Annotated in this window: 50 protein-coding genes (1 of these 50 running past the window's edge); 21 read left to right on the top strand and 29 right to left on the bottom strand. The window is 67.0% G+C overall.

What is annotated here, in order from left to right; all coding sequences use genetic code 11:
- Positions 1 to 486: the 5' portion of an ABC transporter ATP-binding protein gene (locus ACUH78_RS06855; RefSeq protein WP_418363896.1), read on the bottom strand. The gene continues 354 nt to the left of window position 1, outside the view; 486 of the gene's 840 nt are visible here — the first part of the coding sequence; the start codon lies at positions 484 to 486; its stop codon lies beyond the left edge, outside the window.
- A 236-nt stretch (positions 487 to 722) separates the two neighbouring features.
- Here ACUH78_RS06855 and ACUH78_RS06850 point away from each other — a divergent pair, with 236 nt between their 5' ends.
- Positions 723 to 1115, top strand: a complete 393-nt coding sequence (locus tag ACUH78_RS06850) for a rhodanese-like domain-containing protein (protein ID WP_418363897.1) — start codon at positions 723 to 725, stop codon at positions 1113 to 1115.
- A 15-nt stretch (positions 1116 to 1130) separates the two neighbouring features.
- Here the strand turns inward: ACUH78_RS06850 and ACUH78_RS06845 are convergent, their stop codons facing one another.
- The 3 genes from ACUH78_RS06845 to ACUH78_RS06835 form a co-directional block, all read right to left on the bottom strand.
- Positions 1131 to 2327, bottom strand: a complete 1197-nt coding sequence (locus ACUH78_RS06845; protein ID WP_418363898.1) for a multidrug effflux MFS transporter — start codon at positions 2325 to 2327, stop codon at positions 1131 to 1133.
- Between the two features lie 113 nt (positions 2328 to 2440).
- Positions 2441 to 3943, bottom strand: coding sequence for a YifB family Mg chelatase-like AAA ATPase (locus tag ACUH78_RS06840; RefSeq protein ID WP_418363899.1), 1503 nt, complete (start codon positions 3941 to 3943; stop codon positions 2441 to 2443).
- Positions 3944 to 4117: 174 nt separating this feature from the next.
- Entirely contained in the window at positions 4118 to 4369 is a 252-nt protein-coding gene (locus ACUH78_RS06835) for an accessory factor UbiK family protein (protein WP_418363900.1), read from the bottom strand.
- Positions 4370 to 4630: 261 nt separating this feature from the next.
- Here ACUH78_RS06835 and ACUH78_RS06830 point away from each other — a divergent pair, with 261 nt between their 5' ends.
- From ACUH78_RS06830 to ACUH78_RS06820, 3 genes are read left to right on the top strand one after another with little or no spacing between them, the layout of a single operon-like run.
- Positions 4631 to 5350, top strand: a complete 720-nt coding sequence (locus ACUH78_RS06830) for a TorF family putative porin (protein WP_445333099.1) — start codon at positions 4631 to 4633, stop codon at positions 5348 to 5350.
- 28 nt (positions 5351 to 5378) lie between these two features.
- Positions 5379 to 5717: a P-II family nitrogen regulator gene (gene glnK, locus ACUH78_RS06825; RefSeq protein WP_445333100.1), complete on the top strand. Its 339-nt coding sequence runs from the start codon at positions 5379 to 5381 to the stop codon at positions 5715 to 5717.
- Positions 5718 to 5731: 14 nt separating this feature from the next.
- The gene (locus tag ACUH78_RS06820; protein WP_445333101.1) at positions 5732 to 7054 is read left to right on the top strand and encodes an ammonium transporter; all 1323 of its coding nucleotides are present in this window, start codon (positions 5732 to 5734) and stop codon (positions 7052 to 7054) included.
- A gap of 144 nt (positions 7055 to 7198) precedes the next feature.
- Here the strand turns inward: ACUH78_RS06820 and ACUH78_RS06815 are convergent, their stop codons facing one another.
- From ACUH78_RS06815 to thrH, 8 genes are all read right to left on the bottom strand, one after another.
- The gene (locus tag ACUH78_RS06815; RefSeq protein WP_445333102.1) at positions 7199 to 7549 is read right to left on the bottom strand and encodes a cupin domain-containing protein; all 351 of its coding nucleotides are present in this window, start codon (positions 7547 to 7549) and stop codon (positions 7199 to 7201) included.
- Positions 7550 to 7556: 7 nt separating this feature from the next.
- Complete coding sequence (locus ACUH78_RS06810; protein ID WP_445333103.1) at positions 7557 to 8048, bottom strand: thioesterase family protein; 492 nt, start codon at positions 8046 to 8048, stop codon at positions 7557 to 7559.
- An 81-nt stretch (positions 8049 to 8129) separates the two neighbouring features.
- Positions 8130 to 9365 (bottom strand): acetyl-CoA C-acyltransferase, encoded by a 1236-nt coding sequence (locus ACUH78_RS06805; protein ID WP_445333104.1) that lies wholly within the window; start codon positions 9363 to 9365, stop codon positions 8130 to 8132.
- 19 nt (positions 9366 to 9384) lie between these two features.
- Positions 9385 to 11796: a 3-hydroxyacyl-CoA dehydrogenase/enoyl-CoA hydratase family protein gene (locus tag ACUH78_RS06800; protein WP_445333105.1), complete on the bottom strand. Its 2412-nt coding sequence runs from the start codon at positions 11794 to 11796 to the stop codon at positions 9385 to 9387.
- Between the two features lie 106 nt (positions 11797 to 11902).
- A complete protein-coding gene (locus ACUH78_RS06795; protein WP_418363907.1) occupies positions 11903 to 13699 on the bottom strand; it encodes an acyl-CoA dehydrogenase C-terminal domain-containing protein in 1797 nt (598 codons plus the stop codon).
- A gap of 242 nt (positions 13700 to 13941) precedes the next feature.
- Positions 13942 to 15342, bottom strand: a complete 1401-nt coding sequence (locus tag ACUH78_RS06790; RefSeq protein ID WP_445333106.1) for an aspartate kinase — start codon at positions 15340 to 15342, stop codon at positions 13942 to 13944.
- A gap of 132 nt (positions 15343 to 15474) precedes the next feature.
- Positions 15475 to 16350 (bottom strand): formyltetrahydrofolate deformylase, encoded by an 876-nt coding sequence (gene purU / locus ACUH78_RS06785; protein WP_418363909.1) that lies wholly within the window; start codon positions 16348 to 16350, stop codon positions 15475 to 15477.
- An 8-nt stretch (positions 16351 to 16358) separates the two neighbouring features.
- Positions 16359 to 16970, bottom strand: a complete 612-nt coding sequence (gene thrH, locus ACUH78_RS06780; RefSeq protein ID WP_418363910.1) for a bifunctional phosphoserine phosphatase/homoserine phosphotransferase ThrH — start codon at positions 16968 to 16970, stop codon at positions 16359 to 16361.
- Between the two features lie 200 nt (positions 16971 to 17170).
- Here thrH and ACUH78_RS06775 point away from each other — a divergent pair, with 200 nt between their 5' ends.
- Positions 17171 to 18367 (top strand): HD-GYP domain-containing protein, encoded by a 1197-nt coding sequence (locus tag ACUH78_RS06775; RefSeq protein ID WP_445333107.1) that lies wholly within the window; start codon positions 17171 to 17173, stop codon positions 18365 to 18367.
- A gap of 27 nt (positions 18368 to 18394) precedes the next feature.
- On the opposite strand, the gene ACUH78_RS06770 is transcribed toward ACUH78_RS06775, so the two are convergent.
- Positions 18395 to 20326, bottom strand: a complete 1932-nt coding sequence (locus ACUH78_RS06770) for an ATP-binding cassette domain-containing protein (protein WP_418363912.1) — start codon at positions 20324 to 20326, stop codon at positions 18395 to 18397.
- Positions 20327 to 20426: 100 nt separating this feature from the next.
- On the opposite strand from ACUH78_RS06770, the gene ACUH78_RS06765 reads away from it, so the two are divergent.
- Positions 20427 to 21134 carry a hypothetical protein gene (locus ACUH78_RS06765; protein ID WP_418363913.1) on the top strand — a complete coding sequence of 236 codons (708 nt, stop codon included), beginning with the start codon at positions 20427 to 20429 and terminating at the stop codon, positions 21132 to 21134.
- A 4-nt stretch (positions 21135 to 21138) separates the two neighbouring features.
- Here the strand turns inward: ACUH78_RS06765 and ACUH78_RS06760 are convergent, their stop codons facing one another.
- The 8 genes from ACUH78_RS06760 to ACUH78_RS06725 all read right to left on the bottom strand — a co-directional run bounded on the left by ACUH78_RS06760 (position 21139) and on the right by ACUH78_RS06725 (position 28503).
- A complete protein-coding gene (locus ACUH78_RS06760; RefSeq protein WP_418363914.1) occupies positions 21139 to 21741 on the bottom strand; it encodes a 2-hydroxychromene-2-carboxylate isomerase in 603 nt (200 codons plus the stop codon).
- A 94-nt stretch (positions 21742 to 21835) separates the two neighbouring features.
- Positions 21836 to 22720, bottom strand: a complete 885-nt coding sequence (locus ACUH78_RS06755; RefSeq protein ID WP_418363915.1) for a DMT family transporter — start codon at positions 22718 to 22720, stop codon at positions 21836 to 21838.
- Between the two features lie 56 nt (positions 22721 to 22776).
- The gene (locus tag ACUH78_RS06750) at positions 22777 to 23661 is read right to left on the bottom strand and encodes a DUF6279 family lipoprotein (protein WP_418363916.1); all 885 of its coding nucleotides are present in this window, start codon (positions 23659 to 23661) and stop codon (positions 22777 to 22779) included.
- Positions 23662 to 23831: 170 nt separating this feature from the next.
- A complete protein-coding gene (locus ACUH78_RS06745) occupies positions 23832 to 24536 on the bottom strand; it encodes a Z-ring associated ZapG family protein (RefSeq protein WP_445333108.1) in 705 nt (234 codons plus the stop codon).
- A gap of 25 nt (positions 24537 to 24561) precedes the next feature.
- Complete coding sequence (locus ACUH78_RS06740) at positions 24562 to 25584, bottom strand: FAD:protein FMN transferase (RefSeq protein ID WP_418364089.1); 1023 nt, start codon at positions 25582 to 25584, stop codon at positions 24562 to 24564.
- A gap of 29 nt (positions 25585 to 25613) precedes the next feature.
- Entirely contained in the window at positions 25614 to 26570 is a 957-nt protein-coding gene (gene gshB, locus ACUH78_RS06735; protein WP_418363918.1) for a glutathione synthase, read from the bottom strand.
- A 59-nt stretch (positions 26571 to 26629) separates the two neighbouring features.
- The gene (gene gshA / locus ACUH78_RS06730) at positions 26630 to 27928 is read right to left on the bottom strand and encodes a glutamate--cysteine ligase (protein WP_418363919.1); all 1299 of its coding nucleotides are present in this window, start codon (positions 27926 to 27928) and stop codon (positions 26630 to 26632) included.
- A 107-nt stretch (positions 27929 to 28035) separates the two neighbouring features.
- Positions 28036 to 28503, bottom strand: a complete 468-nt coding sequence (locus ACUH78_RS06725) for an Lrp/AsnC ligand binding domain-containing protein (RefSeq protein ID WP_418363920.1) — start codon at positions 28501 to 28503, stop codon at positions 28036 to 28038.
- A gap of 185 nt (positions 28504 to 28688) precedes the next feature.
- Between ACUH78_RS06725 and putA the strand changes: the two genes are divergently transcribed.
- The 8 genes from putA to ACUH78_RS06685 all read left to right on the top strand — a co-directional run bounded on the left by putA (position 28689) and on the right by ACUH78_RS06685 (position 40758).
- Positions 28689 to 32408, top strand: coding sequence for a trifunctional transcriptional regulator/proline dehydrogenase/L-glutamate gamma-semialdehyde dehydrogenase (putA, locus tag ACUH78_RS06720; RefSeq protein WP_445333109.1), 3720 nt, complete (start codon positions 28689 to 28691; stop codon positions 32406 to 32408).
- 197 nt (positions 32409 to 32605) lie between these two features.
- Positions 32606 to 33700, top strand: coding sequence for a branched-chain amino acid ABC transporter substrate-binding protein (locus tag ACUH78_RS06715; protein ID WP_418363922.1), 1095 nt, complete (start codon positions 32606 to 32608; stop codon positions 33698 to 33700).
- A gap of 144 nt (positions 33701 to 33844) precedes the next feature.
- Positions 33845 to 34759: an ABC transporter permease subunit gene (locus ACUH78_RS06710; RefSeq protein ID WP_418363923.1), complete on the top strand. Its 915-nt coding sequence runs from the start codon at positions 33845 to 33847 to the stop codon at positions 34757 to 34759.
- Complete coding sequence (livM, locus tag ACUH78_RS06705; RefSeq protein WP_445333110.1) at positions 34759 to 36090, top strand: high-affinity branched-chain amino acid ABC transporter permease LivM; 1332 nt, start codon at positions 34759 to 34761, stop codon at positions 36088 to 36090. Before ACUH78_RS06710 ends, livM begins: the two co-directional genes overlap by 1 nt.
- Complete coding sequence (locus ACUH78_RS06700; protein ID WP_418363925.1) at positions 36087 to 36974, top strand: ABC transporter ATP-binding protein; 888 nt, start codon at positions 36087 to 36089, stop codon at positions 36972 to 36974. The genes livM and ACUH78_RS06700 overlap by 4 nt, the downstream gene beginning before the upstream one ends.
- A complete protein-coding gene (locus tag ACUH78_RS06695) occupies positions 36974 to 37687 on the top strand; it encodes an ABC transporter ATP-binding protein (RefSeq protein WP_418364090.1) in 714 nt (237 codons plus the stop codon). The genes ACUH78_RS06700 and ACUH78_RS06695 overlap by 1 nt, the downstream gene beginning before the upstream one ends.
- Positions 37688 to 37726: 39 nt before the next feature.
- The gene (locus tag ACUH78_RS06690; protein ID WP_418363926.1) at positions 37727 to 38629 is read left to right on the top strand and encodes a DMT family transporter; all 903 of its coding nucleotides are present in this window, start codon (positions 37727 to 37729) and stop codon (positions 38627 to 38629) included.
- Between the two features lie 125 nt (positions 38630 to 38754).
- Positions 38755 to 40758 carry a methyl-accepting chemotaxis protein gene (locus tag ACUH78_RS06685; RefSeq protein ID WP_418363927.1) on the top strand — a complete coding sequence of 668 codons (2004 nt, stop codon included), beginning with the start codon at positions 38755 to 38757 and terminating at the stop codon, positions 40756 to 40758.
- 270 nt (positions 40759 to 41028) lie between these two features.
- On the opposite strand, the gene ACUH78_RS06680 is transcribed toward ACUH78_RS06685, so the two are convergent.
- Positions 41029 to 42066 carry an IS5 family transposase gene (locus tag ACUH78_RS06680; RefSeq protein ID WP_510497556.1) on the bottom strand — a complete coding sequence of 346 codons (1038 nt, stop codon included), beginning with the start codon at positions 42064 to 42066 and terminating at the stop codon, positions 41029 to 41031.
- Between the two features lie 196 nt (positions 42067 to 42262).
- On the opposite strand from ACUH78_RS06680, the gene ACUH78_RS06675 reads away from it, so the two are divergent.
- The 3 genes from ACUH78_RS06675 to ACUH78_RS06665 are packed head-to-tail and all read left to right on the top strand — an operon-like array spanning position 42263 to position 44662.
- Positions 42263 to 43276: a sulfurtransferase gene (locus ACUH78_RS06675; protein WP_418363928.1), complete on the top strand. Its 1014-nt coding sequence runs from the start codon at positions 42263 to 42265 to the stop codon at positions 43274 to 43276.
- 16 nt (positions 43277 to 43292) lie between these two features.
- Complete coding sequence (locus tag ACUH78_RS06670; protein ID WP_445333112.1) at positions 43293 to 44498, top strand: YeeE/YedE family protein; 1206 nt, start codon at positions 43293 to 43295, stop codon at positions 44496 to 44498.
- On the top strand, positions 44495 to 44662 hold the full coding sequence (locus tag ACUH78_RS06665) for a hypothetical protein (protein WP_418363930.1): 168 nt from the start codon (positions 44495 to 44497) through the stop codon (positions 44660 to 44662). Before ACUH78_RS06670 ends, ACUH78_RS06665 begins: the two co-directional genes overlap by 4 nt.
- A 17-nt stretch (positions 44663 to 44679) precedes the next feature.
- Here the strand turns inward: ACUH78_RS06665 and ACUH78_RS06660 are convergent, their stop codons facing one another.
- Entirely contained in the window at positions 44680 to 45954 is a 1275-nt protein-coding gene (locus tag ACUH78_RS06660) for an MgtC/SapB family protein (protein ID WP_418363931.1), read from the bottom strand.
- Between the two features lie 130 nt (positions 45955 to 46084).
- Here ACUH78_RS06660 and ACUH78_RS06655 point away from each other — a divergent pair, with 130 nt between their 5' ends.
- Positions 46085 to 46753, top strand: coding sequence for a response regulator transcription factor (locus tag ACUH78_RS06655; RefSeq protein WP_418363932.1), 669 nt, complete (start codon positions 46085 to 46087; stop codon positions 46751 to 46753).
- Positions 46743 to 48182: a sensor histidine kinase gene (locus ACUH78_RS06650; RefSeq protein ID WP_445333113.1), complete on the top strand. Its 1440-nt coding sequence runs from the start codon at positions 46743 to 46745 to the stop codon at positions 48180 to 48182. The genes ACUH78_RS06655 and ACUH78_RS06650 overlap by 11 nt, the downstream gene beginning before the upstream one ends.
- 95 nt (positions 48183 to 48277) lie before the next feature.
- Here the strand turns inward: ACUH78_RS06650 and ACUH78_RS06645 are convergent, their stop codons facing one another.
- The 3 genes from ACUH78_RS06645 to ACUH78_RS06635 form a co-directional block, all read right to left on the bottom strand.
- Positions 48278 to 50002, bottom strand: coding sequence for a cation acetate symporter (locus tag ACUH78_RS06645; protein ID WP_445333114.1), 1725 nt, complete (start codon positions 50000 to 50002; stop codon positions 48278 to 48280).
- Positions 49999 to 50307: a DUF485 domain-containing protein gene (locus ACUH78_RS06640; protein ID WP_418363935.1), complete on the bottom strand. Its 309-nt coding sequence runs from the start codon at positions 50305 to 50307 to the stop codon at positions 49999 to 50001. The genes ACUH78_RS06645 and ACUH78_RS06640 overlap by 4 nt, the downstream gene beginning before the upstream one ends.
- Positions 50308 to 50523: 216 nt before the next feature.
- Positions 50524 to 51789 carry an Eco57I restriction-modification methylase domain-containing protein gene (locus ACUH78_RS06635; protein WP_445333115.1) on the bottom strand — a complete coding sequence of 422 codons (1266 nt, stop codon included), beginning with the start codon at positions 51787 to 51789 and terminating at the stop codon, positions 50524 to 50526.
- Between the two features lie 132 nt (positions 51790 to 51921).
- Between ACUH78_RS06635 and cysK the strand changes: the two genes are divergently transcribed.
- Complete coding sequence (cysK, locus tag ACUH78_RS06630; protein ID WP_418363937.1) at positions 51922 to 52899, top strand: cysteine synthase A; 978 nt, start codon at positions 51922 to 51924, stop codon at positions 52897 to 52899.
- Between the two features lie 7 nt (positions 52900 to 52906).
- Positions 52907 to 53275 (top strand): DUF488 domain-containing protein, encoded by a 369-nt coding sequence (locus ACUH78_RS06625; protein WP_445333116.1) that lies wholly within the window; start codon positions 52907 to 52909, stop codon positions 53273 to 53275.
- Positions 53276 to 53281: 6 nt separating this feature from the next.
- Here the strand turns inward: ACUH78_RS06625 and ACUH78_RS06620 are convergent, their stop codons facing one another.
- The 3 genes from ACUH78_RS06620 to ACUH78_RS06610 all read right to left on the bottom strand — a co-directional run.
- Positions 53282 to 55483, bottom strand: coding sequence for an ATP-dependent helicase (locus ACUH78_RS06620; RefSeq protein ID WP_445333117.1), 2202 nt, complete (start codon positions 55481 to 55483; stop codon positions 53282 to 53284).
- A gap of 79 nt (positions 55484 to 55562) precedes the next feature.
- Positions 55563 to 57191, bottom strand: a complete 1629-nt coding sequence (locus ACUH78_RS06615) for a sensor domain-containing diguanylate cyclase (protein ID WP_445333118.1) — start codon at positions 57189 to 57191, stop codon at positions 55563 to 55565.
- Between the two features lie 48 nt (positions 57192 to 57239).
- Positions 57240 to 57671, bottom strand: a 432-nt coding sequence (locus ACUH78_RS06610; protein WP_445333119.1) for a hypothetical protein, incomplete at its 5' end; no start/stop codon positions are given.

Below are 57671 nucleotides of genomic sequence, written 5' to 3'. Positions count from 1 at the left end.
TCGACCAAGCTCGAGCAGCTTCTTCTGCCCCCCCGAAAGATTGCCGGCACGCTCGTCGGCGACGTGCTCCAGCTCCAGAAAGGCGAGGGTCTCGTCAGCCTTCCTGCGCACCGCCTCTTCCGCCGCACGCACCTTGCCAGCCGAAAACCAGTTCGCGAACAGGTTCTCGCCTGGCTGCTGCGGCGGCACCATCATGAGGTTCTCCCGCGCGGTGAGGTTGTGAAATTCGTGCGGGATCTGAAAGGTGCGCACCAGCCCCTTGTGAAAGCGCGCATCGGTCGACAAGGCGGTGATGTCCTCACCGAGGAAGCGGATCGCGCCGCCGCTCGGCTGCAAGGCGCCGGCGACCAGGTTGAACAGCGTCGTCTTGCCAGCACCATTCGGGCCGATCAGGCCGAGAATCTCGCCTTTCCTGACCCTCAGGGAACAGCCGTCGACCGCACGAAAGCCGCCGAAGGCTTTGACCAGCCCATCCACTTCAAGCATAGCGTCGGGTTTCCTTGCACCGGACATGGCCGGCATGCGCCGGCGCCGCATCGCACCGTCCGGCCCCGGCGGCGAACTGGACAGCGGGATGTTGATTGGAAAAATGTCGCGCAAGATTAGTCGAATCGCTGGCGCACAGACATCAGGGCCAACCACTACACGGCGGCAAGGGCAGGGAGCGGAAGGCATCGGCTAATCCGAATATAATTCCGCGCCAAACAAGAAGGAGACAGCGCATGAAGCACATCACCCCGACCGAGGCGTTCGAACTGCTCCAGTCGAATCCCGACGCCCTGCTGATCGATGTCCGTAGCGAGATCGAATACCTGTTCGTGGGCCATCCGGTCGGTGCCATCCACGTATCGTGGAACGATGGCCCGGACTGGGAGGTGAACCCGAACTTCATCGGCGAAGTGAAGAAGCTCGCGGGCAATGGCGGACACCGGCCGCTGGTGCTGATCTGCCGTTCCGGAAACCGCTCGGAGGTCGCTGGCAAGGCGCTGCTCGAGTCCGGCTTCTCCATCGTTTACAACGTCCTGTATGGCTTCGAGGGCGAACTCGACACCCAGCACCATCGCAACTCGGTCAATGGCTGGCGCCACGACGGCCTGCCCTGGGAGCAGTGCTGAGCAGGTCCGCCACGATCAGCGCAGGGCCGCCGGCAGGCGTCTCCAGACGACCCAGGTGAGCAGTCCGCAGGCGGCGAACACGGCCATTCCACCGGCAAGACTCAGGGTGCTCGACCATAGCAAGGGCGCGGTCATCCCCGCCGTCACTGCGTTCAGGCCGATCTGCATGAAGCTCTGGCAGCTCGAAGCCATGCCACGGCGAGCCGGGAACAGGTCCAGGGCCAGCAGGCTCATCGCCGGCATGGCGATCGACATGCCGCAGGCGAACAGGCCGATCGGCAGCACCGATTGCGGCACGCCCGCGGGCAGCATCGCGGAAACTGCCAGGTTAAGCGCAACCGCGACGAACATCAGCCCGAAGCCGGTCGCCACGGTCCGGACCTGTGACCACCGGCCTGCGACACGCTCGGAGAGCAGCGAGCCGATCATCATCCCGGCCACCGCAGGGCCGAACAGCCAGATGAAGCCGCCGCTACCGAGCCCGAGATGCTCGATGATGAACACCGGCGCGGACAGCACATACACGAAGAAACCGTTGAAGTTCAGCGCAATCCCCGCCGCCAGCAACATGAAGGCAGGATGCGCGAAGATCGCGGCATAACCTCGCAGCAGATGCATGGGATGCAGGGGCTGACGCGCCCCTGCATCCAGCGTCTCAGGCAGGAAGCGCCACACCATCCAGCTCAGCAGGGCACCCAGGACCGCCAGGAACACGAAGATCGAGCGCCACCCCGCGAGAGCGAGCAGACCGGCACCCACCATCGGCGCCAGCGCAGGCGCCAGCGCAAAGATGAGCATCACCCGCGACATCAGGCGCTGCGCCTGCGGCCCCTCGTGCAGGTCGCGCACCACGGCCCGGCCCACGACCACGCCTGCGCCACCGCTGACGCCCTGCAGCGCCCGGCCCAGCCACAGCCACTCGATGCTCGGCGCCAGCGCACAGATCAGCGAAGCCGCGGAGAACACCAGGGTCAGGACCAGCAGCACGGTGCGCCGGCCGAAGCGGTCCGCAAGCGCACCGTGCCAGAGCACCATCAAGGCCAACGCAGCCATATACACGGTGAGCGTCTGCTGCACCTCGAGCTGGGTCGCCCCCAACCCTGCAGCAATCTGCGGGAATGCGGGCAGGTAGGCATCGATCGCAAACGGACCGATGGCGGATAGCATCGCCAGCATGAACGCGAGGCGATCTAGGGACGGATTCTGTTTCATCTCTGCCTTGTGGGCGGTCGCCACGCGCCCAGGAAGGGCAAGCGCACCGGCGCATGACCGGGCGCCGTTGCAAAGCGCTGTGTTCCGGCCCGGCAGCCGGTTCAGCACGCGCCTCAACGACTCTCTAGGCTCCGCCGATACTGGATCGCCTCGGCGATCTGCGTAGTGCCTGGGCGCTCGGTGCCGGCCAGGTCGGCCAGCGTGCGCGCCACGCGAAGCACGCGATGATACGCTCTCGCTGACAGTTTCAGGCGCTGCATGGCTTGGCGCAACAGGGTCTCGCCGCCTGCATCGGGCTGGCAGTGCTCCAGCACCTCGCCCGCACGGAGCAGGGCGTTCGCGCAGCCTTGGCGCGCGAGTTGCACCGCCCGCGCCGTGCGCACCCGTTCGCGAACCACGCTGGAGCGCTCGCCCTGCGGGCTGCGCACGATCGCCTCGGGCTCGACCGCAGGCACCTCCACGATCAGATCGATGCGGTCGAGCAGCGGGCCGGAGAGCCGCGCGCGATAGCGGGCGATCTGCTCGGGCGAGCATCGGCAGGCGTGCAGCGGGTCGCCATGGTGACCGCAGGGGCACGGGTTCATCGCCGCGACGAGCTGGAAGCGCGCCGGAAATTCGGCCCGCCTGCGCGCCCGGGACACCGTGATCGAGCCCGTCTCCAACGGCTCACGCAAGGATTCGAGTACACGCCGGTCGAACTCCGGGAGTTCGTCGAGAAACAACACGCCCCTGTGCGCCAGCGAGATCTCGCCCGGTCGTGGCATCGCACCGCCACCGACCAGGGCCGCCGCCGAGCTCGAGTGATGCGGCGCACGGAAGGGGCGCTGCCCCCAACGACGGACATCGAACTCACCCTCGATCGAGGCGACTGCCGCCGCCTCCATCGCCTCCTCCTCGCTCATGGGGGGAAGGACGCCCGGAAGGCGTTGCGCGAGCATGGACTTCCCGGTGCCCGGTGGCCCGAACAACAGCAGCGAATGCCCGCCCGCCGCCGCCACCTCGAGCGCGCGGCGAGCCTGCAACTGGCCGCGGACCTCGGCCAGATCCGGGGCGCCGTCGTCCACACGCTCGGGCAGAACGTCCGCCTGCCAAGGCTGCAGCGCAGCGTGTCCGTTGAGGTGCGCACACACCGCAAGCAGATCCGCTGCGGGCAGCACCTCCAGCCCCCGTGCCAGCACGGCCTCGGGCGCATTGGCCGCGTGCAGCAGCAGACCGCGCCCGGCGCGGGCCGCAGCCAGTGCCGCGGCCAACACGCCACGCACCGGCCGCAGCTCGCCGGTCAGGGACAACTCACCGCAGAACTCGAATGCTTCGATCCGGCCCGCGGCGACCTGGCCCGAGGCCACGAGGATGCCGACCGCGATCGCAAGGTCGAAGCGCCCCCCTTCCTTGGGCAGGTCTGCAGGCGCGAGGTTGACCGTGATCCTTCGCTGGGGAAACTCGAAGTGGGAGGACTGGATCGCCGCCCGAACGCGATCGCGAGCCTCACGGACCTCGGTGTCCGGCAAGCCCACGAGACTGAATGCCGGCAGGCCGTTCGCGAGGTGGACCTCGACCGTGACCTCGGGCGCGGCAAGCCCTTCCAGCGCGCGGGTGCGCACGAGCGCAAGCGACATGGATATCTCCAGACCGGGTGGGGCGCCAGTCTAGCGGAGATACCACGCATGACAAAAGAGAATCTTCAGGACAAATGAATGTCGCTGCCTGAATGCACTGCGACCGGGGCATTCAGGGCCACGGGGTCGGGCGGCTCTGCGCGGCGCACCACCCGCGCCAGGGCTGCGCAGGCTTCAGGACTTGCCACCTTGGCCAAGCCGGGCCTCGAGTTCCACGACACGCGCCTCGAGCTCGGCAAGCTTCTGCCGTGCATGCGCGAGCACTTCGCGCTGCACCTCGAATTCCTCGCGGGTGACGAGGTCGAGCTTGCCGAAGGCGCTTCCGAGCATGGCCTTGGCATTTTTTTCGATGTCGCGCACCGGGCTGTTCGCCGCGATTTCCGAAAGCTTTGCGCCGATTTCGTCGAGGAAGCGGGGAGTGCTCATGATCGCCTGCAGAGAGGTTGGAAAACGGCCGGAAGTCTAGCATGCGCACGCGCTCGCACCGGAATCGCCCCAGGCGAGCGCGTGATGCACCGCAACGGTGCATCACGCGCCGATTCTGTGCCCGAATTCATGGCGCACCGCAGCATCACACCCCTGAAGGATCTCTGAACCCCTTTATTTATAGGGCTTTCAGAGACCTGGCACGCCGTCTGCTTAGGATGGCTCGTCAGACCTTCCGACACCTCTCCCAAGGAGCAGATCATGAAAAAGACCCGTGCCGTTGCAACGCTTGCCACCCTCCTCGCTGCCCTCCCGTTCGCGGGTGGCGCCCAGGCCGAGGAGAGCCCGTTCAGCGCCAACCTCAGCCTGGTGTCCGATTACGCCTTTCGCGGTTTCAGCCAGACCGACGAGCGCCCGGCACTGCAGGGAGGGTTCGACTATGCACACGCGAGCGGCTTCTATGCCGGGTTCTGGGCGTCGAATGTCTCCTGGCTGTCCGATGCGTCCACCGATGTCAGCAACAGCCTCGAGACCAACCTGTACGCCGGGTACGCGGGCGAAGCCGGCCCGATCGGCTACGACGTGGGCCTGCTGCAGTACTACTACCCGGGCAGCTACGGCGCAGCCTATCGCGCCAGCAGCGAGAAGCCGCATACGCTCGAAGGCTACATCGGACTGTCGTGGGAGCTCCTCTCCTTCAAGTACTCGTATGCGTTCAGCGACCTGTTCGGCTATTCCGATTCCGACGGCAGCCAGTACTTCGATCTCGGCGCGTCGTTCGACATCGGCTATGGCGTCACCCTCGGCGCACATGTCGGCTACAGCGACATTCGCGGCCAGGACAACTACACCGACTGGAAGCTCGGCCTCAGCAAGGAGTACGGTGGCTTCGAGTTCGGCCTGCATTACGTGGATACCGACGTGAAGAACACGGATCTCGCCGACGAGCGCGTGATCCTGTCGATCAGCAAGAGCTTCTGAGCCCTTCCATCCGGAACCGGAGACATCCATGAAATTCATCGCAGCCATCATCAAGCCCTTCAAGCTCGACGAAGTGCGCGAGGCGCTTTCCGCGATCGGCGTGCAGGGCATCACCGTCACCGAGGTCAAGGGCTTCGGCCGCCAGAAGGGGCACACCGAGCTCTACCGTGGCGCCGAATACGTCGTCGATTTCCTGCCCAAGGTGAAGGTCGAAGCCGCCATCCCCGACAACATCCTCGACCAGGCGATCGAAGCCATCGAGAAATCCGCCGCCACCGGCAAGATCGGTGACGGGAAGATCTTCGTGTTCGAACTCGAACAGGCCATCCGCATCCGCACCGGCGAGACCGGCACGGACGCGCTGTAAGGGAGACCCGCAAAATGACCAAGCTCCTCACCTACCTACCGGCCGCGACCCTGCTCGCCGGCCTATCCGGCGGCGCGTTCGCCCAGGAGGCCGCTGCCGCCGCGGTCGAGGTCAACAAGGGCGACGTGGCGTGGATCATGACCGCCACCCTGCTGGTGCTGATGATGGCACTGCCCGGCCTGGCGCTGTTCTACGGCGGCCTGGTGCGCGCCAAGAACATGCTCTCGGTGCTGATGCAGGTGATGACCGTGTTCTCGCTCAATGCGCTGCTGTTCGCGATCTACGGCTACAGCCTGGCCTTTACCGAGGCGAGCCCCTTCATCGGCTCGCTCGACAAGATCTTCCTGTCCGGGGTGACGATCGACTCACTGGCGGATACCTTCACCGAGACCGCGAAGCTGCCGGAGTTCGCCTTCATCGCCTTCCAGGCCACCTTCGCCGGTATCACCGGTGCGCTGATCGTGGGTGCCTTCGCCGAGCGCATGAAGTTTTCCGCGGTGCTGATCTTTTCGGTGATCTGGTTCACGCTGTGCTACCTGCCGATCTGCCATATGGTGTGGGGCCCGGGCGGCTACCTGCTGGAGGATGGCGCGCTCGACTTCGCCGGCGGCACGGTGGTGCACATCAACGCGGGTATCGCCGGCCTGGTGGGTGCCTACATGGTGGGCAAGCGCATCGGCTACGGTCGTGAGGCACTCGCGCCGCACAGCCTGACCCTGACCATGGTCGGCGCCTCGCTGCTGTGGGTGGGCTGGTTCGGCTTCAACGCCGGCTCCAACCTCGAGGCCACCGCGGGCGCCGCACTCGCCTTCATCAACACCCTGCTCGCGACGGCTGCTGCAGTGCTGGCCTGGTCGCTGGGTGAGGCGCTGCTCAAGGGCAAGCCCTCGATGCTCGGTGCGGCCTCGGGCGCGGTCGCCGGCCTGGTGGCGATCACCCCGGCCTGCGGCTCGGTGGGCCCGATGGGCGCGATCGTGATCGGCACGCTCTCAGGCTTCATCTGCATCTGGGGGGTAAACGGCCTCAAGCACATGCTGGGTGCGGACGACGCGCTCGATGTGTTCGGCGTACATGGCGTGGGCGGCATCGTCGGCGCGATTCTGACCGGCGTGTTCGCAGCACCCGGCCTGGGCGGCACCGGCGGCGAGGACTTCTCCATCGCCTCGCAGGTGTGGATCCAGACCTGGAGCGTGATCGTGACCATCGTGTGGTCGGCAGTGGTCGCCTTCGTCGCCTACAAGGTCGCAGATCTGCTCGTCGGCCTGCGCGTGCCGGAAGAAGAGGAACGCCAGGGTCTCGACATCACGGCGCACGGCGAAACTGCCTACCGCTACTGAGCATCCGCCCGGAGCCATACTCCTCTGGTTCCGGTTCGCGCGGCGCCCTTCGGGGCGCCGTTTTTTCGTCTACCTGCCGCACGGGGCAGCGCACACGGAAGCACCTCCCTGCGGGGCCACCCCGCAGGAGATGAATTCAGTGCCTCATGAATCGGCCTGCGCGGCGGCATGCACTGCAAGCCATACCGCATCCGCGGATGTGGATGCGACCCGGTGCCGGCGATGTGCGGGGATAACGAGCCAGTCGCCCGCCTTCAGCGTCACGGACTCCCCCCCTTCAAACATCAGTACGGCTGTGCCACTGAGCAACGCCACCCACTCCTCCTCGTCCTGGTCGTACCAGTCTCCCGGCGCACTCGCATGGCCCAGCGAGACGATACGCTCAATGCGGCAGGCGGCGGATGCGAACAGGGTCTGGAAGATCTCGCCGCCGGTCGGCGAAGGCAGCCCGGAGAAGAGATTGCCACGGCAGGCGGTTGACGCTGCGTCGTTCATCCCCGGCTCACGAAACGATGTACGCCGCCGAACCGGTAGCCAGCAGCTTGCCGTCCGTGCCGAGGAAGCTCATCCGCGTCGAGGCGACGCGCGAGCCCAGGCGCAGCACCTCGGCCTCCATGCGGAAGGCGTCACCGATCCCGGGACGCAGATAGTCGATGCGCAGGTCGATGGTACCGAGCTTGGAGAAGCGATGCAGACGCTGGAGGGGCGGCTCATCGAGGTGGCGCGCGCCGATCGCCGTCATCACCGCCAACCCGCCCATGGCATCCAGGCACGCGGAGATCACGCCGCCGTGAATACGGTTGTGCAGATAATGACCTACCAGTTCGGGGCGCATTTCGATCCGCCCGGTGGCGCGCACACCGTCGACCTCCTCGATCTGCAACCCCATCAGCGCATTGAAGGCGATCTTGTGCTCGAAGATCTCGCGTACTCCGGCGATGAACTCCGGTTCGAACTGCACCGGCCCCTCTGGCGCCATGGCGTGTTTCGGCATGCTTGTCCTCTCCTTTGCAAAAAAATCGAGCCCCGGGACGCGGCGGGCACGCCCCGGGGCTCAGTGCGCAATCTTACAGGCTCAGACGCGCTCGAAGATGCCCGCCGCCCCCTGACCCATGCCGACACACATGGTCACCATGCCGTAGCGCAGGCTGTTGCGGCGCAGTGCATGAACGACGGTGGCTGCACGGATGGCGCCCGTGGCGCCGAGCGGGTGGCCGAGCGCGATCGCGCCGCCCATCGGGTTCACCTTCGCCGGATCCAGCCCCAGGCTGTTGATCACCGCCAGGGACTGCGCGGCGAAGGCCTCGTTGAGCTCGATCCAGTCGAGATCGTCCTGCTTCAGCCCCGCGGCCCGCAGCGCCGCGGGAATCGCCGCGATCGGGCCGATGCCCATGATCTGCGGCGGCACACCGCGCGCGGCATGGCCGGCGAAGCGCGCCAGCGGCGTGAGCCCGAAACGCCTGACCGCCGCCTCGCTCGCCAGGATCAGCGCGCCGGCGCCATCCGAGGTCTGCGAACTGTTGCCGGCGGTGACCGTGCCCAGCCCGGTGGGGCTGAGGTCGGCGCGGCGCGGGGTGGCGAACACGGGACGCAGCTTCGCGAGGCCTTCCAGCGAGGTGTCTGCGCGCGGGCCTTCGTCCAGATTCACGATGCGGGTGGCCGTGTTCACCTTGCCGCCGGCCAGATCCAGCCGGCGCTCCGTCACCCCGATCGGGGTGATCTCGTCCGCGAACAGGCCCGCTGCCTGGGCGGTGAGCGCACGGCGGTGAGATTCCACCGCAAACGCGTCCTGTGCCGCACGCGACACCTTCCACTGTTGCGCCACCTTCTCGGCGGTGAGGCCCATGCCGTAGGCGATGCCGTAGTCGTCGATGTCCTCGGTGTTGGCGAAGATGCTCGGCGACAGGCTGGGGGTGTTGCCCATCATCGGCACCATGCTCATGCTCTCCACGCCAGCGGCGATCACTACCTCCGATTCACCGACGCGGATGCGGTCGGCCGCCATCTGCACGGCGGACAGGCCCGAGGCGCAAAAGCGGTTGACCGTGATGCCGCCCACGCTCTTGGGCAGGCCAGCGAGCACCGCGCCGACGCGCGCCACGTTGAGTCCCTGCTGCGCCTCGGGGATGGCGCAGCCGCAGATCACGTCCTCGATTGCAACCGGGTCCAGGCCCGGCACCTGCGCCAGCGCCGCGCGCAGCACCTGCGCGAGCAGGTCGTCCGGGCGGGTGTTGCGGAAGAAGCCCTTGTGCGACTTGCCGATCGGGCTGCGCGTGGCCGCGACGACGTAGGCGTCCTGAAGCTGTTTCATGTCGTGGATCTCCGCGGAATCAGTTGCGCAGCGGCTTGCCGCTGTCGAGCAGGGCCAGGATGCGGGCCTGCGTCTTGGGATGGACGATGAGGCCGCAGAAGGCCTCGCGCTCGAGCTTCATCAGATAAGCCTCGTCGACCAGGGTGCCGGCCTCGACCTCGCCGCCGGCAAGCACATGCGCGATGCGGCTGGCGATGTGGAAGTCGTGCGCGGTGATGAAGCCGCCGTCGCGCATGTTGACCAGCTGGCCGAGGATGGTGGCCCTGGCCGAGCGCCCGGCGACCGGGAACAAGCGCGCGAGCGGCGGACGGTAACCGGCGCGCGCCATCGCCTGCGCCTCGCCGATGGCGACGAAGAGCAGTTCGTCGCGGTGGGCGACGACGAGATCGCTGTCGAGCAGATAGCCGAGCTTGCGGCTCTCCAGGGCACTGGTGCCGACCGTGGCCATGGCCGCGGCCTTGAAGCCTTCGGACAGGAAGGGCAGCAGGTCCGTCCCGGTGCTGGTACGTGCGTTCTCGGCGGCGCGGCGCGCGATGTAGGTGAGGCCACCCGCGCCCGGGACGAGGCCGACGCCGACCTCGACCAGGCCGATGTAGCTCTCCATGTGGGCGACGCGGCGCGCGCAATGCACCAGCAGCTCGCAGCCGCCGCCGAGTGCCATGCCGCGCACCGCGGCGATGGTGGGCACCTGGGCATAGCGCAGCTTGAGGAAGACGCGCTGCATCTCGGCCTCAGCGGCTTCGATCGCTTGTACGCCCGCGGTGGCGAAGGCGGGCAGCGTCGCCTGCAGATCGGCACCGACCGAGAAGGGCTCGTCGCCCGACCACACCACCAGGCCCGCGAAGCGCGCCTCGGCCTCGTCCACCGCACGCGACAGGCCCGCAATCACCGCCGGGCTGATGGCGTGCATCTTGGTCTTGATGCTGGCGATCAGCACATCATCGAGGCCGCTGCGACCCAGCGTCCACAGCCGGATCGCCTCGTCCTCGAATACCGTGGCACCGGCATTGCGCCAGTCTTCACCCCTCTCTCCGAACACGCGCTCGCGGAAGAGCTGGCGCGCATGCACAGGTAGCGCACGCGCCGGCTCGAAACGCGCCATGGTCGGGTTCCACGAGCCTTCGGGCTGATGCACACCGCCGCGCTCGGCGACCGGCCCCTCGAACACCCAGGCGGGCAGCGGCGCGGCGCACAGTGCGACACCGGCGTCGATGTCCGCCTGCACCATGCGGGCGACCTCCAGCCAGCCCGCTTCCTGCCACAGCTCGAAGGGCCCCTGCTGCATGCCGAAACCCCAGCGCATCGCCTGATCCACGTCGCGCGCGGTGTCGGCGATGGTTTGCAGGTGCAGCGCAGCGTAGTGGAAGCCGTTGCGCAGGATCGCCCACAGAAAGCGGCCCTGCGGCCCTTCGGCTTCGCGCAGCAGGCGCAGGCGCTCGCCGGCCGGACGCTTGAGCATGCGGCCATAGACCGCATCGGCCTTCTGCCCGGCGGGCACGTAGTCGCCGCGCGCCAGGTCGAAGCGCAGCACTTCGCGCCCCTGCTTGCGGTAAAAGCCGGCCTTGGTCTTCTGGCCCAGATGCCCTTTTTCGAGCAGGGCCTGCAGCACCACGGGGGTGGCAAAGCTGGACTGGAAGGGGTCGCTTGCAGCCGGGAGCTGGGTCTGCATGGTGCGGATCACATGCGCCAGCGTATCCAGACCGACCACGTCGGCGGTACGGAAGGTGCCGCTGGCTGCGCGACCGAGGCGCTTGCCGGTGAGGTCATCGACCACATCGGCGCTGAGCCCGAAGCGCTCGGCCTCAGCCATGGTGGACAGCATGCCGGCGACGCCGATGCGGTTGGCGACGAAGTTGGGTGTGTCCTTGGCGCGCACCACGTTCTTGCCGAGCGTGGAGGTAACGAAAGCTTCCAGGCTGTCGAGCACCTGCGCCGCGGTGCCGGCAGTGGCGATGAGTTCCACCAGCGGCATGTAGCGCGGCGGGTTGAAGAAGTGGATGCCGCAGAAACGGGGGCGCAGTTCCACCGGCAGCGGCTCGGCGAGCTGGCCGATGGCCAGACCCGAGGTATTGCTGGCGAGGATCGCGCCTTCGGCGAGGTGCGGTGCGATGCGGGCGTAGAGCGCATGCTTCCAGTCCATGCGCTCGGCGATCGCCTCGATGACGAGGTCGCAGCCCTGCAGCAGCTCGAGGTGCTCCTCGTAGTTGGCCGCGCGGATCAGTTCGGCATCCTCGGCTACGCCGAGCGGGCTGGGTTTGAGCTTCTTGAGGCCAGCGATTGCCTGGCGCGCGATGGCGCTCTTGTCCGCGCCGTCCTTGGCGAGGTCGAACAGGATGACCGGCACCTTGACGTTGACCAGGTGGGCGGCGATCTGCGCCCCCATGACGCCGGCGCCGAGCACGGCCACGCGCTTGATGATGAATCGGGACATAGGTGAATCCTTGCGATGGGAGCGGGGCGCGCCCGGGACGACGTTCGCCGGCCGGAAGGTGGGCCGTGCGAGCGAAGCCCCGGTGTGCGCACCCCGGGCTCGGTTGTCAGGCCAGCGCCGCGTCGGTGTCCATCAGTGCCGCACTGCCTGTGCGCGCGGTGCGCATCAGCATCGCGGTCTCGGGGAACAGGCGGGCGAAGTAGAAGCGCGCGGTCTGCAGCTTGGCGGTATAGAAGGGGTCGGAGCTGCCGGCTGCGATCTTCTTCAGCGCCACCGAAGCCATCAGGGCGAAGAAGTAGCCATACACCAGATGACCCGCCACGCGCAGGTAGGGCACCGCGGCAGCGCCCGCCTCGTCCGGGTTCTGCAGGGCCTTGAAGCCGATCTCGGTGGTGAACTTGCTCATCTGCTCACCGAGTTGGGCGAGCGGGTTGATGAACTCGGCCATCTTCTCGTTGACGCCCTCCGCTTCGACCAGCACCCCCACCAGGCGAGCGAATTTCTTCAGCGTGGCGCCGTTGTTGCCGAGCACCTTGCGGCCGAGCAGGTCCAGGCTCTGCACGGTGTTCGTGCCCTCGTAGATCATGTTGATGCGGGCATCGCGCACGAACTGCTCCATGCCCCACTCCTTGATGTAGCCGTGACCGCCGAACACCTGCATGCACTCGTTGGTGGCGACAAAGCCGTTGTCGGTGACGAAGGCCTTGGCGATCGGGGTCAGCAGCGCGAGCAGCTCGGCGCTGTCGTGGCGCACCTTCTCGTCCGGGTGGTGCAGCTCCTTGTCCGAGAGCACCGCGCAGAAGCACAGCAACGCGCGCGCGCCTTCCGCATAGGCCTTGGCGGTGAGCAGCATGCGGCGGACGTCGGGGTGCACAATGATCGGGTCGGCCGGCTTGTCCGCCGCCTTCGGGCCGGTGAGGCTACGCATCTGGATGCGCTCCTTGGCATAGGCGAGCGCATTCTGGAACGCGACCTCGGTCAGCCCCAGACTCTGGTTGCCGACCCCCAGGCGGGCAGCGTTCATCATCACGAACATGGCCTGCAGGCCCTTGTTGGGCGCGCCGACCAGGGTACCGATCGCGCCCTCGAGCACCATCTGGCAGGTGGCGTTGCCATGAATGCCCATCTTGTGCTCCAGGCCGCCGCAGTGGATGCCATTGCGCGCGCCGAGCGAGCCGTCGGCATTGATCAGGTACTTGGGCACCACGAACAGCGAGATGCCCTTGCTGCCGCCCGGCGCGTCAGGCAGGCGGGCCAGCACCAGATGCACGATATTGGCGGCGAGGTCGTGCTCGCCGGCGCTGATGAAGATCTTCTCACCGGTGATGCGGTAGGTGCCGTCGCCCTGCGGTTCGGCCTTGGTGCGCAACAGACCGAGGTCGGTGCCGCAGTGCGGCTCGGTGAGACACATGGTGCCGGTCCACTCGCCGCTGGTCAGCCTGGGCAGGTAGGTCGCCTTCTGCTCCGGCGAGCCGTGCGCATGCAGGGCCTCGTAGGCACCGTGCGACAGGCCGGGATACATGGTCCAGGACTGGTTGGCGCTGTTGAGCATCTCGTACAGGCACTGGTTGAGCACAATGGGCAGACCCTGGCCGCCATGTTCGGGATCGCAGGCGAGGGAAGGCCAGCCGCCCTCGACGTACTGCGCATAGGCCTCCTTGAAACCCTTGGGTGCGCTGACCTCGTGGGTGCCGCGATCGAGGGTGCAGCCCTCGGCGTCACCGCTGACGTTCAACGGGAAAGTCACTTCGGCCGCGAACTTGCCCGCCTCTTCGAGGACCGCGTTGAAGGTTTCGACGTCGAGCTCGGCATGCGGCGGGCAGGCCTGAAGCTGGCCAACGGTTTCGAGTACTTCGTGGAGGACGAACTGCATGTCGCGCAGGGGCGGCGTGTACTGGGGCATCGCGGAGGTCTCCTTCGGGTGGAATCGACGGCGGCCGCCAGACGGCGGCCGCAGAAGTAAATCAAACGTTCGTTTTATTTTATCCAGACATAAGCCGATGTCAAACGCTCGTTTGAATCATCGTCGCGACGGCGGGAGAACGAACGATCCGCGCCGTCCAGGTGGCGCAGACGTAAACGCAGAAGGCGACCCCTCGGGGCCGCCTTCTGCGTTCGCGCCACGAATGCGGCGCCGGGCGATACTCAGGCCAGCGGAACGGGCACGCCGGGGCTGACGCAAAGCGAGTGGTTGAGCGCGATGATCGCCTTCCTGTAGTCCCCACGCTCGATGATGAACTGCATGTTCACCTGACGCAGGGTCTGCGAGACGCAGTTTACGTTCACCTGCGCGTCCGCGAGCGCCTGCGCCGCGCGCGCGAGTACGCCGGGGATACTGATGTTGGAGCCGATCGCGCACACGATCGCGCTGTTCTTAACCGTCACCACCTGATAGCGCGCCTCGAGTTCGGCCACCAGCGCAGGCGTGACCGTGTTCTCCCACAGCAGATGGGCGATGGAGTTGGCGTTGGTGGCCTTGAGGATGTAGGAAATCCCGTGCTTGCAGAAGATCTCCATGATGCCGAGGTCGAAGCCGACGGTGCCGACCATGCTGGGGTCGTGGATCTCGACCAGCGTGACCTTGTCGCTGCCGGTCACCATCTCCACGCGCGCACGCTCGCCCACGTAGTCCTTGGTGATCAGCGTGCCCGGATGCTCGGGCTCGAAGGTGTTCTTGAGGCGGATCGGGATGCCGGCCAGTTCCATCGGTTTGGCCGCCTTGGGGTGGATCGCCTCCATCCCGACGTCGGCGAGTTGATCGGCCACGTCGTAGTTGGTCGCCCCCACAACCACCGCATTCTCCAGCCCGACGATGTTGGGGTCGGCCGAGGAGAGGTGGAATTCCTTGTGGATGACCGCCTCGGCCGGACGCACCTCAACCGCGATCTTGCTGAAGGTAACCTCCGAATAGCCGCGGTCGAACTCGCGCATGATGCCTTCGGTGCCCTTGGTGTAGCCGGTGGCGACGATCACGTTGTTCGCGATGTCCAGCCCCTTGAAGCTGTTCTGGATACGCTCGTCGATGGTCCAGGCCTCATCGTCGTGGAAGCCCGCCAAGTCCAGCAGGATCGCATTGACCCCATTGGCCTTGAGCATCTCGACGCTGTTGAAGGCGCTGTGCGACTCGCCGATCGAGGCCAGCACCTCGCGCGCCGCAAGCAGCACGTCCTTGCGCAGGATGTAGCCGCTGGCGAGTACGTGATGCATCGCATCGAGATACTTCTTGACCTCGCCGATGCGGGTGTCGACGAATGCATCGGCGACGTCCAGCGGCAGGCCGAGATCGGCGAACCCGGCATTGAGCTTCTTGAGACTCACGGCCAGGCCGTTGAGCGCCGCGTGATAGTCCGCCCCTTCTGCGAACAGCGCATAGATGCCCCGCTCGCCGGTCTTCTTGTGCTCCAGAAGCTGATTGGTCACGCCGGAATAGGCGGACACCACGTAAATACGGCCATAGATACGCGCGCTGTCATACAGCATGATGTGGCGCAGCACATCGCCGAAGGCGGACATCGACGTGCCGCCGATCTTTTCAACCGAGATCATCCGTTTTTCCGAACTTTGCATGACGTTCATTCCAGTTATGCCGTGAAACCCTTCCAAATCCGCGATCGTATTGGTTTGTGACGCGCTTGAACATTGCTCCGCCGCCACTCGCCGCGCCAGTCTCCATCCCGCTCAGCGGAACACGATCGTCTTGTTGCCGTGCACCAGCACCCGGTCTTCCAGGTGGTAACGCAGGCCGCGCGCGAGCACCGTCTTCTCGATGTCCTTGCCGTAGCGCACCATGTCCTCGACCGCATCCGAGTGATCGATGCGGATCACGTCCTGCTCGATGATCGGCCCCTGGTCGAGGTCGGCGGTAACGTAATGGCAGGTCGCCCCGATCAGCTTGACGCCCTTGGCCCACGCCTGGTGGTAGGGCTTGGCACCGACGAAGCTGGGCAGGAAGCTGTGGTGAATGTTGATGATCCGGCCGGGGTAGGCGGCACAGAGGTCCGGCGACAGGATCTGCATGTAGCGCGCCAGCACCATCGTGTCGCCACGCACCTCCTCGAAGATGCGCTGTACCTCGGCATAGGCCGCAACCTTGTTGTCGGCGGTGACGGGCACGTGGTGGAAGGGAATGCCGTGCCACTCGACGAAGCCACGGAAGGTGTCGTGGTTGGAGATCACGCACGGGATCTCGATGTCGAGCTCCTTCGACTGCCAGCGCGCGAGCAGGTCGTACAGGCAGTGCTCCTGCTTGCTGACCAGCATCACGACGCGCTTCTTGACCGCGGAGTCGCTGATCTTCCACTCCATCTCGAGCTCTTCGGCCAGGGGCCGGAAGCGCTCACGGAACTCGGCGAGGTGGAAGGGCAGCGAGCCGGCCTTGATCTCGATGCGCATGAAGTAGCGGCCGATCGCCTCGCCATCCTGCGGCGGCTCGGCGTGCAGCGAGGTCTCGAGGATCCAGCCCTTGTGCTCGGCGATGAAGCCGGAAACCTTGGCAACGATACCGACGCGGTCGGGGCAGGAGGCGGACAGGGTGTAGAAGCGCTCGCGATGCATGGTCTGGATCAGCCGGCGCGGGCGAATGCCTTGTCGATCTCGGCGCGCAGCGCGGTGTAGTCGCGCACCACCGGATACTGCGGAAACTCGCGCACGACGTTTTCCGGCGGGTGGAACAGGATGCCGCCATGGGCCTCGCCCAGCATTGCGGTGTCGTTGTAGGAGTCGCCCGCGGCGACGACCTTGAAGTTCAGTTCCTTGAAGCGCTTGACGGCCTCGCGCTTCTGGTCGGGCATGCGCAGGTGGTAGTTGACCAGGATGCCTTCGTCGTTGGCCTCGAGGCTGTGGCAGAACAGCGTCGGCAGGCCGAGCTGCTTCATCAACGGTTTGGCGAACTCGTAGAAGGTGTCCGACAGGATCACCACCTGGTAGGTGTCGCGCAGCGCGTCGAGGAACGCCCGCGCGCCTTCCATCGGGCCCATGCTGGCGATCACGCCCTGGATGTCGGGCAGGCCGAGCTTTTTCTCCGCCAGGATGTTCAGGCGGTACTTCATCAGCGTGTCGTAATTGGGCTCATCGCGGGTGGTGCGGCGCAGCTCCGGGATGCCGGTACGCTCGGCGAATTCGATCCAGATTTCGGGGACCAGCACACCTTCGAGGTCGAGACAGACGATACGCACCGTACGCTCCTGCAGACGAATGAATGGAATGGCAAGGGCGCGATTCTAGCATTCGCCCGCTCCCCCCACGGGGACGCAACCATAGGTGCCTCCAATGGGCGCGGTTCGCATGAGGACTATGTCTCGGATCGGGCTTCTTTTCCTGTAGCAGGCACGAGCACTAAATAAGATAATTCTGCCAATTCCAGGCTCAATTCGTCATGATCAAACTTATCCCCATCGAAAAGCTCCTGCCGGGCATGTACATCCACGACCTCAATTGCGGCTGGATGGAGCACAACTTCGTGCGCAACCGCTTCCCGGTCAAATCATCGGAGATTGTCGACAAGGTGCGTGCGCTGGGGGTTCATGAGCTTTACATCGACACCAGCCGCGGGCTCGACCTGGAAGAGGCCCCGACGCAGGAAGAAGCCGCCCACGAAGTCGATGAGGCGCTCGAGGCGATCGCAATCGTCGCACCGGCCCAGCAGGCCTCGGTGCAGCACGAGGTCCAGCGCGCGCGCAATCTGCACAGCGAAGCCAACCGTATCGTGCGCGACATGATGGGCGACATCCGCCTCGGTAAGCAGATCCAGCTCGAGCAGATCGAGCCGCTGGTGGAGCGCATCGTCGACTCCATCTTCCGTCAGCAGGACGCGATGCTGCCGCTGGCGCGGCTCAAGGACCATGACGAGTACACCTTCCAGCACTCGGTCTCGGTGTGCGCACTCATGACGTCGTTCGCACGCACGCTGGAACTGCCGCGCGAGATCATCCACGAGATCGCCATTGGTGCCCTGCTGCACGACGTGGGCAAGGCCAAGGTTCCCGACCAGATCCTGAACAAGCCGGCCAAGCTCACCGACGCCGAGTTCGCCAAGATGAAAAGCCATGTCGTGCAAAGCAAGATCATCCTGCAGGGCACGCCGGGCATCAGCCAGATCGCGCTGGACGTGGCCGCGCAGCACCACGAGCGTTTTGACGGCACCGGATACCCGAACAGGCTCAAGGATGACGAGATCAGCCTCTATGGCCAGATGGGCGCCATCGTCGATGTGTATGACGCGATCACCTCGCACCGCGTCTATCACAAGGGCATGGCGCCCACCGAGGCGCTGCGCAAGCTGCTCGAATGGAGCAAGTTCCACTTCAACCCGACGCTGGTGCAGGCCTTCATCCGCGCCGTGGGCATCTATCCCACCGGCTCGCTGGTACGCCTCGAAAGCCGCCGCCTGGCCGTGGTGCAGGCGCAGACCCCCGAGAACCTGATGCAGCCGGTGGTGAAGGTGATCTTCCACACCCGCGGCTACTACCTGACGCCCGAGACGGTGGACCTGCGCCACTCGCAGGACCGCATCGTTGGTCACGAGGACTTCGAGGCCTGGAACATCGACCCGGCGCGCTGGCTGCCGGAATGAGGGGCGGCGGCCGGTCCCGCCGGCCGCTCAGTCGGCGGGGATCGCCTCGAGCGCCTCGTGCAGCTCCAGCCAGCGCAGCTCGGCTTCCTCGATGCGCCCGGCAAGCTCGGCCTGACGCTTGTTGAGCGCCGGCACCTCGCTCGCCTGCGGGCCGGTGTAGAGCGCCGGGTCGGCGAGTTGCGCGTCGATCTCGGCCTTTTCCTTGTTCCACGCCGCCAGACGCTTGTCGATCTGCTCGATCTCCTTCACCAGCGGCCGGCGCGCCACCAGGCGCGCCTGGCGGTCGGCGGCAGCCTGGGCGCGGTCGGCCTTGCGCGCCGCCTTGTCCGCCACCTGATCGGGGCAGGCCGCGGCGGCGGCGACTTCGGCGCGGCGACTGGCGAGCCAGTCGCGGTAATCGTCCAGATCACCGTCGAAGGGCTGGATGCGCCCGCCATCGACCAGCAGGAAGCGGTCGCAGGTGGCGCGCAGCAGCGCGCGATCGTGCGAGACGAGCACCATCGCCCCCTCGTAGTCCTGCAGCGCCATGGTGAGCGCATGACGCATTTCGAGGTCGAGGTGGTTGGTGGGCTCGTCGAGCAGCAACAAGTTGGGACGCTGCCAGATCAGCAGCGCCAGCGCGAGTCGTGATTTTTCGCCGCCCGAGAACGGCCCGCAGGGCGTCGTCGCTGGCGTCGAGGTGCCACCCACACCGTCGCCTCGGAAGTCGAAGCCGCCGAGGTAGTCGCGCAGCTCCTGCTCGCGCGTCTGTGGGTCGAGGCGGACCATGTGCTGCAGCGCCGATTCGTCCGGGCGCAGCGTTTCCAGCTGGTGCTGGGCGAAGTAGCCGGTGGCCAGGCCCTTGCCCTCCAGGCGGCGGCCGCTGGCCAGTTGCAGCTCGTGGGCCAGCAGCTTGATCAGGGTCGATTTGCCGGCGCCGTTACGCCCGAGCAGGCCGACGCGCTCGCCCGGGCGCAGGGTCAGCGTGATGCGCTCCAGAATCGTCTTGTCGCCGTAGCCCACCGCACCGTCCTCGATCTGCAGCAAGGGGTCGGGCGCCGGCGGTGCGTCACGGAAGGCGAAACTGAAGGGCGTGTCCACATGCGCGGCGGCGATGCGCTCCATGCGCTCGAGCGCCTTGATCCGGCTCTGCGCCTGGCGCGCCTTGGTGGCCTTGGCGCGGAAGCGGCGGATGTAGTCTTCCATGTGCGCGATGTCGCGCTGCTGCTTCTCGAACATCGCCTGCTGCTGGATCAGGCGCTCGCCGCGCTGGCGCTCGAAGTCGGAATAGCCGCCGGTGTAAAGGGTGAGCTTCTGCTGCTCGATGTGGGCGATGTGGGTGACGCAGGCGTCGAGGAACTCGCGGTCGTGCGAGATCAGCAGCAGCGTACCGCGGTAATCGCGCAGCCAGGCCTCGAGCCAGATCACCGCGTCGAGGTCGAGGTGGTTGGTGGGCTCGTCGAGCAGCAGCAGATCGGAGCGGCACATCAACGCCTGCGCCAGGTTCAGGCGCATGCGCCAGCCGCCGGAGAAATCGGACACCGGACGCTCGATGTCGGATTGCAGGAAGCCCAGGCCGTCGAGCAGCGCTGCCGCGCGCGCACGCGCCGCGTAGCCACCGATCTCGTGCAGGCGGGCATGCAGTTCGCCAATGTGTGAGCCATCGTGGGCGGCCTCGGCCGCGGCCAGCTCGGCCTCGATGCGGCGCAGCTCGGCGTCGCCGTCCAGCACGTAGTCGATCGCCGGCTGCGCCAGCCCGGGCGTTTCCTGGGCGACGTGGGCGATCACCCAACCCGGCGGCAGGTCGAGGTCGCCTTGGTCGGGGTGGAGCTGGTCGCGCAGCAGGGCGAACAGGCTGGACTTGCCGCTGCCGTTGGCGCCGGTGAGGCCGACCTTCCAGCCGGGGTGGATCTGCAGCGTGGCGGCCTCGATGAGGACCTTGGCACCGCGCGCGAGGCGCAAATTGCGAAGACTGATCACGAACGGATACACGGCCGCGGGGCCGCGGATTGAAGTAAAGGCGCTATTCTACGCGCCAGCCCAACCGAACCCGGAACCTCGACCCCGGAAACCAGCGCGCATGATGATCCGCCCACGCCCCGCCTCCTCCATGTCCTCGAATGGTGCCCGGCTTCCCCGCAGCCTGTTGCTCGTCCCGCTCGCCCTGTCCGCCCTGCTCTCCAGTCCGCTGCGGGCACAGACGGACGACGAGGCGCACCGGGCCGCCGAGCGCGCACGCGCCGCAGCGCTGGAGGCCGAGGGCAAGGCCCTGCGCGACCAGGCCGAGGCCACCTTCGAGGCCACCGTGCCGGGCTGTCATGAGAAATTCCTCGTCAACCGCTGCATCGACCAGGCGCGGAAGCAACGTCTGGAGACGATCCAGCGCGCCCGGACGCTTGAAGCCGAGGCCCGCGGCATCACCCTGCACGAGCGCCAGCGTGCTGCCGCGCATGCGGACACGGGCGGCAATGCGCGTTCGCTCACGCCCGCCACACCCAGCGAACTGCCCACCACAGCCCCAGCCGCCGCGCCTGCACCCGGTCCGGACGCGGGCATCGCGCCTTCCCCCGAAGCGGAGCGCATCCGCGCTCAGCGCGACGCCGCAGCGGATGCTGCGAAGGCCGAGGCCGCACGCAAGCGCGCCGAGACCGAGGCCCAACGCGCCAGCGAGCGCCGCAGCGCAGAGGAGGCGGCGGCGCGCCGCGCCCAACAGGCAGCTGAAGACCGCGCGCGCTACGACGAGCGCATCCGCCGCTACGAGGAAGAGCAGGCCGCGAAGAAGAAATAGGCACTCAACCCGACTGTCTTGCCCAGGCCAGGGCATCCTCCAGGCGGTCGTTGCCCCAGAACAACTCGTCGCCGACCCTGAAGCTGGGCGCACCAAACAGGCCAAGTTCGGCCGCCAACTCGGTCTGCCGGCGCAAGGCGAGCTTGTTGTCCTCGCTCTGCGCACGCGCCATGATCTCGGCGACCGGCAATCCGAGCGTGCCGAGAATGTCCTCGATCACGTCAACCTCGCCGATCTCGCGGTCCTCGGCGAAGTTCGCCGTCATTACCGCGCGCGCAAAACGCGCAACCCAGCCCTCTTCCACGCCAATCAGCGCCACCCGCGCGGCAAGCAGGCCATTGCGCGGGAAGCGGCTTGGGCGCCGGAACGGAAGTCCATTCCTGGCACACAAGCGCTCCAGGTCGCGCCACATATACCGCCCCTTGGGCGGATAGATATTGAAGGGCGAATCGTTCCAGCCCAGGGCGAGAAACACCGGCCCCAGCAGGAAAGGCTTCCACGCAAGCGCCACACCGGCCGTCTGCGCGGCCTCCTCGATGCGCATCACCGCCAGATAGGAATAGGTGCTGGCGAACTCGAACCAGAAATCGACGACCGGACGGGCCATGGCAAGGCTCCTTGCAGGGGACGAACTTCGTCACTATAGGCGAACACGCTCGCACGGCATCATGGGTCCGGCACGGATACACCGCCGGGAGGCTTCAGCGCGGCCGGTTCGCCACCCAGATCCCCGCCCCCACCAGCCCCAGCGCGGCAAACACCGCTGGCGTCAGCGGCTCACCCAACAGCAGTCCGCCCGCGAGCACCCCCATTACCGGCGTGAGGAAGGAGAACGACGACAGGCGCGTCGCAGGGTACTGCCGGATCAGCCAGAACCAACCCAGGTAGGACGCACCGGCCACGATGAAGGTCTGGAAGAAGAGGCTCGTCCAGACCGCAGGCGTCGGCGCGAACACGCCGGGTTCGCCGAGCACGATCGACAGCAATGGCAACCCCAGGCCCGACACCGTGAGCTGATAGAGCAGGGTCTTCTCGGCCGATACGCGCGCCAGCACGCTCGCCTTCACCGTCAGCGTGGTCGCAGCCCAGAACACCGCAGCCAGGACGATCATCAGATCGCCGATCCACGAGGCGCCGACCGGCGCGAGCAGATGCTCGCCGAACAGGACCAGGATGCCCATGAACGCCAGCGCCATACCCGCCCACTGCGCCTTGCGCATCTGCTCGAGCGGCAGCAGCCAGCGCGCACCGAGCGCGACGAAGAAGGGCGCGGTGTACAGGAAGATGACACCCCGCGAGGCAGTGGTGAACTGCAGCCCGAGAAAGATCAGCGCGAACTCGGCCGCGAACAGCGCGCCGGCCAGCACCCCGGGCCACAGGCTGCCATCGCGCGCCAGCAGGGGCACACCGCGCAGACGCGACCACAGCAGGACGATCAGCGCAGCGCCTATCGAACGCAGCCCGGCCTGCCACACCGGTGATATCCCCGCGATGGCGAGCTTGATCGCAACCTGCTGCAAGCCCCAGATGGTGCAGAACAGCAGCATCATGCCGATGGCGAGGCGGTCGAGTTCGGTCTTGTGCATGGGAAGCATGCCGGGCTGCGGCGTGGCCGGACAAGGGGCGTCCGGAAAGGACCGGATTATGGGCTGCCGGCGCCGGAAACGCGAACAGGCTCCGTACAGGCCATGCTTTCGAACTGACTGGCAAGCGCATCGACCTCGCCCAGCAGGCGGCGGCGTTGCCCCGTGTCCGCCTCATTGAACAGATCGGCCAGCAGTTGCAGGGTCAGCGCCCGGTTGCGCGCCTGCCGCTCGCGATGTGCGGGCGGCAGGCGCGCCTCGTCCGGCAACAGCAGGGGGCGGATGTGGGACGACAGGGCGGCGGCATCCGCTCCGGTGCGCAGGACGTCTACCAGCGCAGACTGGCGTCGCTCGCGGTCGAGCAGCCACGTCTCGGTCGTCGGCAGCAACGCACGGCTCCACGCTTCGACACGCCCGCGCTGCTGCGGGCTCAACGCGCCCAGCCAGCGATGAAGGCGCTTCTGCATGCGCTTCACACGCGCCGCGTGCTGCTCTGCCTCGCTACCGGAGAGGTAGTCCTGCCGCGCATCTGCCATGCGCCGCTGCAGCGAGACATCGAGTTCGTCGACCTGGGCGGGAGAAAGGCCGGCAAGCAGGGCGCCGGCGTCCGGCATCAGCGCGCCAAGCACCGCCCGCCACCAAGCCTCCCCACGCCGGAGGAAGACCTCGAGCTGCGCCGCGTCGACGCGATCGCTCGAGAACAAGGTCTGCGCATCTCGCAGACCCGCGGCATAGTCGGCAAGCTGGGTGCGGCAGTGCCACGTCAGCTGGACGGCGAGGCGGCGGTAGAGGTCACTCCGCTGCCCCGCGTCCAGGGTCACGAAATCACGCACGTACCACGGCACCAGCCAGTCCAGCTTGCCGTAGGCAAAACGCAGACTGCATCCCCCGAGCAGGAGGACGGCGAGCAGGATCACAAGTAGCGCACGGAGCGTCTTCGGCATGGTGGAGAGACGCTGCCGCACGGGGGAAGTTCTCTGGCGCCATACTTTGCGGCGCAGCCGGTGCAGCACGCGCGGGCGTATTTCCGCCAGCGGACGCGTTCCCTCCCGCACCCGGCCCGCAGGGCCGGCGACGGGGCGTGAACCTGTACGGTCGGGCGGGCGCGAGTGGCTTAGCGGGCGTCCTGCCGCTCATCCGCGGCCTGGACGCCGGCCGCCTCATTGGTGCTGCGATCCGCAGCATCGGCAACCGGCTCCACCGCGGCACGCTCCACATCCTCGGCAGCTTGGGCAGACGTGTCGCTGGGAGCCTCTCCTGCAGCCGTCGCCGAAGCCTCCTCGGGCGCAGACTGCCCGCCCGCTGCGACGCCTTCAGCCATAGCGCTTTCATCCGCGGCACCCTTCGCGGCCTCGCTGTCCTGCGCGGTTGCAGCAGCAGCTTCAGCGCCGACATCGGCTGCCACAGACTCAGCCTCGACCGCAGTCGCAGCAACTGCCGCACCGGCGGCAGCCCCTGCGATGAGTTTGCCAGCCTGCTCGTCCGCACCCTGGGCCGTACCCACCAGCAGTGCATCCACGCGCTGCTGGAAAAGCTCGCGCGCCGATCCGGTAGACAGCTTCTCGTAGCCGGAAGACAGATGCTGAAACAGCTCCTTGTAGCCGCCAGCCATCGACACGAACAGCGTGGCGGTCTTGTCGAAGTGCGCCTCGACCTCCTTGCGATAGCCCTCGACCTCTTCCTGCTTGCTCCGGAGTTCGGTTTCGAGTTGATCGATACGCTCCTTCGTACCGGCCGACTTGCGACCGATGAAGAAAGCGACGATGCCGACGATGACGACGGCAGAGATTGCGATCAACCAGGCGGTTTGCGGTGTCATGTTCATCTTCTTCCTCCCTTGCTTTTCAATCGATGACCGTCGCCTCCACGGGCGACATGAACTGCAGGCGCGCTCGGAGCGCACGCGTTACCTCGACCCGCCCATCGGCAGCGATGCGCAACGCGTGTTCGATACCGAAACGGCGTGTATGTTCTCGCCACGCATCACCGGCAAGGTAAGCCGGCTTGCTCGGCGCATCGGAGAGCGTGCCGGCGCCCTCGCGCGGAGAGATCAGGATGGTGAGCGCCTGAGTGCCATGCGCAGGCTGGCCGGTGCGCGGATCCAGAAGATGCGAGAAGCGCTCGCCGTCGAGTTCGAAGTAGCGCTGATAGTCTCCGGAGGTGCCTACCGCTTCTCCATCGTACAACGGCAGGGTGGCGATGGGCGCGGGCATGCGCGGATGCTGGACGCCGATGCGCCACGGCTGGTCGCCCTTGCGGCCCAGCGCCATGACATTGCCGCCGATGTTGATGAGCGCATTGTTCACCCCGTTCTCGCGCAGGATGGCCGCGGCACGATCGAGCGCGTAGCCCTTGGCGTATCCGCCCAGATCGAGCTGCACCGCCGGGTTGCGGCTGCTCACGCGGTTTCCCTCGATGTGCAGGTCGTCCATGGACGGACGCGTCTGCAGCAGGGCTTCGAGCGCCGCCGGGTCGGGCCGCTGTGGCACGAAGGTGTCCGTGTGAAACCCCCAGAGCGCGATCAGCGCGCCAAGCGCCGGATTGAACAGCCCATCACCGGTGGCGGCGATGTGCTGGGCATCAGCCAGCATTGCGGCCAGCTCGTCAGACACGTCCGCCGTTTCGCCACGGGCCAGCGCAGCGTTCAGCGCGGTGAGCTCAGACGGCTCCCAGGCATGGTAGGCGCGGTGCAGGCGGTCGAATTCGCGCAGCACGGCGTAGGCCGCCGCATCGGCCGCTTCCTGGCTGTCGCCATACACCGCGACATCGACCCGCGTGCCGAAGACATACGCCTCATGCCGGAACACCTCCGCGCGCGAGCAGGCTGCGAGCAGTACGGCAACCAGCAGCAGCCCGACCCCGCGCATCACCGCCGGGAATGAATCGACGGTGATGCTCAGGCGCACGCCTGTTCCAGCGTGTCGACCACCAAGCCGGCGACATCGAAGCCTTGCTGGGCATGAATCTCGACCATGCAGGTCGGGCTGGTGACGTTGATCTCGGTGAGGTAGCCGCCGATCAGGTCCAGGCCGATGATGAGCAGACCCCGCCGCCACAGGATGGGGGCGAGGTATTCGGCAATCTCGCGCTCACGCTGCGTGAGCGGCATCGCCACGCCGCGCCCGCCCGCGGCCAGGTTGCCGCGCGTCTCACCGGCCCGGGGGATGCGCGCCAGCGAAAAGGGCACGACCTGGCCGCCGATGATCAGCACCCGCTTGTCACCCTCGGCGATCTGGGGCAGGTAGCGCTGTGCCATGATCGTGCGCGCGCCATCGTGGGCCAGCGTCTCGACGATCACGTTGCGGTTGGGGTCATCCGCACGCACGCGGAAGATCTGGCTGCCGCCCATGCCGTCGAGCGGCTTGAGGATGACGTCGCCGAGTTCGTCGATGAAGGCGTGAATGTCCACCGGGTCGCGCGCCACCAGCGTGGTCGCGGTGAACTGCGGGAATTCGGTGATCGCGATCTTCTCGGAATGGTCGCGCACCGCACGCGGGTCATTGAACACCCGCACGCCGGCCTGCGCCGCACGCTCAAGCAGCCAGGTGGCGGTGACGTACTCGAAGTCGAAGGGCGGGTCCTGACGCATCAGCACCGCGTCGAACGCCGATAGCGGCACGGCCTGCGCCACACCCGCCCGGTACCAGGCGGCATCGTCGTCACAGACGTCCAGCGGCACGCAGCCCGTGCCCACCACCACGCCTTCGCGCCAGGTGAGCCCCGCGCGCTGTAGCGACCACACCTCGTGGCCACGGCGCGCGGCGGCGCGCATCATCGCGATGCTGGAATCCTTGTAGGCCTTGAGGCCCTCGAGCGGATCCAGGATGAAGAGGAGCTTGAGCTTGCGGTTCATACCGTCCTTGCCTGCGTCAGTTTGCCGAAGCGGGGCGCCCCGAGGCGCCGCCGTCCCACTCACGCCATCAACGCCTCATCCGTCACGGGTTCGGTTTCCTCGATCTCGACCGAGGCCGCGAGCAGCGCGAGGCGGGCGACGACGCCATAGGCGTAGAAACGGTTGGGCGGCGCATCGGGTCCCTGCGCTGCGTCGGGCAGGGTGCAGCAGGTGTCAAAGGCCAGCGGCTTGAAGTGCATGCCCGGCGCGTTGAGGTTCTCATCGCGGCCGCGCTCGGTGTGCACGCGGTAGAAGCCGCCCACCACGTAGTGATCCATCATGTACACCACCGGCTCGGCGACGCCGTCCTCCACCGTCTCGAAGGTGTGCACGCCCTCCTGGATGATGACTTCCTGCACCTGCAGGCCTTCCTTCACCACCGCCATCTTGTTGCGCTGGCGACGATTCAGGCCGACGACCTCGGAGGCATCCTTCACCGTCATCACGCCCATGCCGTAGGTGCCGGCATCGGCCTTGACCACCACGAAAGGCTCGTCGGTGACGCCGTATTCCTTGTACTTGGCACGGATGCGGGTGAGCAGCGAATCGACCTGCGCCGCCAGGCACTCCTCGCCGGTGCGCTCCTGGAAGTTGATCTGGCCGCACACGCCGAACTCTGGGTTGATGCGCCAGGGGTCGATGCCGATCGCGGTCGCGAACTCGTGCGCGACGCGGTCGTAGCACTCGGCGTGCTTGGACTTGCGGCGCGAGTGCCAGCCGGCGTGCAGTGGCGGGATCAGCCACTGTTCGTCCAACCCCGTCAGCACCGCTGGAATGCCGGCGGACAGATCATTGTTCAGCAGCACCGCGCAGGGGTCGAAGTTGTCCAGGCCGATGCGGCTGCCGCTGCGGCGCAGCGGCTCCAGCGTCAGCGTGGCGCCGTTGGCCAGTTCCAGCACGGTCGGCTCGGCGATGTCGGGCAGCAGGCTGCCGATGCGCACGTCCAGGCCGGTGAGGCGCAGGATGGACACCAGCTTGGCCACGTTCTGCAGGTAGAACTGGTTGCGGGTGTGGTTCTCGGGGACCAGCAGCAGCTTGCTGGCATCGGGGCAGATGCGCTCGATCGCCGCCTGCGCCGCCTGCACGCACAAGGGCATGAAGGCGTCGTTGAGGTTGTTGAAGCCGCCGGGGAACAGGTTCAGGTCGACCGGCGCGAGCTTGAAGCCCGAGTTGCGCAGGTCGGTGGAACCGTAGAAGGGCGGCATGTGGTCCTGCCACTGGTCCCGGAACCAGCGTTCGATCTCGGTGGCGTTGTCCAGAAACTGGCGCTCCAGCTCCAGCAGGGGGCCGGTCAGTGCAGTGGTGAGATGGGGAACCATGAAGTGTCTCTTGAGAGCGCTGCAAACCCGGGCGGGGCAGCGAATGGATTGGCCGAAATATTACACCAAGGGCACGCGCGCCCATTGCGTCGAGAGCAAAAACCGGGTCACCCGAGAAGCGGACGCAGCGGTAGGCGATGCTCGTCCTTCACCGCCTCCATGACCACGTAGGTGTGGGTCTGCTTCACGCAGGGCAAGCTCGAGATCTGCTCACCCATCACGCGGCGATACTCGTTGATATCACGGGTGCGCACCTTCAGCAGATAGTCGAAATCGCCCGCGATCATCAAGCAGGACTCGATCTCGGGAATGCGCCGCACGGCCTCGTTGAAGCGGCGCAGATCCTGCTCGGTCGTGCTGGTCAGCAGCACCTGCACGACCACGATGTGGCCGGCTCCCACCGCCGCAGGGTCGAGCGCTGCATGATAGCCGCGAATCACCCCGGCTTTCTCAAGGCGGCGGATCCGCTCGGCACAGGGCGTCTTGGTCAGGCCAACCCGGCGTGACAGCTCGACGATGGACAGGCGGGCATCGGCCTGGAGTTCAGCGAGAATCTTCTGATCGATGCGATCCATTGCGGCGCAACAGGCGTTCTGCCTGCAAGTAGGGTTCAATTCGGGAATTATGACTTTATAAATGCAAATTTTGGAGCCATTAACTCCAGTTTTTCGCAAAGAATGCGGCCTATTGAAGACATGTGCGACGCGCTTCGCAGCCTCCCTGCACAAGCCCCTCGCAAGCCCCCGACGGAGCCCCGGCCGTGACACCGATCCAGACCCAGCCTTGTGCCGCCCCCATCGCCCCCAGCACGGCGGCCCTGCCCGAGCGCCCGCGGAGTGCGCTTCGCCTTGCGATCGACGCAGCCTGGCGCAGTCCGGAACCGGAGTGCATCCCCGGGCTGATCGAATCTGCCCGCATCCCCGATACCCTGCGCGACGGGGTACACCGCCTCGCCCATGATCTGGTGAGCGGCCTGCGCGCCACCCGCACCCGCTCCTCGGGCGTGGATGCGCTGATGAAGGAGTTCTCGCTTTCCAGCCAGGAAGGCGTGGCACTGATGTGCCTGGCCGAAGCGCTGCTGCGCGTGCCCGACAAGGCGACAGCCGACCGTCTGATCCGCGACAAGCTCGCCGACGGCGACTGGCGCGCGCACATCGGCAACAGCCCCTCACTGTTCGTCAACGCCGCAACCTGGGGCCTCCTGATCACCGGCAGACTGGTGTCGACCAGCAGCGAGGAGGGTCTGTCTTCGGCGCTCACCCGGCTGATGGCGCGCGGTGGAGAGCCGCTGATCCGCAAAGGCATGGACCTTGCGATGCGCATGCTGGGCGAGCAGTTCGTCACCGGCCGCGACATCGACGAAGCCCTCAAGCGCGGCCGCGAGCATGAGAAGAAGGGCTACCGCTACTCCTTCGACATGCTGGGCGAGGCCGCGATGACCGCCGCAGACGCCGAGCGCTACTTCAAGGACTACGAAAGCGCCATCCACGCCATCGGGCAGGCTTCGAAGGGCCGCGGCGTGGTCGATGGCAACGGCATCTCGGTCAAGCTCTCGGCCCTGCACCCGCGCTACACCTGGTCGCAGCGCGAGCGTGTGCTCGCCGAGCTGCTGCCCAGGCTCAAGACCCTGTGCCTGCAGGCACGGGGCTACGACATCGGCCTCAACATCGACGCCGAGGAAGCCGAGCGTCTCGATCTTTCGCTCGACCTGCTCGAGGCGCTTGCCACCGACGATGCACTCGCCGGCTGGAGCGGTCTGGGCTTCGTCGTGCAGGCCTATCAGAAGCGGGCGCCCTTCGTGCTCGACTTCGTCATCGACCTCGCACGCCGAAGCGGCCAGCGCATGATGGTGCGCTTGGTCAAGGGCGCATACTGGGACGCCGAGATCAAGCGCGCACAGATCGACGGTCTTGGCGGCTACCCCGTCTATACCCGCAAGGTCTACACCGACGTCGCCTACCTTGCCTGCGCGAAGAAGCTGCTCACTGCGCGCGACGTGATCTACCCGCAGTTCGCCACCCACAACGCACACTCGCTGGCAGCAATCTTCCACCTCGCCGCCGCCGACGGCCGCCCCTGGCAGCCGGGTGACTACGAGTTCCAGTGCCTGCACGGCATGGGCGAGCCGCTCTACGACCAGATCGTCGGCCGTGCCGACCGCCACCGCATGGTGCGCATCTACGCGCCGGTGGGCAGCCACGAGACCCTGCTCGCCTACCTCGTGCGCCGCCTGCTCGAAAACGGTGCCAACACCAGCTTCGTCAATCGCATCGTAGATGAGCGCGTGCCAGTCGAAGAGCTGATCGCTGACCCGGTTGAGCAGGCTGCGCCGCTTGCGGGCGCGCCGCATCCGAAGATCCCGCTGCCGGCCGAACTGTTCGGCGCACAGCGCACCAACTCCGCCGGCGTCGACCTCGCCAGCGAGCCGGTGCGCGCACGGATCGCCATGGCACTCGCCGCCTCGCGCACAAGCGCCTTCACAGGCGGGCCGGTGGTCGCCGGCAAGACTACCCCCGCTACCGCACTGCCGATACACAACCCCGCCAACCACCAGGACACCGTCGGCAATGCTGCCGAAGCAGGCGCCGACGACATCGAACAGGCGCTGGCCGCCGCCAGCGCCGCGGCAGCCGAGTGGGCCTCCACCCCGGCAACCGAGCGCTGCGATGCACTGATGCGCGCCGCCGATCTGTTCGAGCGGGACACCGACACCCTGCTCGCACTCGCAATCCGCGAGGCCGGCAAATCCTGGGCCAATGCCGTCGCCGAGTTGCGCGAGGCGGTCGACTTCCTGCGCTACTACGCCCAGCAGGCGCGCGGCTTCGATGCCGCCAGTCATGTGCCGCTCGGCCCGGTGCTATGCATCAGCCCGTGGAATTTCCCGCTCGCCATCTTTACCGGCCAGGCCGCCGCCGCGCTTGCCGCCGGCAACCCGGTACTGGCCAAGCCGGCCGAGCAGACTCCGCTGATCGCGGCCCATGCGGTGCGCCTGCTGCACGAAGCCGGGGTGCCGACCGCAGCGCTGCAGCTGCTGCCTGGCCGTGGCGAAACGGTCGGCGCCACGCTGGTGGCCGACACCCGCGTGCGCGGGGTGATGTTCACCGGCTCCACCGAGGTCGCAACGCTGATCAACCGCACACTTGCCGAGCGCGGTGGCGATATCCCGTTGATCGCCGAGACCGGCGGACAGAACGCGATGATCGTCGACTCCACGGCGCTGCCCGAGCAGGTGGTGGCCGACGTCCTCGCCTCCGCCTTCGACTCTGCCGGCCAGCGCTGCTCGGCACTGCGCGTGCTCTGCCTGCAGGACGACATCGCCGACGGCGTGCTGCACATGCTGCGCGGCGCGCTCGACGAGCTGGCCCTGGGCGACCCTGCGGACGTACGCGTGGACGTCGGTCCGGTCATCGACGACGACGCCCGTGCCGGCCTGGAGGCCCACGTTGCCGCGATGCAGGCGAAGGGCGCGCGCGTCACCCGCCTTCCCCTGCCTGCCGGGTGCGCGCATGGCACCTTCGTCGCACCGACCATCATCGAGATCGACGCGCTATCCGCACTCGGCCGCGAGCAGTTCGGCCCCATCCTGCACGTGCTGCGCTACCGCGCCGCCGAGCTCGACACGCTGATCGACGCGATCAATGCCAGCGGCTACGGCCTCACCATGGGGGTGCACACGCGCATCGACGAGACGGTCGAGCGCGTCGCCGCACGCGCCCATGTCGGCAACCTGTATGTGAACCGCAACATCATCGGTGCGGTCGTTGGCGTACAGCCCTTCGGCGGCGAAGGGCTTTCGGGCACCGGACCCAAGGCGGGCGGCCCGCTCTACCTGCACCGGCTGCTGGCCCGCACGCCCGGCCCTGCGCTGGCCGATGGCGCATGCACGGTGGGCGAGGACGAAGAGGCTCGCGCGGCCGACCAGGCGCTCGAACGCTTCCTGGGTTGGCTGGACGGCGACGGCCGCAGTCTGGTGGAGGGTGACGAACTGGCCGTGCTGCGCGACCGCGCCGATGCCTGCCGCGCGCGCAGCCTCAGCGGCCTGCGCCTGACCCTGCCCGGCCCCACGGGCGAGGAGGACAGCCTGCGCTTCACCGCGCGCGGCACGATCGCCGGCGTGGCCGGGCACCGCACCGGCGTGCTGCATCAGGTCATGGCCGCACTCGCCAGTGGCAATCACCTGCTGCTGGACGACAAGGCGGCCGCTCGCGCCGTGTACGAGGCACTGCCCCAGGCATTGCAAACCCGGATCACCCTCGATGCAGGCTGGGCCGAAAAGGCCATTGGTGCAGTGCTGTTCGAGGGCCCCGAGACCGAGGCTGACGCACTGCGTGTGCGCATCGCCGCCCGCAAGGGGCCCATCGTCCAGTTGCTGCAGCCCAACCCGGATTACGACCTCGCCCGCCTCGTGCATGAGCGCACGCTATCGATCAATACCGCAGCCGCGGGCGGTAACGCCAGCCTGATGGCGATGGGGGCCTGAACGCCCCCGGGTCCGCAGAACCTTCCCCCAGGGCTACACCCTAGGGGAAGTTCATCTCCGGCGAAGCCCCCGCAGCTAGGGCCAGCACGGATGGTAATTCCGGAGAATTCGCTTACCTTAGGCGGCCGCAAACGGCTCCGCACACGAGCCCGATGCCCGAACCAAGGCCATAACCACAGCCAAGAAGGAGACGTTTCATGAAGAAAACCCTGCTCGCAACCGCCGTGCTCGCACTAGGCGGCTTTTCCTCCGCCGCCCTCGCAGATCTTTCCGTGGCGATCGCCGGCCCCATGACCGGCCAGTACGCATCGGCCGGCGACCAGATCCGCAAGGGCGCGGAAATGGCCATCGCCGACATCAACGCACGTGGCGGTGTGCTCGGCGAGAAGCTCAAGCTGGAGGTGGGCGACGACGCCTGCGATCCCAAGCAGGCGGTGTCGGTGGCGAACACCATGGTCAACAAGAACATCGTGTTCATGCACGGCCACTGGTGCTCGAGCTCGACCATCCCCGCCTCCGAGGTGTACAACGAAGCCGACATCCTGATGGCCACGGTGTCGACCAACCCGCAGGTCACCGAGCGCGGGCTGAACAACATCTTCCGCATCATGGGCCGTGACGACCAGCAGGGCCTGGTGGCGGGCAGCTACATCGCCGAGAAGTTCGCCGGCAAGAAGGCCGCCGTGGTCGACGACAAGAGCGCCTACGGCAAGGGCCTGGCCGACGAGATGGCCAAGGCGATGGAAGCCAAGGGTCTCAAGCCGACGTTGCGCGAGGCGATCACTGCCGGCGAGAAGGACTACTCGGGCCTGGTCACCAAGCTCAAGCAGGCCGGCGTCGAGGTGATGGCCTACGGCGGCTACCACACCGAGGTTGCGCTCATCCTGCGCCAGGCCCAGGCCGCCGGCCTCGACCTGACCGTGATGGGCGGCGACACCATGACCAACTCCGAGCTCGTCACCGCTGCCGGCCCGGCTGCGGACAAGGTGCTGTTCACCTTCTCGCCCGACCCGCGCAAGAACGCCGACGCTGCCCCGGTGGTGGAGAAGTTCCGCGCCGCCAAGGTCGAGCCCGAAGGCTATGTGCTCTACGCCTACGCTGCCTTCCAGCTCTTCGAGCAGGCCGCCACCGCAGCCAAGAGCACCCAATACGCCGACCTCGAGAAGGCGATGCGTGGCGGCAGCTTCAACACCGTGATCGGCGAGCTGTCCTTCGACGCCAAGGGCGACCAGAAGGCGCCGGGCTTCGTGGTCTATCGCTGGCAGGGCGGCCAGTACGACTACGCGCAGTAATCACCCGCCCCGGACTGTCCGGGGCATCGGTCGCCCTCCGCCCACGAGGCGGGAGGCGACCCTGCAATCAAACGACAAGACGGCACCCGGCACCCGCATCGGCCACACCGGCGCGGGCGCCATCGTGCCTCCACGGGAGACATCGTGGCCTACGCACTCCAGCAACTGATCAACGGGCTCACGCTCGGCGCCATGTACGGCCTCATCGCCATCGGCTACACGATGGTGTACGGCATCATCGGCATGATCAACTTCGCCCATGGCGACATCTTCATGGTGAGCGCGTTCATCGCGATCACCGCCTTTACCATCCTCGCCGCAGCCGACGTGACCTCGATCCCGCTCGCACTCACCTTCGTGCTGATTGTGGCGATCTTCTTCACCTCAGCCTACGGCTGGGCGGTCGAGCGCACCGCGTACCGCCCGCTGCGCGGCTCGACGCGGCTGGCGCCGCTCATTTCCGCGATCGGCATGTCGATCTTCCTGCAGAACACCGTGCAGCTCACCCAGGGTGCGCGCGTCAAGCCGATCCCACCGGTGCTCGAGGGCGGCATCGTGCTGTGGGACAACCCCGCCTTCACGGTGCAGATCGGCTGGAGCCAGATGCTGATCATCGTCACGACCGTGATCCTGATGACCGCCTTCACGTGGATGATCACGCAGACCCCCTTCGGCCGCCAGCAGCGCGCCTGCGAACAGGACCGCACCATGGCGGGGCTGCTCGGGGTCAATGTGGACCGCACCATCTCCTACACCTTCATGCTCGGCGCGGCGCTGGCTGCGGTCGCCGGGGTGATGGTGACGGTGTACTACGGCGTGGTGGATTTCTTCATCGGCTTCCTCGCCGGCATCAAGGCCTTCACCGCCGCGGTGCTGGGCGGCATCGGCTCGCTGCCGGGGGCCATGCTGGGCGGGCTGCTGATCGGGCTCATCGAGTCCTTCTGGGCCGCCTACCTGTGGGCGGAATACAAGGACGTCGCCACCTTCAGCATCCTGTGCCTGGTGCTGATGTTGCGCCCCTCCGGCCTGCTCGGCCGGCCTGAAGTGGAGAAGGTCTGATGAGCACCATCGTCTTCGCCCGCCATGCCATGACCCCCGCCGAGCGTCTGCGCGACGCCGGCTGGGTAGCCTTCGTGGGTCTCATCCTCGGCGTGCCGCTGATCGGCCTGACCACAGTGGACGTGGGCGGGCGACTGGCGGTCGACACCCGCTTCGGCCTGCTCGCAGCCTTCGTCACCGCCGCCTTCGCGGGGCGCCTGTTGCTGCGCTGGGGCATCGACCACATGCGCAACCGCAAGCTCGCCCGCGAGCAGGCCAGCACCACCACCGCCGCGCAACGTGCACATGGCGCGCAGAAGGTGGTCAACATCCTGGGCTGGGTGGCGCTCGGCGCCTCGATCGCGCTGCCCATCGTGTACTCCGACAACCGCTATGTGGTCGACACCGCCACCACGGTGCTGATCTACGTGATGCTGGGCTGGGGCCTCAACGTGGTCGTGGGACTCGCGGGCCTGCTCGACCTGGGCTACGTCGCCTTCTACGCGGTGGGCGCCTATTCCTACGCGCTACTGTCCACCCAGTACGGCTGGGGCTTCTGGGAGGCCTTGCCCGTCTCCGGCGCACTCGCGGCCAGCTTCGGCATCCTCCTGGGCTATCCGATCCTGCGCCTGCGTGGCGACTATCTCGCCATCGTCACGCTGGGCTTCGGGGAGATCATCCGTGTGATCCTGGTGAACTGGACCGAATTCTCCGGCGGCCCCAACGGGATCAGCTCGATCCCGCGCCCAAGCTTCTTCGGCCTCGAGTTCACCCGCAGCGCACCGGAAGGCACACAGACCTTCGCCAGCTTCTTCGGCCTGGAGTTCTCGGCCATGCACCGGCTGATCTTCCTCTACTACCTGATCCTGGTGCTGGCCCTGCTCACCCACGCGTTCGTGTCGCGGCTGCGCAAACTGCCCGTCGGCCGCGCCTGGGAGGCACTCCGCGAGGACGAGATCGCCTGCCAGGCCATGGGCATGAACACCACCAACATCAAGCTCTCGGCCTTCGCCATCGGCGCCATGCTGGGCGGCTTCGCCGGGGTGTTCTTCGCCGCGCGCCAGGGCTTCATCTCGCCGGAGAGCTTCACCTTCACCGAGTCGGCGATCATCCTCGCCATCGTGGTACTGGGCGGCATGGGCTCGCAAATGGGCGTGGTGCTTGCGGCAACGCTGCTGGTGCTGATCCCCGAGTTCGGGCGCAACTTCTCCGAGTACCGCATGCTGCTGTTCGGCGCTGCGATGGTGCTGATCATGGTGTGGAAGCCCGGCGGCCTGCTGTCGCACCGCGAACCCACGGTACGCCTGCAGCCTGCGGGCGCCGCCGCCAGCGACAAGGAGGGCGCACGATGAGCGCACACGACAAGGGCACCCTGCTGTCGGTGCGCCAGCTGACCATGCGCTTCGGCGGTCTGACCGCGATCGACGATCTGTCGCTCGAGGTGCCGGCCGGCCGCATCACCGGCATCATCGGCCCCAATGGCGCGGGCAAGACCACGCTGTTCAACTGCCTCACCGGCTTCTACAAGCCGACCACCGGCACGCTGCGCCTGGCACATCCCGTGCGCGGCGAGATACTGCTGGAGAAGCTGCCCAGCCACCGGGTCGCGCGCGACGCCCAGGTGGTGCGCACCTTCCAGAACATCCGCCTGTTCCCGAAAATGACGGTGCTGGAGAACCTCATCGTCGCCCAGCACAACGTGCTGCAGCGCGCCTCGAGATTCTCCATCGCCGGGATCTTCAAGCTGCCCGGCTACCGCCAGGCGGAGAGGCAGGCGATCGAGCGCGCAGCGATGTGGCTCGAAAGGCTCAAGCTCACCCACCTCGCCGACCACGCCGCAGGCGACCTGCCCTACGGCATCCAGCGCCGCATCGAGATCGCACGTGCGCTGTGCGTCGACCCGGTTCTGCTGTGCCTGGACGAACCGGCGGCCGGCCTCAACCCGCGCGAATCGGCCGAACTCAACGAGCTGCTGCTCTACCTGTGCGGCGAACTGGGCATCGCGATCCTGCTCATCGAGCACGACATGAGCGTGGTGATGAACGTCTCCGACCACATCGGCGTGATCAGCTACGGGCGCAAGATCGCCGAAGGCACACCCGAGGAGGTCCGGAACAACCCGGAGGTGATCAAGGCCTACCTCGGCGAGGACGAGGAAGAAGCCGAAGCGGGCATCGCCGAGAAACTTGCCGAGGAAGGCATGACCGAGACACGCAAGGGGGGGCAGCCGGCATGATGCTCACGATGGAGGGCGTGCACGCCCATTACGGACATATCCACGCACTGCGCGGCATCGACATCGAGGTTCAGGTCGGGGAGATCGTCACCCTGATCGGTGCCAACGGCGCCGGAAAATCCACGCTGATGATGAGCCTGTTCGGCAACCCCAAGGCCAGCGCGGGGCGCATCGTGTTCGACGGCGAGGACATCACCCGCGTCCATACCCACGAGATCGCCCGTCGCGGCATCGCCCTGGTGCCCGAAGGCCGGCGCATCTTTCCGCGCATGACGGTGATCGAGAACCTGCAGATGGGAACGGCGCATGCCGACCCGGCGAACTACGATGCCGACATCGCGCGCGTGTTTGCGATGTTTCCCATTCTCGAGGAGCGACGCACGCAACGCGCCGGCACCTTGTCGGGCGGGGAACAGCAGATGCTCGCGATCGGCCGCGCGCTGATGAGCCGCCCCAAGCTGCTGCTGCTCGACGAGCCTTCACTCGGGCTGGCGCCGATCTACATCCGCAAGGTGTTCCAGATCATCCGCGAACTCAACCGCGACCACGGCATGACCATCCTGCTCGTCGAGCAGAACGCCAACCAGGCCCTGCGCGTGGCCGACCGCGGCTACGTGCTGCAGCACGGCGAGATCACCCTCGCCGGCACCGGGGCCGAACTGCTGGCGAGTACGGAAGTGCGTGCAGCCTACCTGGAGGGCGGGCACGCCTGATCGGCGATCATCCGCAGCCCTCCCGTTTCGCGCGAATCCATGTCCGACACCTCCCAACCCGCCCGCTGGCTGCCTTTCGTCGTCCTCGGCATCGGCCTCACCGCAATCTCCTTCGGCGCCATCTTCGCCCGCCTCGCCCAGGCTGAGGGTGTCAGCTCCCTTACCGTGGCGACCTGGCGCTTGGGGCTCGCGGCATTGATCATCACCCCGATCGCCCTGCTGCAATCGCGCCACGAACTGGCACGGCTCACCCGCAGGCAGATCGGCATGGCGCTGGTGGCGGGCTTCTTTCTCGCCCTGCACTTCGCTACCTGGATCAGTTCGCTGGAATACACCTCGGTCGCCTCCAGCACCGCGCTCGTCACCACCAACCCGCTCTGGATCGGCCTGGCTTCCTTCCTGATCTTCCGCGAGACCCCGACGCGGATGATGATCGGCGGCATCGCGCTGTCCTTCGCCGGCAGCCTGTTCATCTTCTGGAGCGACAGCCAGACCGCCGGCGCAGGCAGCAACCCGATGCTGGGCAACCTGCTGGCACTGATCGGGAGCTGGTGTTTTTCCGCCTACCTGTTGATCGGGCGCCGGCTGCGCGCCGGGCTCGGGTTGCCTGCCTACATCTGGCTGGCCTATGGCGCTGCGGCGCTGTTTCTCTTCGCCGCCAGCGGCGTGGGTGGGGTGGAGCTCATCGCCCTGTCGGGCACCGCCTGGCTGGTCCTGCTCGCAATGGCGGTGGGCCCGCAACTGCTCGGCCACACTGCCTACAACTGGTCGCTACGCTACGTGTCCGCCACCTTCGTCGCGGTGGTCACGCTCGGGGAACCGGTGGGTAGCGCGCTGATGGCCTTCCTCATTTTCGGCGAAGGCTTTGCGCCGCTGCAGTTCGTCGGTTTCAGCCTGCTGCTGGTGGGGATCTACCTGGCGGCAAAGGGCGAGAAGGGCTGAGCGCCTGGCAAGCCCACGCTAAAGTCTCGCGCAGCCGTGACGATAACTTGTCGTACCTGATCCAGGCGGCTGAATCGCCGCCCGAAGGATCCGCAGCACCTCACCGCCCGCACCAAGGAACGCAGATGGAACCCGCTACCCACATCCGCCCGTCCCGGGCGATCGCCAGCCGTCTCGGCGTCATCGTTGCCTTGCCGCTGCTCGTCATCATCGTCTTTGCCGTACTGCTGGGGCAGTCGGCCCAGGAGCGTTCGCACTCGGCCGAAACCACCGAGCGCCTGTCGAGGCTCAGCGCCGCGACCAGCGAGCTGATCCACCGCCTGCAGGTCGAGCGCGGTGCCACTGGCGGCTTCATCAGCTCATCGGGACAGCAGTTACGTGATGCCCTGCCTGGCTTCCGGCAGGTGACAGACACGGCAGTCGCACAGTTTCGTAGTCGACACCAGCAGACGATCACGGCAGACACCCCCGCGGCAGAGAAGCTTGTCGCCGACATCGAGGGGCATCTGCAGCAGCTCGCCGAGATCCGCACGCAGGCGCAGCAGCTGAGCATCGGCGCGGGCGAAAGCACCCGCTACTACACCAGCGTCATCAACGCGCTGATCCAGCTCGTGGGCACGGCCGCGCAGTTCAACACCGACCCGGTGATCGGGCAGCACGCCTCGGCGCTCGAAGCGCTCATCCGTGCGAAGGAAGCCGCCGGCCAGGAACGCGCCCTCGGCACTCAGGCCTTCGGCACGGACTGGGTCACCTCGGAGCAGTATCGCGCCATTCAGGAGCGCATCTACCGCCAGCAAGCCTTCTTCGAGATCTTCAACTCGATGGCGGGCACGGATGCCCAAGCGGTCCTGCGTGAGATCGAGGCCTCGCCCGAGCGCGAGGCCGTCGCGCGCATGCGCAACGTAATGAGCGAGCGCCAGGCCTACGGCGAATTCGGGATCCAGGGTGCGGAGTGGTTCGCAACCAGTACCGCCTACATCGACCGCCTCTACCGGCTCGAGCAGCAGGTCTGTGATGAGATCGCCGCAATGGCCGAACAACTGGTCGCGAAGAGCACGCAGACCCTGTCCGTCACCATCGGCCTGTCGGTCATCGCCATCGCCGCCACCTTGCTCATCTCGATCCTGCTCGGGCGCAGCATCAGCCGCCCGCTCACCCAGGCCGTGCAGATCGCGGAGCAGATCGCCAGCGACGAGGACTTCACCCGCCGCGTCCCGGTCGCCGGCGTAGCCGAGGTGCAGCGCACCGCGCAGGCCTTCAATCGCCTCATCGACAGCTTCCGCCAGATCCTGTCCGAAGCCCGCAGTTCCAGCCAAGGGGTGTCGTCCGCAGCCACGGCGATCTCGGCCTCGAGCGCACAGCTCAGCCGCAGCGCAGGCACCCAGGCCGAAGCTGCCGCAACCGTAGCCGCTGCTGCCACCGAGGTTTCGAGCAGCGTCAGCGAGACGGCATCGCGCGCCGCGGTGGCGGCCGAACTCGTCGACAAGGCCTCGGATGAAACGAAGGCAGCGCTGGGCATCATGCAGGAGATGGTCAAGCGCGTCGAAGATGCCGCCGGTCAGGTGCGCGCCTCGCAGGACGATGTCGAGTCCCTCGCCTCGAGCTCCAAGCAGATCGGCGGCATCGTCAGCGCCATCCGCGAAATCGCCGAACAGACCAACCTGCTCGCCCTCAACGCCGCGATCGAGGCCGCGCGCGCTGGGGAGCAGGGCCGCGGTTTCGCCGTGGTCGCGGACGAGGTGCGCAAGCTCGCCGAGCGCACGGCCGCATCCACCCAGGAGATCAGCGGCCTGATCGGTGAGATCCAGCAGCATATCGGCGGTACGGTCACCTCGATGCAGTCCGCGGGCGAGAACGTCAGCGGTAGCCTGGAGCTCGTATCGCGTACCGAGACGGCCCTGCGCAGCATCGGTGACAGTTCGGAGCAGGTTGCGCAGAGCGTGCAGGGCATGGCCGACGCCATCCGCGAGCAGGATCTTGCCATCCAGCAGGTCGCATCCAATGCCGAACGCATTGCCGCGATGACCGAGCAAAACAGCGGCTCGGCGCACGAAAGTGCAAGAACCGCAGAGGAACTCACCCGCGTCGCCACCGCGCTTTCTGGCCTGGTCGAGCGCTTCCGCACCTGAGCGGGGTGAATCTGTGGCCGAGATCCACCGCACGATATCGGGGATCTCGCCGCAGGCCTCTCATCGCTGGACCACCCGCAACAAATAACCAATAGTTCTTTTTAAGGGCACCTCGAATAACGCGAGGTTTTCGTTGAATCCCGCCGCCAAACAATGACAGCGACCGAACTCGGTTCAATTTCTCCGGCAAATCACCGCTTTTCTCTGCGGTGTCGCCCCGTTTTCTCTTCGAATCGCCCGGGAAATCGGCGATTCGGCCCATTTCGGGCGTCAAAAAGCCTCGATTCCGGCCTTCTGGAAGTACACCAGCCGCTTCAGGTTGTAGCAGGCGGCCATCATCGTCATCGCAAAGTTCGCTCGCGCCTGGCCGATCGTGCGGATCAGCTTGCCACCCATCTGATCGATGGCCGCGAACACGTGCTCGACACGGGCGCGCGTCTTGGCGATACGGTGATTACGCCCTTGCTGACACTCAGACAGCGGCTTGTTGCGCGTACCCTTTCTCTGAATCTGGTTCCGGTAACCCTTGTCCTTCAACCAGTCTTCACGCCCCTTGGACGTGTAGCCCCGGTCCGCAAAGACGTCTCGGCTCGTGTTGAGCGTGTAGAACACGTTCTCGAAGTGCTGGCTGTCGTGGGTGCTGGCCGTGCCTGTCTCGATCTTGCGGATGACCTTGTACTTCTTGTCCACGTTGATCGAGAGCTTGTAGCCGAAGTGACTCTTGCCGTGCTTCTTGGTCCAGGTGGCATCGGTGTCTTTCTGGCGCCGTTTGGCCGGTTTCCAGTCGGCCGGCATCGCCCCTTCCTTGACGAGCTTGTTCTCTTCACGGCTGTTGCGTTGCTTGGGCGCGGGCACCAGCGTCGCATCGATGATCTGACCGCCCCGAGCGATGTAGCCGTGCTTGAGCAGTTGGGTCGTGACTCCGTCGAACAGGACCTTCGCGCCGGCTTCGCCGATGCGGTTCTCGAACGTCCACACCGTCGTTCGATCCGGAATATTGATCGCGCTGGCCAACCCGCAGAAGCGCTTGTAGCTCATCCGGTCAAGCAACTGGTACTCCATCTGTTCGTCCGACAGGTTGTACAGCCGCTTCAACACCAGAATGCGTACCATCGTCTCGGTCGGATACGGCGGACGACCGCCTTGCGGACTCACCGGACGCGGCGCCACCCGATCCACTTCCGCCGCCAACGCCCCGAAGTCGATGTACGACTCGATTTCGGCCAGTGGATCTCCGAGCGTGTCGATCTTCTTGCGGTGATGCTCGTCGGCGAACAGGTCGGTCTTGATGGCGGTGCGTTTCTTCATGGCTGGCGGCAGAGAACGAAATCAGGACAATCCAATTTTACCAATCACAGAGGTGCCGAGGTTTTTCGAGGCGCCCTTAAAAGACATCAGAGCACTTCAACGCATTAAGGCTTTCCCGTAGTCTGCGCTCCGTCAACGCGTGCCCTGCCCACATCGGCGGCCCGTGCTTCGAATCGCATTCAAGGAAGGTCCGATCATGCTGAAGAAACTCGCACCCCTCGCGCTCGCACTCGCACTCACCGGCGGCAGCCTCACCCTCACCGCCCCCGCCCTCGCCAACCCGGACCTCGCCCACCCGGCCCACACGGCTGCCGCGACGACGGAGTCGCTCGCCGCCGCGCCTGCCCCGCTCCTGCAACCAGCAGCGCTGAAGGCCCTGCTCGGCGCCCCCGGGGTCCGCGTGCTCGACATCCGCGCCGACAAGGACTACGCTGCGGGCCACATCCCCGGCGCCATCCACACGCCTTACGGCAAGTTCCGCGGGCCGAAGGAGAACCCTGGCCAGCTGCAGTCGGAAGATGCCTTGACCGCATTGCTTCAGGTCGCAGGCATCGACCGCGACACACATGTGGTCGTCGCGCATGCGGGCGCCGACCACACCGACTTCGGCGCGGCCGCGCGCGTCTACTGGACGCTCAAGGTCGGTGGCCTGAGCCGGCTGTCCATTCTCGACGGCGGCACCAAGGCCTGGCAGGCTGCCGGCGGAGCGCTGGAAAGCGCAGTTCCGCAGGTGACGCCCACCCGGTTCGTCTATCGTTACGACCAGGAGCAGATCGTGACCAGCGACGAGCTCGCCGCGGCGCTGCAGTCCGGGAACACCCCCCTGCTCGTTGACGCCCGCCCGGCACGCTTCTTCAGCGGCGAGGCACGGGTAGATGCCGCCGCCCGGTACGGCACCCTCCCCGGGGCCAAGTCGTTCGACAATGCGCAGTTCTTCCCCAAGGGGGGCACCACACTCAAGCCCGCGAGCGAACTCAAGGCGCTGGTCGCCCTGTCCGGTGCGGACGCTGCACCGGCGGTCTCCTTCTGCAACACCGGCCACTGGGCGGCGACCAACTGGTTCGTGATGTCCGAGATCGCCGGCAACAAGTCGGTCAAGCTGTATCCGGCCTCGGTCGTGGAGTGGAGCCAGTCGGAGCGGGCGATGGAGAACCAGCCCTCGCGCGTGACGGCGCTGGTGCAGGACGTCAAGCGCGCGTTCGACAAGTAAGGGCGGGGAGGTTTCGATGCGTTGGATCAACCGCTCCTTCCTGATCGCCGGGGGGCTTGCCGGCGTGCTCGCGGTGACGCTGGCCGCCGGGGTACGCCAGGGGCTGCTCGCCCTGCTCGGCATCGGTTTCGGTGCCGTGCTGCAAGCTACGCGCTTCGGCTTCACCACCGGCTGGCGCGATTACATCGAACGCCGCGACCCGCAGGGCCTGTGGGCGCAGATGCTGCTCATGGTCCTGGCAGCCGCACTGACCCTGCCGCTCATTGCCGGCAGCGGTGGTGAGCTCGTCGGCGCGGTGGCGCCGCTGACCATCAGCCTGGTGCTCGGGGCTTTCCTGTTCGGAGCAGCCATGCAGCTGGCCGACGGCTGCGGCTCCGGCACGCTCTACAAGGCCGGCTCGGGTTCGCCGCTGTCCTTCGTGGTGCTTCCCACCTTTGCCTTCGGCAGCTTCCTCGGCGCGTCCCACCAGCCCGCATGGGTCGAACTGGGCGGCCTGCCAGCGGTCGATCTGCTGGCATTCGGGTGGCCCACTGCGCTCGCGCTGACCACCATCGCCTGCGGCACGGTCGCCTGGTGGGCTGGCCGTGGTGCACGCAAGACGGCACCCGCCTCTGCCACACCTGCCTCTGCCACCTCTCCCGCAAGCGTTGCCGAACAGATCCTGCGCGCAGGTACCGCGAGCTTCGTGCCCGCAAGCTCACCCGCTCGCCCCACGCGCTGGGCGCGACGCTGGTGGCTGGGCGCGCTCTTGCTGGCGGTACTCTACCTGCTGCATCTCGTGGTCGCCGGCCAGCCTTGGGGCATCGTGTATGGCATGGGGGTGTGGGGCGCGAAAGCCATGGCTGCGCTTGGCTGGGACCCTTCCGGCGACGCATTCTGGGGCGCGGCCCCGCATGCACAGCGTCTGGTGGAGCCCATTCTTGCCGATGTGACCTCGGTAACGAACATCGGCCTGATCTATGGCGCGATCGCCGCATCCCGCTGGCGCGGCGCGGCCAGCTTCAGCCTGCCGTCCAGCCGGCGCTTCGCCGCGGCGGCCCTCGCCGGCCTCGTCATGGGCTACAGCGCACGCATGGCTTTCGGCTGCAACGTCGGCGCCTATCTGGGGGGCATCGCGTCGGCCAGCCTGCACGGCTGGGTATGGTTCGCACTCGCCTTCGCAGGATCGATCGTGGGCGTGCGCATTCGCCGTAGCATCAGTGCTCAGGAGGCGTCCGCATGAACAAGACCACGCTCTTTCGCGCCGGCATGGCCCTGTTCTGGCTGCTGGCCCTGGGCCTGCTCATGGTCGATACAGCGACCAGCAGCAGCGTCCGGGTTGAACCCCCTCCGATCGCATTCGGCAGTGGAATGGCCGCGTCGGGCGGGCACTGCTCCGGGCGTTGAGCCCGCGCCCGCGTACCTCAGAGCAGCCCGTTGCTGCCCGCCAGCCACAGCAGCCCACCGAGCAGGCCGACCCCGACCCCGCCCATGCCCACGGCGGCCTTGCGCGCAAGCGCGGGGCCGCCGATCACGGCCGCCATGCCCAGCTTGAACCCAAGGTTGGCAAGCATCGCGATGCCGATCGCCGTCACCGTGACCTCCAGCGCCAGGCGCTCCAGCGCGAAGAGTCGCAGACTGGAAAGGGTGATCGCATCGACGTCGGTCAGGCCCGAGATCAGGGCCAGCACGTAGAGGCCGCGGCTGCCCGCGTAGTCGGACAATGCGGCAGCGGCCAGCAGCACGAGGGCATAGAGCGCGCCAAACCCGAGTGCGGTCTTGAGTTCGGCAGGGTTGGACGTGGAAGGCACGACCGGCTCGCTGCGCTCGAGCATCTGCCGCCAGTGCCAGATCGCAGCCAGCCCGCCGAGCAGAAGCGCCGGAGCGATGATCCGCATCAGCGCCCCCGCCACCGAGGGCGCAACCAGCGTGGCAACGACCCCGACGCGCAACACCATGACGAGGTTGGCCATCACGATCACCAGCGCCGCCATCGCGTTCATGCTTGGCAGCTCGCGCGCCTGGCGCGCATAGAGCACCGTGGTCGCCGTACTCGAAGCCAGCCCTCCGAACACCCCCACAAAGACCGCCCCATAGCGCACCCCGGCCAGTTGCAGCGCGGTATAGCCGGCGAGCCCTACCCCGGCGATCAGCACCACCATCCACCAGATCTGCTTCGGATTGAGCGCGCCATAGGGACCCATCTCCTCGTTCGGCAGAATGGGCAGGATCACCAGCGAGAGCACGCCAAACTGCAGGATCGAGATCCAGTCCCGGCTGTCGAGACGCGTCGCCATGCCACGCAACTGCGCCTTGAAGTACAGCAGTACGGTCGCCCCCACGGCGAGCATCACCGCCTGCTGCGCATGGCCGAGCCATGTCGCCGCCCCCAGCCCGTAGCACAGCACCAGCGCTGCAACCGAGGTGGTGCCCGGATCGGTGGGGTCGGGATGGCGCAGATAGGCGGCGATGATGGTGGCCCCCACGATCAGCAGGCCGGCGACGAAGGGCAGACCGCTGCCGAAGGCTTCCCCGAGCATGGTCATCAACGCGCCCAACAGACCGACCAGGGCAAAGGTGCGCAGGCCGGCGCGTGAGGAGGGCACGCGCTCGCGCTCGAGGCCGATCAGCAGACCGATGCCGGTTGCGATCAGGAAGGCCTCGATCTGGTCGGTATTGGCAGTCAGGAGGTCGGACATGGCGCTCGGGCGGATCGCCGCCGGGTCGATCTGGGTCGGACCATGATACGCGCCGGAGCGCGGTGGGTGCAGCCGTTGCCGCGGCGGGATAGCATTGCGCCCTCGCCCCTGCCCTGCCGAAGAGGACGCCATGCAGTTGCTGCTCATCGAGGACGACCCCACCCTTGCCGAGGGCGTCGCGGAGTTCCTCCGCGGCCAAGGCGACGAGGTCAGCGTCGAGCATGACGGCCTGACCGCAGACCGCCTCCTGCAGGCCGCGCCCTTCGACTTCGTCCTCGCCGACGTCGGCCTGCCCGGGCTGAACGGCTACGAGCTCGTGCGCCGCATGCGCAAACGCGGGCAGCGCATGCCGGTGATCCTCATCACCGCGCGCGATGCGCTCGACGACCGCATCTACGGGCTCGACCTGGGCGCCGACGACTACCTGGTCAAACCCTTCGAGCTGGCCGAGCTGAGTGCGCGCATGCGCGCCGTCCAGCGGCGTGGTGGCAGCGCGGCAGCGCCGGCGGTCGGCTTCGGCCCGCTGGTGCTCGACGTCGAAGGCCGACTGGCCGAGTTGGCCGGCGAGCCGCTCGCCCTCAGCGGGCGGGAGTGGGAGGTGCTCGAAGCCCTGGTACGCGCAGACGGACGCACCGTGCCTAGAGAACGACTGCAGGGCGAAGGCAGCAGCAATGCGCTGGAGGTCTACGTCTCGCGCCTGCGCCCCCGCCTCGAAGCGGCGGGCCTGCTGATCCGCACCGTACGCGGCTTCGGCTACCGGCTGGAGCGCGCCAGGGAGCGTCCCGCCGGTGCAGACTAGCCTTCGCCGCACGCTCTTCAGCAGCCTCGCCGCACCCACCCTCGTGCTCCTCCTCACCGCAGGCGCGGTCGCCTACAGCAGCGCGAGATGGGTGGTCGGCAATGCCTACGACGCCAACCTCCTCAACCTCGCACAGGCCATCGCCACCCATGTACATGCGACACCCGACGGCCTGGCGCTCCGCCTCGCACCCGAGGTGGAAGCTGCCGTGCGCACCGACGCCGTCGACCGCATCTACTTTCGTGTTCGCGAACGGCAGGGGCGCGTGCTCGGCGGCGACGCCGGGTTGCCGCTGCTCGATGACCTCGACGCGCTCTCCAGCCTGCCGATCCCCTACACGCCGGTCGGCAGGGAACCCACCTACCCCATACTACCCACCGTACCCGCCGCACGCCCCGTCTTTCGCGACCTGACCCACGCCGGTCAGCCCATCCGCGCGGTCCGGCTGTACCGCAGCCAAGGCTCCGCCGGTTTCTACGTCACGGTGGCGGAAACCCTCGGCAAGCGCGACGAGGCCATGGGCCGGCTGGTCGCCGGGTTTTCGTGGGCAGCGCTGCTGCTGCTGATCGCCGCTGGCGTGGCGGCACGCTTCGGCATCCCCAGCGGCCTCGCGCCGCTCGCGCGCCTCGAGCGCTCGCTGCGCGCCCGCTCGGGCACGGACCTGTCACCCATCGACCCGGCCGGCGTGCCACAGGAAGTACGCGAGGTGATCGGCGCGCTCAATGGCCTGCTCGACCGCCTGCGTGCCGCCAACGCACAGCAGCGCAGCTTCCTGCAGGATGCCGCGCACCAGCTGCGCACCCCGCTCGCCGGCCTGCAGGTTCAGCTCGAGCTGCTCGAGTCACGCCCAGCGGACGCGGCAGCGCGCGCCCGCCTGCGGCACTCGGTTGCCCGCATCACCCGGCTCGCCAACCAGCTGCTCGCACTCGCGCGCGCCGAGGCGGGAGAGCGCCTGATGGCCGACGCCACCGAGGTCGATCTCGCCGCGTTGATCGATGCGATGGTCGAGGACTGGGTGGAGCGCGCCGACGCACGCCAGATCGACCTTGGGATCGAGCGCGAACCGGTACGCATCGCCGGAGACCCGACCTTGCTTCAGGAGCTGATCGCCAACCTCATGGACAATGCGCTGAAGTACGGGCGCACGCACGGTACCGTCAGCCTGCGCTGCGCGCGCGCAGGGGAATCGGTACTGATCGAGGTCTGTGACGATGGACCGGGCATTCCGCCCGTCGTGCGCGAACAGGTTTTCGAGCGCTTCTACCGCCATGCCGGTACCGCTGCAGCCACCGGCAGCGGGCTGGGTCTGTCGATCGCGCGCGAGATCGTCCATAGCCATGGTGGCCGCATCGACATCGACGACGGACCCCAGGACTGCGGCACCTGCGTGCGCGTCCGGCTCCCGCCCCATCCGCGGCCCGCCCCCTGAAAAGACCGCGGGGCGGCGGGCCTGCGCCCACCGCCCCGCGGTCGAATCACCCGGCCGGTCGCCCCCGCGCGAGAGCGATCGACCCAGCCTGCGGCTTAGTGCGACGAGGCTGCCGCGGCGCCGATGCCGGTCTCCGAACGCACCTTCTGCGCGAGGTACCCCGCGCGGTCAGCCTTGGCCCGCGCGCTGTTGTCGAGGATGGAGAACAGCCAGATGCCGATGAAGCCTGCCGCCATCGAGAACAGCGCCGGCGACGCGTAGGGGAACAGCGCCGAACCCTTCGGGTTGCCGAGCGTGGCCTCCCACACCGAGGGCGATACGATGGTCAGCGCCACCGCGGTGATCAGGCCGAGGAAACCGCCGATGGTCGCACCGCGCGTGGTGCAATCCTTCCACAACACCGACATGAACAGCACCGGGAAGTTGGCCGAGGCCGCGATCGCGAAGGCGAGCGACACCATGAAGGCGATGTTCTGCTTCTCGAACGCGATACCCAGGATGACCGCGATGAAGCCCAGCACCAGCGTGGTGATGCGCGAAACCTTCAGCTCGGACGCCGAGTCGGCGTTGCCCTTCTTGAATACCGTGGCGTACAGGTCGTGCGACACCGCCGAGGCACCCGAAAGGGTCAGGCCGGCCACCACCGCAAGGATGGTCGCGAACGCCACCGCGGAGATGAAGCCGAGGAAGATGTTGCCGCCCACCGCATTGGCAAGGTGGATCGCAGCCATGTTGCCGCCGCCGATCAGACCACCCTTGCCATCCAGGAAGTCCGGATTGGTCGACACCAGCACGATCGCGCCGAAGCCGATGATGAAGGTGAGAATGTAGAAGTAGCCGATCCAGGTGGTTGCCCAGAACACCGACTTGCGCGCCTCCTTGGCATCCGGCACGGTGAAGAAGCGCATCAGCACGTGCGGCAGGCCCGCCGTGCCGAACATAAGCGCCATGCCGAACGAGATCGCCGAGACCGGATCCTTGATGAAGGAGCCCGGGCCCATGATCGCCTGGCCCATGGTGGCCGCTTCTTCCGCACTCTTGCCGCCGGCGATCGCGGTTTCCACCTTGATGCGCACCGCATCGGCAAACATCGCCTCAGGGGAAAAGCCATAGGCGAGCAGCACCATGAAGGCCATGAAGCTCGCGCCGGCAAGCAGCAGGCAAGCCTTGATGATCTGCACCCAGGTGGTCGCGGTCATGCCGCCGAACAGCACATAGACCATCATCAGCGCACCGACGATGACCACCGCCATCCAGTATTCCAGACCGAACAGCAGCTTGATCAGCTGGCCCGCACCGACCATCTGCGCGATCAGGTAGAAGGCCACCACGACCAGGGTGCCCGAGGCCGCGAAGGCGCGGATCGGGGTCTGCTGGAAGCGGTAGGCCGCCACGTCGGCGAAGGTGAACTTGCCGAGGTTGCGCAGGCGCTCGGCCATCAGGAAGGTGATCACCGGCCAGCCGACCAGGAAGCCGATCGAGTAGATCAGGCCGTCGTAGCCGTTCATCATCACCGCGGCCGAGATGCCGAGGAAGGAGGCCGCCGACATGTAGTCGCCGGCAATCGCCAGGCCGTTCTGGAAGCCGGTGATGCCGCCGCCGGCAGTGTAGAAGTCGGACGCCGACTTGGTCTTGGAGGCCGCCCACTTGGTGATGTACAGCGTGCCGAGGACGAACAAACCAAACATCATGATCGCCGTCCAGTTGGTCGCCTGCTTCTCGGCCTGGCCGAGATCGCCGCCCGCGGCGAACACGACTGCGGGCGCAAGTGCGAACGCAAACGCAAACGCAGCTCCGAGCTTCAGAAGGGTCGTGATCATTTGCCCACCTCCTCGACGATCTCGCGGGTCAGGCGGTCGAATTCGGAGTTCGCGCGCCGCACGTAGAAGCCGGTGATGAGGATGGTGAAGAAGATCACCCCGAGGCCGACCGGGATGCCGACCGTCATCACGCCATCGCCCAGGCGGGCGGCGAGCATCTCCTTGTCGAAGGCGATGACTGCGATGTAGCCGTAGTAGACCACCATCATGATCGCGGTGAGGATCCAGCCGAAGCTGGAGCGCGTGCGTACCAAGCGCTGGTACTTGGGGTTTGCGGCGATTCGTATCGCCATGTCGTCCTTCATCTCTCCCTCCTCCGTAACGGTCCGGACGCTCGTCCGGCTGCCGGCAAGGTAGGCCGAGAGGCTTACATTCTGCTTACTCGCTCATAAAAAACTCTTTTATTTACAGATACTTAACGAATTCTTAAAGAATGCTTAAGCCATCTCCCCGACAAGCGACGAAGACAGGCCGATCGCCGGAAAACGGCCCGCTCCGGCCCGACCTGCACATGGGCAAGCTCAAGGCCCGGGCAGGAAGCGCACGAACTCCGCCGGCAGCGGTGCGTTCTCCAGGCTGCGCTGGGCAAACAGGAAGCGGCCGTCACAGACAAAACCGAGATCGCCCCAATCGACTGCGTTGAGCGCATCGCGGAAGGCCTCGATGTCGACATCCGCGCGACGCGGAAAGACCGCCATCACCGCACCGTCGTAGTCCCTGCACGGATGCACGAAGAAGGGCTTGGCAACGCGCGTCTTGCCATTCACGTACACCCGCGGCTGCGTGCTGCGGTAGTGCAGCCTGCCCCACATCCACCAGTTCGACTCGTCGAACTTCGTCACCTTGCGCTGCAACAGGCGCGCCTGGTGCGGCAGCAGCGCCTGGGGCGGTGGCTCGCCGGGCTCGGAAAAGATCATGCGCCGCGTCTGGCCGGTGCGGACGGTGTGCGAGCACACGAACTCGCGGTTGCCCTGCAGCGGGCTGGTGTAGAGCTCGTCCGCCCCGGACACCGCACCCACCTTGACGAAGGCCACGTCCGACAGCCGCAGCGGATAGTCGCCACGCGCGAACATCAGGTGGCCGGCGCATTCGATGAAGTGGCGCGTGTCCCAGCCGGGTGCGGCGAGCGCGGCAGCCAGATCATCGCCCGCGCCAATCTCGCAATGATTCAGGCTGCGCTCGGCACAGCCCTTCTCGAAGCGCCATATCAGGCAGTTCGGCACGGCATCGGGGAACACGCGCGCGTCGCCGAGCTCGATCGCGTCGGTGATCGAGCCCGCCTCGAACAGCAGACGGTTGAGCTTCACCGCCGAAGTCGCCTTGAGGAAGTCGCGCGGCGTGATGAAGATCAGCTCGCCACCGGGCTTGAGGTGGCGCAGGCACTTGTCGATGAAGAACAGGTAGAGATTGGCGCGCTTGTCCAGGCACGCGCCGTAGCCGCCCCGCGCAATCAGGGCCCGGGTGGCAGCCGGGATGTCCTGACATCGCACATAGGGCGGATTGCCGATGATGGTGTCGAACTGCTCGTGATCGGGGTAGGCGAAGAAGTCGATCGCCTGCGCGCCGGGCGGGCAGTGGTCGGGGTCGAGTTCGAGCCCCACGGCCCCCGGGAGATGGCGGAGGAAGGCGCCATCGCCGCATGAGGGCTCGAGCACGCGGCCGTGGTTGCGGCGCAGCGCGAGCATCGCGCGCACCACCGGCTCGGGCGTGAAGACCTGCCCAAGCGCGGCGACATCGCGCAGGCCGAGGGCAAGCTGGGCGGCGGGGAGCGAAGTGGGTGTCTGCATGGGCGGCGATGTTACCAAGCCAGCGGACGCCCCGGGCGAGGACCCACGCACTTGCCTATACTTCCGCTACCGGCGCAGGAGCGAAAGCGCCCCTCCGCGTTGAACGACAACTCCACACCACAAGGAACCCGCATGTCCCACTGGTACCCCGACAACACCGAATCCATCGGCCACACCCCGCTCGTCCGTCTCAACCGCGTCACCGACGGTGCCCAGGCCACCGTGCTCGCCAAGATCGAGGGCCGCAACCCGGCCTTCTCGGTGAAGTGCCGCATCGGCACCTCAATGGTGAAGGATGCCGAAGCCCACGGCCGTCTAGGCCCGGGCAAGGAGATTGTCGAGCCAACCAGCGGCAACACCGGCATCGCGCTCGCCTTCGTGTGCGCAGCGCGCGGCATCCCGCTCACGCTGACGATGCCCGAGACCATGAGCGTCGAGCGCCGCAAGCTGCTGGTGGCCTATGGCGCCAAGCTGGTACTGACCGAAGGCGCCAAGGGCATGAACGGGGCGATCGCGAAGGCGCAGGAGATCGTCGCCTCCGACCCGGATCGCTACGTGCTGCTGCAGCAGTTCGAGAACCCGGCCAATCCGGCGATCCACGAGGTCACCACCGGCCCGGAGATCTGGAACGACACCGACGGCGCGATCGACATCCTGGTCTCGGGCGTCGGCACCGGCGGCACCATCACCGGCATCTCGCGCTACATCAAGCGCGTGCGCGGCAAGGCGATCCAGTCGATCGCAGTGGAACCCGCCGCCAGTCCGGTGATCAGCCAGACCCTGGCCGGCCAGCCGCTCACCCCTGCGCCGCACAAGATCCAGGGCCTGGGCGCCGGCTTCGTGCCCAAGGTGCTGGACCTGTCGCTGGTCGATGGCGTGGAGCAGGTGACGAACGAGGACGCGGTGCTCTACGCACGACGACTGGCGCGCGAGGAAGGCATCCTCGCCGGCATCTCCTGCGGCGCAGCCACTGCGGCTGCGGTTCGCCTGGCACAGCGGCCAGAGAACGCGGGCAAGACCATCGTGGTGATCCTGCCGGATTCGGGCGAGCGCTATCTGAGCTCGATCCTGTTCGAGGGAATGTTCGACGAGAAGGGCTTGGCGATCTGACGAGGCCATGACGATCCGCGTGCGCCGTGCCTACGACCCGACCGCAGCCGGGGACGGCTGCCGCGTGCTCGTCGACCGCCTCTGGCCACGCGGGTTGGCGCGTGACGAGGCGCAGATCGACCACTGGCTGCGCGAGCTCGCACCCTCGAACGAACTGCGTCGATGGTTCGCACACGACGCTGAGCGCTGGGATGCATTTTGCCAGCGCTATGCCGAGGAACTACAGTCGCCCTCGACCAGCGTGGCACTCGCCGAACTGCGCCAGCTCATCACCACGCAGCCAACCGTCACCCTTCTATACGGCGCGCGCGACGCGGAACACAACAATGCCCAAGCCCTCCGCCTGTGGCTGCAGGCGCACGACAGCGCACGCTGAAAGTCTTCAGCGCCACATGTCCCGCATCTTCGCTGCGAGGTCGATCGCCGCCTGGCGCGATGCGGGCGAGCCCTGCAGCTCCGGCGGCGGAGGCGGCCAGCTGATCTGCTCGAAGTGTCCGAGCAGGCGGTTGGGGATGAAGCGGGTGCGTCCCGCATACACGTGGCGGTCGCCCATGCCCATCTGCTGGGTGACGTAGAAACGCTGCGGCACGATCAGGTCGAGGCTGTCCTTCGCCCGCGTCATCGCCACGTACAGCAGGCGGCGCTCCTCCTCGATCTCGGCGCTGTTGCGGGTGGCGACGTCGGACGGGATGCAGCCGTCGACCACGTTGAGCACGCTCACCGCGTTCCACTCCTGGCCCTTGGCCGAATGCATCGTGGACAGGATCAGGTAGTCCTCGTCGAGCAGCGGCATGCCGGCCTCGCCGCTGGTGGCGCTGGGCGGGTCAAGGGTGAGCTCGGTGAGGAAGCGCTGGCGGCTCGGGCTGGTGGCGGCGATGCGGGCGAGTTGCTGGATGTCGAGCACACGCAGCGCAAAGTCGTCGTACAGGCGCGGCATCTGGGCCTCGTACCAGCGGCAGGCGAGTTCGAAGTCGACCGGCCAGGCGGGGCGGCCGCTGGCAAACCTGCCGCCCGCCTCGTGCGCACGCGGCTCGGCCAAAGCCGCCGAGGCAGCGGCCGGGTCGGCAGCGTCGACACGTCCTGCAAGGCGGTCGATCAAGGCCGCAAACGCCTGCCAGCCTGCGCGTGCCGCCTCGGGCACCGGCTGCTCGGCGAGCAGCGCGCAGCCCTCGGGCGCGGCGCAGACGTTGTCGAGCACCCGGCCAGCGGTCCTGGGGCCGATGCCGGCGAGCAGCTGGATGGCGCGGAAGCCCGAGATGCGGTCGCGCGGGTTTTCGGCCCAGCGCAGCAGCGCAAGCACATCCTTGACGTGAGCGGCCTCCAGGAACTTGAGCCCGCCGAACTTCACGAACGGGATATTGCGCCGGGTGAGCTCCATCTCCAGACGCGCGCTGTGCGCCGAGGCGCGGAACAGCACTGCCTGCTGCTTGAGCTTCAGCCCCTCCTCGCGCCGCGCCAGCAAGGTGTCGACGACGAAGGCCGCCTGGTCGGCGTCGTCCTTGACCGACACCAGGCGCGGGCGCTGGGTGGATGCGCGATCGGACCACAGGTTCTTGGTGAAGCGCTCCGCGGCAAGCGCGATCACCGCATTGGCGGCTTCCAGGATCGGCTTGGTGGAGCGGTAGTTCTGCTCCAGCGTCACCACCCTCGCCGGCGGGTCGAACGCGGCGGGAAAATCTAGGATGTTGCGCACGGTGGCACCGCGGAAGGCGTAGATCGACTGTGCGTCGTCGCCGACCACGGTCAGGCCGCGGCCATCGGGCTTCATCGCGAGCAGGATCGACGCCTGCAGGTGGTTGGTGTCCTGGTATTCGTCGACCAGCACATGATCGAACAAGCCGCCGATCTCGGCCCCAAGCGTGGGCTCGGCCACCATCTGCGCCCAGTACAGCAGCAGGTCGTCGTAATCGAGCACCTGCTGCGCCTGCTTGGCTTCGACGTAGGCGCGGAACAGGCGCTTGAGCGCATCCTCCCACGCCGCGCACCACGGGAAGCTCGCCTGCAGCACCTCGGCCAGCGGCGCCTGCGTGTTGACCGCCGCCGAGTAGATCGCCAGGCAGGTGCCCTTCTGCGGAAAACGCTGTTTGGTCGCCGACAGGCCCAGTTCGTGGCGCGCCAGGTTCATCAGGTCGGCGGAATCTTCACGGTCGTGGATGGTGAAACCGGGGTCGACTCCGATGCGCCCGGCGTAGTCGCGCAACAGGCGCGCGCCGAGGGCGTGGAAGGTGCCGGACCAGTGCAGTTGGGCCTGCGCCGGGCCAGGCCGGCCAGCCGACATCTCTGCCAGGATGCGCCGCACCCGACGCCCCATCTCGTCAGCCGCGCGACGCGAGAAGGTGAGCAGCAGGATGCGGCCCGGATCGGCACCGTGGGCGATGAGGTGCGCGACACGGTGGGCCAGCGTGTTGGTCTTGCCTGAGCCGGCGCCAGCAATCACCAACAGCGGCGGCGGAGGGTCCCCACCCGCCCCGCCACCCAGACCATGCAGAACGGCTTCACGCTGGGCCGCATTGAGCGCAGCGAGCGGATCGTCAGGATTTCCGGCAGCAGAAACTCGATCGGAAGAGCGGGTGGCAGCAAGCATGCCTGTGATTGTATTCAGTCCTGCATTGCTTCGGTAGCGCTCTTTCCATGCACGCGGTGCCCCACGTCCGCCCCTGCGCTCAGGCCTGTGCCGGCTTTGCGCCGCCATCGCAGCACACGCACCCCCTTCCAGCCTGCTTGGCCTCGTACATCCACCGGTCCGCATCCCGGATCAGCGCTTCCAGGTCGGGATGCTCCGCACGTTCTGCAACCCCCACGCTGGCACTCAACGGCAGGTGCCGCCCATCATGCACCACCTCGGCGGTGCGAATGGCCTCCAGCAGACGCAGACCGCTTGCCCTGGCCTGCCCCAACCCGGTGTCTGGCAGCAGCACCACGAACTCCTCACCGCCCCAGCGCGCGATGAGATCGGCTGCCCGGCACCCCTGCTCGAGCGTGCGCGCAACCGCGACCAGGGCCGCATCGCCTGCCGCATGCCCGAAGCGGTCATTGAGCACCTTGAAGTGGTCCAGATCGAGCACGATCACGGACAGGGGCGATCCACGCGTCAGCGCCGTCTGCCAGGCCTGGGCAGCCTCCACAGCGAAAGCACGGCGGTTACGCAGTCCGGTGAGCGGGTCAGTGGAAGCGAGATACTCCGCACGCAGGCGCTCACCGCGCAGCCTGCGCATGCGATAGGCCAGCGCAAGCGTCAACACCGTGCCATCCACGGCAATCCCGATCTCCGCCGCGTGCAGGGCCCACGGCGAATAAGGCAAGCCTTGCCATACCGCCAGGGTGGTAGTCGCCGTGCCTGCCATCGCGATCAGCGCGCCGGCAAGGAAATAGGGCGCCGCGATGCGGTCATGCCGGACGCTGACCACGCCGATCCAGGCCATCGCCACCGCAAAGGCCAGCGTGAACACGAAGGCTAGCACCCCCGCTGCCGCCTGCAGTTCGAACACGACGCACAGGGCCATCGCCGACGACCCCCCGAAAACAAGAGCGCGGGCGAGCCGGTACAGGCCTGGCAGGCTACTCGCCAGCCCCAGAAAGCTACTTGCGAAACGCAGGCCCATGCAGCTGAAAAGCACCATCATCGCCAGGATCACGTAGCGCTGCACCACGGGCTGTTCCGGCCACAGCCAGATCTGGCCGTGCCCGGAATAGGCGATGCTGAGCAGCGCGAAACTCCCCACATAGAGCACGTAGTCGAGCTGGCTGCGATCGCGCAGGCCCAGGAAGAGCATCAGGTTGTAGACCAGAAGCGCCAACAGGTAGCCGTACAGCAGCCCATAGCCATAGTCGTGTGCGCGCAGCATCTGCCGTGCCTCGGCGGGCTCGAGCAGCCTCAGCGGCAGCACTAGGGGGTCGGCCGAGGCCGCACGCACAAGGATCTCCGTCACCCCCGGAGAAAAATCGTGCTCGATCCGATAGCCCACGCTGCCCACTGGAGCCTGCAAGCCGCGCTCGCCATCGCCGGCCGCCACCTGCAGGACCACCCGCCCTTCCCGCAAGATGAAGACATCCAGCCGATCGGTCCAGGGCGCCCCGAAGAACAATTGTCGCGCTTGCACCACCGCATTGCGGTTCTCCAGCGCGAGATGCAGCCACACCGGTGCTGCGCCGATCCCGAACTTCGGCACCGCAGCATCCGCCGCGACGAAGCGCCCCTCGCGCTGCGCCGCCAGCGCTTCCTCCACGCTCATCACCGATGCCTGCTCCAGCAGCAGGCTGGCATGGCGCCCGACCGGCCCTCCCCCGAGCACATCGGTAACCGTCCGAGCAACCCCGCCCCCCCGGCGGAGCCGGCGACTTCAGAGATCGACGACGTGCCTGAGCAGCCCGAATGACACGCGCCAGCCAGGCTCGTTTTCGCAGTCGACGCTGGCTGTCTTCTGGTTGATGCGCACGATGGTGCCGATGCGCGTTTGCAGGTGGCGGTCCTCGAAGCTGACGCGGTCGCCGACGCGGAAGTCCTCTCGGCTGGGGCGTTGGGTGGGCTTGGCTGTGGGCACCTGAGGCGCGGCGCGGCTGTCGGCGGGGAGCTCGATCGCCGCGTAGGGCAGCGTCCAGGTCGCGCGGGTGGCGTCGTCCTGCACCGTGACTTGAGTGTCCTTCATCGCCACCACGGTGCCGCTGCGCAGTTGCAGCGCAGCGCCCGGCGCTTTCCCGTCCACGAAACGCACCCGTTGTCCCAGGTGCAGATGCAGCCGGATCTGCACGATTCGCGACGGGTCCGACATCAG

The organism is Thauera sp. ZXT1-4 (assembly GCF_052598215.2).
This window is presented reverse-complemented; position numbering and strand designations above follow the sequence as displayed.

Coding starts and splice junctions, on each gene's coding strand:
- ACUH78_RS06850 (WP_418363897.1), top strand. CDS start 723: ATGAAGCACATCACCCCGACCGAGGCGTTCGAACTGCTCCAGTCGAAT.
- ACUH78_RS06845 (WP_418363898.1), bottom strand. CDS start 2,327: ATGAAACAGAATCCGTCCCTAGATCGCCTCGCGTTCATGCTGGCGATG.
- ACUH78_RS06840 (WP_418363899.1), bottom strand. CDS start 3,943: ATGTCGCTTGCGCTCGTGCGCACCCGCGCGCTGGAAGGGCTTGCCGCG.
- ACUH78_RS06835 (WP_418363900.1), bottom strand. CDS start 4,369: ATGAGCACTCCCCGCTTCCTCGACGAAATCGGCGCAAAGCTTTCGGAA.
- ACUH78_RS06830 (WP_445333099.1), top strand. CDS start 4,631: ATGAAAAAGACCCGTGCCGTTGCAACGCTTGCCACCCTCCTCGCTGCC.
- glnK (WP_445333100.1), top strand. CDS start 5,379: ATGAAATTCATCGCAGCCATCATCAAGCCCTTCAAGCTCGACGAAGTG.
- ACUH78_RS06820 (WP_445333101.1), top strand. CDS start 5,732: ATGACCAAGCTCCTCACCTACCTACCGGCCGCGACCCTGCTCGCCGGC.
- ACUH78_RS06815 (WP_445333102.1), bottom strand. CDS start 7,549: ATGAACGACGCAGCGTCAACCGCCTGCCGTGGCAATCTCTTCTCCGGG.
- ACUH78_RS06810 (WP_445333103.1), bottom strand. CDS start 8,048: ATGCCGAAACACGCCATGGCGCCAGAGGGGCCGGTGCAGTTCGAACCG.
- ACUH78_RS06805 (WP_445333104.1), bottom strand. CDS start 9,365: ATGAAACAGCTTCAGGACGCCTACGTCGTCGCGGCCACGCGCAGCCCG.
- ACUH78_RS06800 (WP_445333105.1), bottom strand. CDS start 11,796: ATGTCCCGATTCATCATCAAGCGCGTGGCCGTGCTCGGCGCCGGCGTC.
- ACUH78_RS06795 (WP_418363907.1), bottom strand. CDS start 13,699: ATGCCCCAGTACACGCCGCCCCTGCGCGACATGCAGTTCGTCCTCCAC.
- ACUH78_RS06790 (WP_445333106.1), bottom strand. CDS start 15,342: ATGATCTCGGTTGAAAAGATCGGCGGCACGTCGATGTCCGCCTTCGGC.
- purU (WP_418363909.1), bottom strand. CDS start 16,350: ATGCATCGCGAGCGCTTCTACACCCTGTCCGCCTCCTGCCCCGACCGC.
- ACUH78_RS06775 (WP_445333107.1), top strand. CDS start 17,171: ATGATCAAACTTATCCCCATCGAAAAGCTCCTGCCGGGCATGTACATC.
- ACUH78_RS06765 (WP_418363913.1), top strand. CDS start 20,427: ATGATGATCCGCCCACGCCCCGCCTCCTCCATGTCCTCGAATGGTGCC.
- ACUH78_RS06760 (WP_418363914.1), bottom strand. CDS start 21,741: ATGGCCCGTCCGGTCGTCGATTTCTGGTTCGAGTTCGCCAGCACCTAT.
- ACUH78_RS06755 (WP_418363915.1), bottom strand. CDS start 22,720: ATGCACAAGACCGAACTCGACCGCCTCGCCATCGGCATGATGCTGCTG.
- ACUH78_RS06750 (WP_418363916.1), bottom strand. CDS start 23,661: ATGCCGAAGACGCTCCGTGCGCTACTTGTGATCCTGCTCGCCGTCCTC.
- ACUH78_RS06745 (WP_445333108.1), bottom strand. CDS start 24,536: ATGACACCGCAAACCGCCTGGTTGATCGCAATCTCTGCCGTCGTCATC.
- ACUH78_RS06740 (WP_418364089.1), bottom strand. CDS start 25,584: ATGCGCGGGGTCGGGCTGCTGCTGGTTGCCGTACTGCTCGCAGCCTGC.
- gshB (WP_418363918.1), bottom strand. CDS start 26,570: ATGAACCGCAAGCTCAAGCTCCTCTTCATCCTGGATCCGCTCGAGGGC.
- gshA (WP_418363919.1), bottom strand. CDS start 27,928: ATGGTTCCCCATCTCACCACTGCACTGACCGGCCCCCTGCTGGAGCTG.
- ACUH78_RS06725 (WP_418363920.1), bottom strand. CDS start 28,503: ATGGATCGCATCGATCAGAAGATTCTCGCTGAACTCCAGGCCGATGCC.
- ACUH78_RS06715 (WP_418363922.1), top strand. CDS start 32,606: ATGAAGAAAACCCTGCTCGCAACCGCCGTGCTCGCACTAGGCGGCTTT.
- livM (WP_445333110.1), top strand. CDS start 34,759: ATGAGCACCATCGTCTTCGCCCGCCATGCCATGACCCCCGCCGAGCGT.
- ACUH78_RS06700 (WP_418363925.1), top strand. CDS start 36,087: ATGAGCGCACACGACAAGGGCACCCTGCTGTCGGTGCGCCAGCTGACC.
- ACUH78_RS06695 (WP_418364090.1), top strand. CDS start 36,974: ATGCTCACGATGGAGGGCGTGCACGCCCATTACGGACATATCCACGCA.
- ACUH78_RS06690 (WP_418363926.1), top strand. CDS start 37,727: ATGTCCGACACCTCCCAACCCGCCCGCTGGCTGCCTTTCGTCGTCCTC.
- ACUH78_RS06685 (WP_418363927.1), top strand. CDS start 38,755: ATGGAACCCGCTACCCACATCCGCCCGTCCCGGGCGATCGCCAGCCGT.
- ACUH78_RS06680 (WP_510497556.1), bottom strand. CDS start 42,066: ATGAAGAAACGCACCGCCATCAAGACCGACCTGTTCGCCGACGAGCAT.
- ACUH78_RS06675 (WP_418363928.1), top strand. CDS start 42,263: ATGCTGAAGAAACTCGCACCCCTCGCGCTCGCACTCGCACTCACCGGC.
- ACUH78_RS06670 (WP_445333112.1), top strand. CDS start 43,293: ATGCGTTGGATCAACCGCTCCTTCCTGATCGCCGGGGGGCTTGCCGGC.
- ACUH78_RS06665 (WP_418363930.1), top strand. CDS start 44,495: ATGAACAAGACCACGCTCTTTCGCGCCGGCATGGCCCTGTTCTGGCTG.
- ACUH78_RS06660 (WP_418363931.1), bottom strand. CDS start 45,954: ATGTCCGACCTCCTGACTGCCAATACCGACCAGATCGAGGCCTTCCTG.
- ACUH78_RS06655 (WP_418363932.1), top strand. CDS start 46,085: ATGCAGTTGCTGCTCATCGAGGACGACCCCACCCTTGCCGAGGGCGTC.
- ACUH78_RS06645 (WP_445333114.1), bottom strand. CDS start 50,002: ATGATCACGACCCTTCTGAAGCTCGGAGCTGCGTTTGCGTTTGCGTTC.
- ACUH78_RS06640 (WP_418363935.1), bottom strand. CDS start 50,307: ATGAAGGACGACATGGCGATACGAATCGCCGCAAACCCCAAGTACCAG.
- ACUH78_RS06635 (WP_445333115.1), bottom strand. CDS start 51,789: ATGCAGACACCCACTTCGCTCCCCGCCGCCCAGCTTGCCCTCGGCCTG.
- cysK (WP_418363937.1), top strand. CDS start 51,922: ATGTCCCACTGGTACCCCGACAACACCGAATCCATCGGCCACACCCCG.
- ACUH78_RS06625 (WP_445333116.1), top strand. CDS start 52,907: ATGACGATCCGCGTGCGCCGTGCCTACGACCCGACCGCAGCCGGGGAC.
- ACUH78_RS06620 (WP_445333117.1), bottom strand. CDS start 55,483: ATGCTTGCTGCCACCCGCTCTTCCGATCGAGTTTCTGCTGCCGGAAAT.